This is a genomic window from Pseudomonas sp. 3A(2025), assembly GCF_054589175.1.
In genome coordinates, this window is record NZ_BAAILM010000088.1 from 44,679 (window position 1) to 95,676 (window position 50,998).

Annotated in this window: 45 protein-coding genes; 29 read left to right on the top strand and 16 right to left on the bottom strand. The window is 60.2% G+C overall.

The features are described from left to right. Nucleotides 1-5 precede the first annotated feature (5 nt). Genes ACYP2A_RS23050 through ACYP2A_RS23060 form a run of 3 tightly spaced genes read left to right on the top strand, consistent with a single transcriptional unit; the run spans nucleotide 6 to nucleotide 3,277 of the window. Entirely contained in the window at nucleotides 6-494 is a 489-nt protein-coding gene (locus ACYP2A_RS23050; RefSeq protein WP_459748299.1) for a MarR family winged helix-turn-helix transcriptional regulator, read from the top strand. Nucleotides 495-533: 39 nt separating this feature from the next. Further along, complete coding sequence (locus tag ACYP2A_RS23055) at nucleotides 534-1,739, top strand: HlyD family secretion protein (protein WP_459748254.1); 1,206 nt, start codon at nucleotides 534-536, stop codon at nucleotides 1,737-1,739. Then, complete coding sequence (locus ACYP2A_RS23060) at nucleotides 1,739-3,277, top strand: DHA2 family efflux MFS transporter permease subunit (protein WP_459748255.1); 1,539 nt, start codon at nucleotides 1,739-1,741, stop codon at nucleotides 3,275-3,277. The genes ACYP2A_RS23055 and ACYP2A_RS23060 overlap by 1 nt, the downstream gene beginning before the upstream one ends. A 4-nt stretch (nucleotides 3,278-3,281) precedes the next feature. Here the strand turns inward: ACYP2A_RS23060 and hpaI are convergent, their stop codons facing one another. The 8 genes from hpaI to ACYP2A_RS23100 all read right to left on the bottom strand — a co-directional run bounded on the left by hpaI (nucleotide 3,282) and on the right by ACYP2A_RS23100 (nucleotide 10,791). Next, nucleotides 3,282-4,082, bottom strand: coding sequence for a 4-hydroxy-2-oxoheptanedioate aldolase (gene hpaI / locus ACYP2A_RS23065; protein ID WP_459748256.1), 801 nt, complete (start codon nucleotides 4,080-4,082; stop codon nucleotides 3,282-3,284). Between the two features lie 110 nt (nucleotides 4,083-4,192). Continuing rightward, a complete protein-coding gene (gene hpaH / locus ACYP2A_RS23070) occupies nucleotides 4,193-4,996 on the bottom strand; it encodes a 2-oxo-hept-4-ene-1,7-dioate hydratase (RefSeq protein WP_459748257.1) in 804 nt (267 codons plus the stop codon). 12 nt (nucleotides 4,997-5,008) lie between these two features. Continuing rightward, nucleotides 5,009-6,319 carry an MFS transporter gene (locus ACYP2A_RS23075; protein ID WP_459748258.1) on the bottom strand — a complete coding sequence of 437 codons (1,311 nt, stop codon included), beginning with the start codon at nucleotides 6,317-6,319 and terminating at the stop codon, nucleotides 5,009-5,011. Between the two features lie 46 nt (nucleotides 6,320-6,365). After that, nucleotides 6,366-6,776 (bottom strand): 5-carboxymethyl-2-hydroxymuconate isomerase, encoded by a 411-nt coding sequence (locus tag ACYP2A_RS23080; protein WP_459748259.1) that lies wholly within the window; start codon nucleotides 6,774-6,776, stop codon nucleotides 6,366-6,368. A 40-nt stretch (nucleotides 6,777-6,816) separates the two neighbouring features. Next, a complete protein-coding gene (gene hpaD / locus ACYP2A_RS23085) occupies nucleotides 6,817-7,740 on the bottom strand; it encodes a 3,4-dihydroxyphenylacetate 2,3-dioxygenase (RefSeq protein ID WP_459748260.1) in 924 nt (307 codons plus the stop codon). 125 nt (nucleotides 7,741-7,865) lie between these two features. Next, entirely contained in the window at nucleotides 7,866-9,326 is a 1,461-nt protein-coding gene (hpaE, locus tag ACYP2A_RS23090; protein WP_459748261.1) for a 5-carboxymethyl-2-hydroxymuconate semialdehyde dehydrogenase, read from the bottom strand. Between the two features lie 5 nt (nucleotides 9,327-9,331). Then, entirely contained in the window at nucleotides 9,332-10,123 is a 792-nt protein-coding gene (locus ACYP2A_RS23095; protein ID WP_459748262.1) for a fumarylacetoacetate hydrolase family protein, read from the bottom strand. Further along, the gene (locus tag ACYP2A_RS23100) at nucleotides 10,120-10,791 is read right to left on the bottom strand and encodes a fumarylacetoacetate hydrolase family protein (RefSeq protein WP_459748263.1); all 672 of its coding nucleotides are present in this window, start codon (nucleotides 10,789-10,791) and stop codon (nucleotides 10,120-10,122) included. Before ACYP2A_RS23100 ends, ACYP2A_RS23095 begins: the two co-directional genes overlap by 4 nt. A 185-nt stretch (nucleotides 10,792-10,976) precedes the next feature. Between ACYP2A_RS23100 and hpaA the strand changes: the two genes are divergently transcribed. The 3 genes from hpaA to ACYP2A_RS23115 all read left to right on the top strand — a co-directional run bounded on the left by hpaA (nucleotide 10,977) and on the right by ACYP2A_RS23115 (nucleotide 13,882). After that, on the top strand, nucleotides 10,977-11,873 hold the full coding sequence (hpaA, locus tag ACYP2A_RS23105; protein WP_459748264.1) for a 4-hydroxyphenylacetate catabolism regulatory protein HpaA: 897 nt from the start codon (nucleotides 10,977-10,979) through the stop codon (nucleotides 11,871-11,873). An 85-nt stretch (nucleotides 11,874-11,958) separates the two neighbouring features. Next, the gene (gene hpaR / locus ACYP2A_RS23110) at nucleotides 11,959-12,381 is read left to right on the top strand and encodes a homoprotocatechuate degradation operon regulator HpaR (protein WP_056838613.1); all 423 of its coding nucleotides are present in this window, start codon (nucleotides 11,959-11,961) and stop codon (nucleotides 12,379-12,381) included. Between the two features lie 175 nt (nucleotides 12,382-12,556). After that, on the top strand, nucleotides 12,557-13,882 hold the full coding sequence (locus ACYP2A_RS23115; protein WP_459748265.1) for an MFS transporter: 1,326 nt from the start codon (nucleotides 12,557-12,559) through the stop codon (nucleotides 13,880-13,882). Nucleotides 13,883-14,006: 124 nt separating this feature from the next. Here the strand turns inward: ACYP2A_RS23115 and pobA are convergent, their stop codons facing one another. Further along, on the bottom strand, nucleotides 14,007-15,191 hold the full coding sequence (gene pobA, locus ACYP2A_RS23120) for a 4-hydroxybenzoate 3-monooxygenase (RefSeq protein WP_459748266.1): 1,185 nt from the start codon (nucleotides 15,189-15,191) through the stop codon (nucleotides 14,007-14,009). A 103-nt stretch (nucleotides 15,192-15,294) separates the two neighbouring features. Between pobA and ACYP2A_RS23125 the strand changes: the two genes are divergently transcribed. Then, nucleotides 15,295-16,167, top strand: coding sequence for a helix-turn-helix domain-containing protein (locus ACYP2A_RS23125; RefSeq protein WP_459748267.1), 873 nt, complete (start codon nucleotides 15,295-15,297; stop codon nucleotides 16,165-16,167). Here the strand turns inward: ACYP2A_RS23125 and ppnN are convergent, their stop codons facing one another. After that, the gene (gene ppnN, locus ACYP2A_RS23130; RefSeq protein ID WP_459748268.1) at nucleotides 16,168-17,541 is read right to left on the bottom strand and encodes a nucleotide 5'-monophosphate nucleosidase PpnN; all 1,374 of its coding nucleotides are present in this window, start codon (nucleotides 17,539-17,541) and stop codon (nucleotides 16,168-16,170) included. It abuts the gene before it with no gap. Between the two features lie 345 nt (nucleotides 17,542-17,886). Here ppnN and ACYP2A_RS23135 point away from each other — a divergent pair, with 345 nt between their 5' ends. The 5 genes from ACYP2A_RS23135 to ACYP2A_RS23155 all read left to right on the top strand — a co-directional run bounded on the left by ACYP2A_RS23135 (nucleotide 17,887) and on the right by ACYP2A_RS23155 (nucleotide 24,074). Beyond that, nucleotides 17,887-18,567 (top strand): TIGR04211 family SH3 domain-containing protein, encoded by a 681-nt coding sequence (locus ACYP2A_RS23135; RefSeq protein ID WP_459748269.1) that lies wholly within the window; start codon nucleotides 17,887-17,889, stop codon nucleotides 18,565-18,567. A gap of 275 nt (nucleotides 18,568-18,842) precedes the next feature. Beyond that, a complete protein-coding gene (locus tag ACYP2A_RS23140; protein WP_459748270.1) occupies nucleotides 18,843-20,450 on the top strand; it encodes a response regulator in 1,608 nt (535 codons plus the stop codon). Continuing rightward, complete coding sequence (locus tag ACYP2A_RS23145; RefSeq protein ID WP_459748271.1) at nucleotides 20,440-21,132, top strand: sensor histidine kinase; 693 nt, start codon at nucleotides 20,440-20,442, stop codon at nucleotides 21,130-21,132. Before ACYP2A_RS23140 ends, ACYP2A_RS23145 begins: the two co-directional genes overlap by 11 nt. Before the next feature lie 252 nt (nucleotides 21,133-21,384). Next, complete coding sequence (locus tag ACYP2A_RS23150) at nucleotides 21,385-22,626, top strand: glutamine synthetase family protein (RefSeq protein ID WP_459748300.1); 1,242 nt, start codon at nucleotides 21,385-21,387, stop codon at nucleotides 22,624-22,626. Between the two features lie 83 nt (nucleotides 22,627-22,709). Further along, complete coding sequence (locus ACYP2A_RS23155; protein ID WP_459748272.1) at nucleotides 22,710-24,074, top strand: MFS transporter; 1,365 nt, start codon at nucleotides 22,710-22,712, stop codon at nucleotides 24,072-24,074. A 40-nt stretch (nucleotides 24,075-24,114) separates the two neighbouring features. On the opposite strand, the gene ACYP2A_RS23160 is transcribed toward ACYP2A_RS23155, so the two are convergent. From ACYP2A_RS23160 to flgA, 4 genes are all read right to left on the bottom strand, one after another. Next, nucleotides 24,115-24,861 (bottom strand): flagellar brake protein, encoded by a 747-nt coding sequence (locus ACYP2A_RS23160; protein ID WP_459748273.1) that lies wholly within the window; start codon nucleotides 24,859-24,861, stop codon nucleotides 24,115-24,117. Between the two features lie 82 nt (nucleotides 24,862-24,943). Next, on the bottom strand, nucleotides 24,944-25,411 hold the full coding sequence (locus ACYP2A_RS23165; RefSeq protein WP_459748274.1) for a flagella synthesis protein FlgN: 468 nt from the start codon (nucleotides 25,409-25,411) through the stop codon (nucleotides 24,944-24,946). A gap of 45 nt (nucleotides 25,412-25,456) precedes the next feature. Continuing rightward, on the bottom strand, nucleotides 25,457-25,765 hold the full coding sequence (gene flgM, locus ACYP2A_RS23170; protein WP_459748275.1) for a flagellar biosynthesis anti-sigma factor FlgM: 309 nt from the start codon (nucleotides 25,763-25,765) through the stop codon (nucleotides 25,457-25,459). A gap of 171 nt (nucleotides 25,766-25,936) precedes the next feature. Further along, entirely contained in the window at nucleotides 25,937-26,695 is a 759-nt protein-coding gene (flgA, locus tag ACYP2A_RS23175) for a flagellar basal body P-ring formation chaperone FlgA (protein ID WP_459748276.1), read from the bottom strand. 79 nt (nucleotides 26,696-26,774) lie between these two features. On the opposite strand from flgA, the gene ACYP2A_RS23180 reads away from it, so the two are divergent. The 7 genes from ACYP2A_RS23180 (at nucleotide 26,775) to ACYP2A_RS23210 (ending at nucleotide 33,654) form a co-directional block, all read left to right on the top strand. Then, the gene (locus tag ACYP2A_RS23180) at nucleotides 26,775-27,707 is read left to right on the top strand and encodes a chemotaxis protein CheV (RefSeq protein WP_459748277.1); all 933 of its coding nucleotides are present in this window, start codon (nucleotides 26,775-26,777) and stop codon (nucleotides 27,705-27,707) included. A gap of 44 nt (nucleotides 27,708-27,751) precedes the next feature. Beyond that, nucleotides 27,752-28,579 (top strand): protein-glutamate O-methyltransferase CheR, encoded by an 828-nt coding sequence (cheR, locus tag ACYP2A_RS23185; protein ID WP_459748278.1) that lies wholly within the window; start codon nucleotides 27,752-27,754, stop codon nucleotides 28,577-28,579. Between the two features lie 225 nt (nucleotides 28,580-28,804). Continuing rightward, nucleotides 28,805-29,218 (top strand): flagellar basal body rod protein FlgB, encoded by a 414-nt coding sequence (flgB, locus tag ACYP2A_RS23190; protein WP_459748279.1) that lies wholly within the window; start codon nucleotides 28,805-28,807, stop codon nucleotides 29,216-29,218. 3 nt (nucleotides 29,219-29,221) lie between these two features. Continuing rightward, a complete protein-coding gene (gene flgC, locus ACYP2A_RS23195; protein WP_056838647.1) occupies nucleotides 29,222-29,665 on the top strand; it encodes a flagellar basal body rod protein FlgC in 444 nt (147 codons plus the stop codon). A gap of 14 nt (nucleotides 29,666-29,679) precedes the next feature. Next, a complete protein-coding gene (locus tag ACYP2A_RS23200) occupies nucleotides 29,680-30,363 on the top strand; it encodes a flagellar hook assembly protein FlgD (protein WP_459748280.1) in 684 nt (227 codons plus the stop codon). 28 nt (nucleotides 30,364-30,391) lie between these two features. Beyond that, nucleotides 30,392-31,717, top strand: a complete 1,326-nt coding sequence (gene flgE, locus ACYP2A_RS23205; RefSeq protein WP_459748281.1) for a flagellar hook protein FlgE — start codon at nucleotides 30,392-30,394, stop codon at nucleotides 31,715-31,717. Between the two features lie 197 nt (nucleotides 31,718-31,914). Continuing rightward, on the top strand, nucleotides 31,915-33,654 hold the full coding sequence (locus ACYP2A_RS23210; protein ID WP_459748282.1) for a flagellar hook-basal body complex protein: 1,740 nt from the start codon (nucleotides 31,915-31,917) through the stop codon (nucleotides 33,652-33,654). Between the two features lie 11 nt (nucleotides 33,655-33,665). Here ACYP2A_RS23210 and ACYP2A_RS23215 read toward each other — a convergent pair whose 3' ends face one another. After that, complete coding sequence (locus ACYP2A_RS23215; RefSeq protein WP_459748283.1) at nucleotides 33,666-33,869, bottom strand: hypothetical protein; 204 nt, start codon at nucleotides 33,867-33,869, stop codon at nucleotides 33,666-33,668. Between ACYP2A_RS23215 and ACYP2A_RS23220 the strand changes: the two genes are divergently transcribed. The 10 genes from ACYP2A_RS23220 (at nucleotide 33,868) to ACYP2A_RS23265 (ending at nucleotide 49,149) form a co-directional block, all read left to right on the top strand. After that, nucleotides 33,868-34,158 carry a hypothetical protein gene (locus ACYP2A_RS23220; RefSeq protein WP_459748284.1) on the top strand — a complete coding sequence of 97 codons (291 nt, stop codon included), beginning with the start codon at nucleotides 33,868-33,870 and terminating at the stop codon, nucleotides 34,156-34,158. The genes ACYP2A_RS23215 and ACYP2A_RS23220 overlap by 2 nt on opposite strands. Beyond that, on the top strand, nucleotides 34,131-34,868 hold the full coding sequence (locus ACYP2A_RS23225; RefSeq protein WP_459748285.1) for a flagellar basal body rod protein FlgF: 738 nt from the start codon (nucleotides 34,131-34,133) through the stop codon (nucleotides 34,866-34,868). The genes ACYP2A_RS23220 and ACYP2A_RS23225 overlap by 28 nt, the downstream gene beginning before the upstream one ends. A gap of 49 nt (nucleotides 34,869-34,917) precedes the next feature. Continuing rightward, nucleotides 34,918-35,706 (top strand): flagellar basal-body rod protein FlgG, encoded by a 789-nt coding sequence (gene flgG / locus ACYP2A_RS23230; protein ID WP_056838660.1) that lies wholly within the window; start codon nucleotides 34,918-34,920, stop codon nucleotides 35,704-35,706. A 71-nt stretch (nucleotides 35,707-35,777) separates the two neighbouring features. After that, complete coding sequence (gene flgH, locus ACYP2A_RS23235) at nucleotides 35,778-36,491, top strand: flagellar basal body L-ring protein FlgH (RefSeq protein WP_459748286.1); 714 nt, start codon at nucleotides 35,778-35,780, stop codon at nucleotides 36,489-36,491. 13 nt (nucleotides 36,492-36,504) lie between these two features. Continuing rightward, entirely contained in the window at nucleotides 36,505-37,614 is a 1,110-nt protein-coding gene (locus tag ACYP2A_RS23240) for a flagellar basal body P-ring protein FlgI (RefSeq protein ID WP_459748287.1), read from the top strand. Nucleotides 37,615-37,624: 10 nt separating this feature from the next. Continuing rightward, nucleotides 37,625-38,905 (top strand): flagellar assembly peptidoglycan hydrolase FlgJ, encoded by a 1,281-nt coding sequence (flgJ, locus tag ACYP2A_RS23245; RefSeq protein WP_459748288.1) that lies wholly within the window; start codon nucleotides 37,625-37,627, stop codon nucleotides 38,903-38,905. Between the two features lie 11 nt (nucleotides 38,906-38,916). Beyond that, nucleotides 38,917-40,950, top strand: coding sequence for a flagellar hook-associated protein FlgK (gene flgK, locus ACYP2A_RS23250; protein WP_459748289.1), 2,034 nt, complete (start codon nucleotides 38,917-38,919; stop codon nucleotides 40,948-40,950). A 13-nt stretch (nucleotides 40,951-40,963) separates the two neighbouring features. Beyond that, nucleotides 40,964-42,553, top strand: coding sequence for a flagellar hook-associated protein 3 (locus ACYP2A_RS23255; RefSeq protein WP_459748290.1), 1,590 nt, complete (start codon nucleotides 40,964-40,966; stop codon nucleotides 42,551-42,553). 81 nt (nucleotides 42,554-42,634) lie between these two features. Then, nucleotides 42,635-46,213: a glycosyltransferase gene (locus ACYP2A_RS23260; RefSeq protein WP_459748291.1), complete on the top strand. Its 3,579-nt coding sequence runs from the start codon at nucleotides 42,635-42,637 to the stop codon at nucleotides 46,211-46,213. Between the two features lie 20 nt (nucleotides 46,214-46,233). Then, nucleotides 46,234-49,149, top strand: a complete 2,916-nt coding sequence (locus ACYP2A_RS23265) for a glycosyltransferase family 2 protein (RefSeq protein WP_459748292.1) — start codon at nucleotides 46,234-46,236, stop codon at nucleotides 49,147-49,149. Nucleotides 49,150-49,247: 98 nt separating this feature from the next. On the opposite strand, the gene ACYP2A_RS23270 is transcribed toward ACYP2A_RS23265, so the two are convergent. Then, on the bottom strand, nucleotides 49,248-50,998 hold a 1,751-nt coding region (locus ACYP2A_RS23270; RefSeq protein WP_459748293.1), incomplete at its 5' end, for a calcium-binding protein.

Below are 50,998 nucleotides of genomic sequence, written 5' to 3' on the forward strand. Positions count from 1 at the left end.
ATCAAGTGAAACATTTCTCGGCAGACAACTTCGATTCCAGCCTGATCGGCCTGCTGGTCGGGCGCACCAATGCCCTCAAGGACCGCATGCTGGACAAGTACCTGGTGCCTTATGACCTGACCTTTGCCCAGTTCAAGGTGCTGATCATCATTGCCCAGTTCTCCAGCGACACCCCGGTCGAGCTTTGTCGGCACCTGTCGCTGGACAGCGGTTCGATGACCCGCATGCTCGACCGCCTGGAGCTCAAGGGCCTGATCACCCGTAGCCGCTCGGCGGCCGACCGCCGGCAGGTCAATCTGGCCCTGACCGAAAAGGGCCAGACCATTGCCGACCTGCTGCCGAGCATCGGCGCCGATGCCATGAACGACACCTTTGCCGCGCTGGACGCCGAAGAGGTCGAAACCCTGCAACGCATTCTCACCAAGGTGCTGGTGGCCGCCGACGACCACATCACCCTGACGCGCCTGAGCTTCAAATCGACAGGCAGCAAATGAACCGTCACCTGCGGCTTCGCAGACTATAAGGTAACCACCATGGCCACTGACGCGCCCGAATCTTCATCCGCCACCACCGCCAGGGATCAAGGCACCGGCAAGCGTAAATTCCTGTTGTTGGGCCTGGCTGCGCTGGTGATTGCCGGCGGCCTGGGTGCCTGGGCCTGGCACGAGCTGTATGGCCGTTGGGGCGAAAGCACCGACGATGCCTACGTGAACGGCAACGTGGTGGAAATCACTCCGCTGACCACCGGCACGGTGATCAGCATCGCCGCCGATGACGGCGATCTGGTCCGTGAAGGCCAGGTGCTGCTCAAGTTCGACCCTAGCGACGCGCAAGTCGGCCTGCAAAGTGCCGAGGCCAATCTGGGCAAGGTGGTGCGCCAGGTGCGCGGCCTGTACAGCAATGTCGACGGTATGAAAGCGCAACTGGCGGCCCAGCGTGCAGCCGTGCAAAAGGCGCAGGACAACTACACCCGGCGGCGCAACCTGGCCGCCAGCGGGGCGATCTCGCAAGAGGAGCTGTCGCACGCCAAGGACGATCTGGTCAGCGCGCAAAGTGCCCTGAACAACGTCCAGCAACAACTGGCCAGCAGCGTGGCACTGGTCGACGACACCGTGGTGTCCTCGCACCCGGACGTCAAGGCCGCGGCTGCGCAACTGCGTCAGGCCTGGCTGGCCAACGCGCGCACCACGCTGGTGGCACCGGTGAGCGGTTACGTGGCCAAGCGCAATGTGCAGCTCGGCCAGCGGGTGCAGCCGGGCATCGCGACCATGGCGGTGATCCCGCTGGACCACCTGTGGATCGATGCCAACTTCAAGGAAACCCAACTGGGCAAGATGCGCATCGGCCAGCCGGTGGAAATCCGCGCCGACCTGTACGGCAGCGATGTGACCTACAACGGCACCATCGACAGCCTGGGCGCCGGCACCGGCAGCGCGTTTGCCCTGTTGCCGGCGCAGAACGCTACTGGCAACTGGATCAAGATCGTCCAGCGCGTGCCGGTGCGCATTCATATCAACCGCGACGAATTGCTCGCACACCCGCTGCGCATCGGCCTGTCGACCACGGTGGATGTCGACCTGCATGACCAGAGCGGCCCGGTACTGGCCCAGCAGCCGCCCAAACAACCGAGCTTCAGCACCTCGGTGTATGACGAGCAACTGGCCGAGGCCGATGCTGCGATCGCCCGGCTGATTCACGAAAACAGCGCCGCTGGCGATAAAGCGACGGCGCTGCGCTGATGAGCCAGAACGCACCGGCTTCATTCACGCCGCCCAGCCTGCTGATGTGCACCATCGGCCTGTCGCTGGCGACCTTCATGCAGGTGCTCGACACCACCATCGCCAACGTGGCCCTGCCGACCATTTCCGGCAACCTGGGGGTGAGTTCGGAGCAGGGCACCTGGGTCATCACCTCGTTCGCGGTGAGTAACGCCATTGCCTTGCCGCTGACCGGCTGGCTGAGCCGGCGCTTCGGTGAGGTCAAGCTGTTCCTCTGGGCCACGCTGCTGTTCGTGCTGGCCTCGTTCCTGTGCGGCATCTCGCAGTCGATGCCGGAACTGGTCGGCTTCAGGGTGCTGCAAGGCGTGGTCGCCGGGCCCTTGTACCCGATGAGCCAGACCCTGTTGATCGCGATTTATCCACCGGCCAAGCGCGGCATGGCGCTGGCGCTACTGGCCATGGTCACGGTGGTGGCGCCGATTGCCGGGCCCATTCTCGGCGGCTGGATCACCGACAGTTACAGCTGGCCGTGGATCTTCTTCATCAATATTCCGATTGGCCTGTTTGCCGCCTTTGTGGTCAAGACGCAGATGGCCAAACGGCCGGTCAACACCAGCCGCCAGCCGATGGACTACATCGGCCTGTTGACCCTGATCATCGGCGTCGGTGCCTTGCAGGTGGTGCTCGACAAGGGCAACGACATGGACTGGTTCGAGTCCGGCTTCATCGTCATCGGCACGCTGATCTCGGTGGTGGCGCTGGCGGTGTTCGTGATCTGGGAAATGACGGATCGCCACCCGATCGTCAACCTGCGGCTGTTCGCCTACCGCAACTTCCGTATCGGCACCATCGTGCTGGTGTGTGGTTATTCCGGGTTCTTCGGCATCAACCTGATCCTGCCGCAATGGTTGCAGACGCAGATGGGCTATACCGCGACCTGGGCGGGCCTGGCCGTGGCGCCTATTGGCATCTTGCCGGTGTTGATGTCGCCGTTCGTGGGTAAATACGCGCACCGCTTCGACCTGCGGCTGCTGGCGGGGCTGGCGTTTCTGGCGATGGGCCTGTCGTGCTTCATGCGTTCAGGCTTCACCAGCGAGGTGGACTTTACCCATGTCGCACTGGTGCAGATGTTCATGGGCATTGGCGTGGCGCTGTTCTTCATGCCGACCCTGACCATTCTGCTGTCGGACCTGCCGCCACAGCAGATCGCCGACGGCTCGGGCCTGGCCACGTTCTTGCGTACGCTGGGCGGCAGCTTTGCCGCCTCCTTGACCACCTGGATCTGGATTCGCCGCGCCGATCAGCATCATGCGTACCTGAGCGAGCACATCAGCACCTACGATCCGGTCACCCGCCAGACGCTGGATACCCTTGGCGGCGCTGGGCCGCAGGCGTATGCGCGGCTTGAGCAGACGCTCAATAGCCAGGCCTACATGATGTCGACGGTGGATTATTTCTACATGCTGGCCTGGTTGTTCATGGGCCTGATCCTGCTGGTCTGGCTGGCCAAACCGCCGTTTACCGCCAAGGCGGGCCCGGCGGCGCAGGGCGGGCATTGATTGATCAATACACCCCGCCACCACTGGTGGGTGCCGGGGCGTCCTTGAAGGTCGCGGCCAGGGTTTGCAGGCCGCGCATCAGCACGGTGGTGTCGACGCCGACGGCGACGAACTTTGCCCCCAGCTCGATATAGCGCCGCGCCAGGTTCTGGTCGGCGCTCAAGATCCCCGCCGCCTTGCCGGCCTTGCCGATACGCACGATCGCGTCTTCGATCGCGGCCTGCACGTCGGGGTGACCGGGGTTGCCGCGATGACCCATGGCGGCGCTGAGGTCGGCCGGGCCGATGAACACGCCATCCACACCGTCTACCGCCACGATGGCGTCCAGATTGGCCAGGCCTTCGAGGTTTTCGATCTGTACCAGCAGGCACATTTGCTCGTCGGCTTTATCGAGATAACCGGGAATGGTGTTCCAGCGCGAAGCCCGCGCCAGCGCGCTGCCAACCCCGCGTACGCCGCTGGGCGGATAGTGGATGGCGCGCACCAGCTCGCGGGCCTGCGCTGCGCTTTCGACCATTGGCACCAGCAGCGTCTGGGTGCCGATGTCGAGAATCTGCTTGATCAGCGCGGTATCACCGATCACCGGACGAATCACCGCCTGGCTGGCATACGGCGCTACCGCTTGCAACTGCCCCAACAGGCCACGCAAGTCGTTGGGCGCATGCTCGCCGTCGATCAATAGCCAGTCGAAACCGGCATTGGCGGCAAGCTCTGCGCAATACGGATTGGCCAGACCCAGCCACAGCCCGATTTGTGCCGGGCCTGATTGCAGGCGCTGTTTGAAGGTGTTGATGGGCATATCCATTTTCAGCTCCTGCGATTTCACTCGTAGGAGCTGCTTTAGCTGCGAATGGAACGACGCTAAATGATGTCGTCTGCTTCGCGGCTGAAGCCGCTCCTACGGGTTGAGGTGATTCAGATAAACCGGCACGCGATGCTGCCGAGCTGGTCGTAGTCGACGTGGAAGGTGTCGCCGGGGTTGGCTGCCACCGGGCGGGTGAACGAGCCGCCGAGGATGATCTGCCCGGCCTCAAGGGTGACGTCGTACGGCGCCAGTTTGTTCGCCAGCCAGGCCACGCCCTTGGCCGGGTGGTTGAGCACTGCTGCCGACACGCCGGATTCCTCTATCACACCGTTGCGGTACAGCACTGCAGGCACGCGGCGCAGGTCGATGTCGTTGGGGCGTACCGGGCGGCCGCCCATGACCACGCCGGCGTTGGCGGCGTTGTCGGAAATGGTGTCGAACACCTTGCGGGTGACCTGGGTCTGCGGGTCGATTTGCTGGATGCGCGCATCGATGATTTCCAGCGCCGGTACGACCCATTCGGTGGCGTCCAGCACGTCGAAGATCGTCACGTTCGGGCCTTTGAGCGGCTTACCGAGAATGAACGCCAGCTCCACTTCAACGCGCGGCACGATGAAGCGGTTGAACGGGATATCGGTGCCTTCGTCGAAGAACATGTCGTCGAGCAGGGCGCCGTAATCGGGTTCGGTGATGTTGGACGAAACCTGCATGGCCCGCGAGGTCAGGCCTATCTTGTGACCGACCAGCTTGCGCCCGTCACGGATCTTGCGCTCGACCCAGGCGCGCTGGATGGCGTAGGCATCATCAATGGTGATGCCGGGGTATTGCAGCGAGAACTGGCCAACCTGCTCGCGGGAGCGTTCGGCCTGGTCGAGCCGCTCGGCGGCTTGCTGGATGAGATGTTTATCGAGCATCGGAGACGTTCCTTATTGCGGATTGACGATAGCGGCGGGGGTGCGCATGACCAGCAGGCCGCCCAGGGCGATCAGTAGCGCCAGCACATAAAGAGCCAGGCTGGCGCTGTGGGTGGTGTCGCGCATCCAGCCGATCAGGTAGGGCGCGAGAAACGAAGCGATGCTGCCGAACGAGCTGATCAGGCCGATGCCGGCTGCCTGGGTGCGGCTCGACAGAAACGCCGGCGGCAGTTGCCAGAACATCGGCAGGGCGGCGCTGGCGCCCATGCCGGCGATGATCAGCCCGGCCAGCACGGCAAGGCTGTTACCCGGCGCGATGCCGGCGGCGGCAATGCCGAGGGCGCACATCAACAGCGGCACGCACAGGTGCCAACGGCGCTCGCGATGGCGGTCTGATGAGCGGCCGCAGGCCAGCATGAAAAACACCCCGGCCAGGTACGGAATGGCACTGAGCAGGCCGACCGTGCTGTCGCGGGCGATGCCGGCGCCGTGGATCAGGGTCGGCATCCAGAACGCCAGCGTGTTGACCGCCAGCATCACCGCAAAGTAGACCGCCACCAGCAGCCAGACATGGCCGTCGCGCAGAATGCCGGCGAACGAGGTGATGGTCTTGCGCTGCTCTTCGGCGTTCAGTTCTTCGCCCAGGCGTTGTTTCTGTTCGTCGCTCAGCCAGTTCACGCTTTCGAAGCGTTCCGGCAACACGCGCCAGACCAGCAGGCCGAGCAGCACCACCGGCGAGCCTTCCAGCAGAAACATCCACTGCCAGCCGCGCAGGCTGCCGGCATTGTTGAGGTTCTCCAGAATCATCCCCGACAACGGCCCGCCAATGACGCCGGCCATCGGCACGGCAATGGCGAACAGCGCGGTGATTTGCGCCCGGCGGCCGGCCGGGTACCAGCGGTTCAGGTACACCAGAATGCCGGGGAAGAAACCGGCCTCGGCGACCCCCAGCAGAAAGCGCAGGGTGTAGAAACCGCTGGCGGTTTCGACCAGCAGCATGCCGGTGGACATTACGCCCCAGACCACCATCAGCGTGGCAATCCAGCGCCGTGGCCCGATGCGATCCAGGGCCAGGTTGCTAGGTACGCCGAACAGCGCATAAGCGACGAAAAACAGCCCGGCACCCAGGCCATAGACCGTGTCGCTGAAGTGCAGGTCGGTGCTCATCTGCATCTTGGCAAAGCCGATGTTGATGCGGTCCAGATGGGCGAACAGGTAACACACCAGCAGCAACGGCATCAGCCGCCAGGTCACGGTGCGGTGGGTCGAATCGCTGACGGCACGGGGCGTGTCGAGTGTCGAGACAGGGAGAACAGTGCGCATGATCTTGTACTTTTTATGGGTGAAACTGCACAGGGAAAAGCCGGGTTCAGACCGTCTTGTTGAACAGCGGATGCAAGCTGCTGTGCTTACCGTCGTAGACCTGGCCGCCGCTTTCGTCGATTTGCAAGGTGATGCCCAGCGGGCGTTGCTGCACGATCGGGTCAAGATGCGTTTTCAGTACCGCCAGCAGGCTGTCGCCCACCGTCTTGTGCACCGCCGCACTGCGGCCTGCGGCCATGCGCAGGTTGGCGTAGATGAATCCATAATCGCCTTTGCCGTCGGCCACCGCGCTGTGCGCAGCGGGGTAGGCCAGCACGCGGGTGCCGCCGGTGGGAAACACGGCCTTGCCGCTGTCGTCACGCTGTTCCAGCATGGTGTCGGCCAGCGCACGGCACAGGCCGCTGATGTCGGCGTCGCGTTCAAGGTCCTGGGTGTAGAGCAGTACCAGATGAGGCATGGTGGTGGTCTCCGTAAGGTGGTTTTACAACCGGCTGCCATTACAACCGACTGGTCGAAACCACGGCTGCCGGATTGGCGGCCTGTGCGGCCGGAATGGCTGAGCCGTCTTGCGGTGTCACCGGAAACAGGGCATTGATCTGCCCGGTGCCCGAGGAGCCGAAGTAGGGCGTCAGCACCTCGACATTGCCGTCGTAGTTTGACCAGCCCAGCGCACCGAGTAGCATCGCGGTGTCGTGCATGAAGCCTTCACCGTGACCCTTGGCGGCGTACTCGGGCAGCATGCCGCAGAACTCCGGCCACTCGGCGTTCTCCCACATCTTCACCACGCGGTGGTCGAGGGTTTCCAGAAACGGGCTCCAGACCCTGGTCGAGAAGTCCGGCGCCTGGCCGTTCTGGGCAAAACGGTGGGTCAGCGAGCCGCTGGCCAGAAATGCCACGGTGCCGTCGTAGTGATCCTCGACCGCCTTGCGCATCGCCCAGCCCAGGCGCGCGCTGTCGTTGAGGTAGTGCGAGGTACACAGCGCCGAGACCGAAATCACCTTGAAGTGCTGGTCCTGGTTCATGTAGCGCATCGGCACCAGCGTGCCGTATTCAGGACCCAGGGTGGTGGCGTGGTGGGCCATGGTCTCGACGTTGAAACGGTTGCATTCCTCGGCCAGCAACAGGCCCAGCTCCTTGTTGCCCGGAAACTCGTATTCCATGTTGCTGATGAAATGCGGCAGCTCGTTGCTGGTGTACACGCCCTTGTAATGCGGGCCGCACAACACGTGGTAATTGGCATTGACCAGCCAGTGGGTGTCGAACACCACAATGGTGTCCACGCCCAGCTCGCGGCAACGCCGACTGATCTCGTAATGGCCGTCGATGGCCGCCTGGCGAAAACCCTGGCGCGGGCCGGGCAATTCAGACAGGTACATCGACGGAACGTGAGTGATCTTGGCAGCTAAGGCGAGTTTGCCCATGGTGATCTCCAGAATTTTTTGAGCTTCAAGTTGCAAGCTGTAAGCCTCAAGCTAAAGCGGTATGCCACAAGTCTTGAGCCCGCGCATAACCTCTTGCAGCTTGTAGCTAACAGCTTGCCGCTGCTTTAGATCCCCCAACGCGGGATGTGGTGGCTGCCCATGGATATACACACGTTCTTGATTTCGGCAAACACTTCGAAGCTGTACTGGCCACCTTCGCGGCCGGTGCCCGAGCCTTTGACGCCGCCGAACGGCTGGCGCAGGTCGCGGACGTTCTGACTGTTGATGAACACCATGCCCGCTTCGATGCCGTAGGCCAGGCGGTGGGCCTTGCCGATGTCCTGGGTCCAGATGTAGGAGGCCAAGCCGTATTCGGTGTCGTTGGCCAGTTGCAGCGCTTCGGCTTCGTCTTTGAACGGGATCAGGCAGACCACCGGGCCAAAGATTTCTTCCTGGGCAATGCGCATCTTGTTGTTCACGTCGGCGAACACGGTGGGCTGGATGAACTGCCCGCGAGCCAGGTGCGCCGGCAAATTGGCCGGGCGTTCCAGGCCGCCCGCCAGCAGGGTCGCGCCTTCTTCCAGGCCGATCTTGATGTAGCCGGTGACCTTGTCGTAGTGGGCCTGGGTGATCATCGAGCCGACTTGAGTTTTCGGGTCCTGCGGGTCACCGACAATCAGGCGTTTGGCGCGGGCGGCGAATTCGGCGACGAATTGCGGGTACACGCTTTCCTGAATGAAGATCCGGCTGCCGGCGGTGCAGCGTTCGCCGTTCAGCGAGAAGATGGTGAACAAGGCCGCGTCCAGTGCGCGTTCCAGGTCGGCGTCTTCGAAAATCAGCACCGGCGACTTGCCGCCCAGCTCCATCGAATACTTTTTCAAACCTGCGGTTTGCATGATCTTCTTGCCGGTGGCGGTGCCGCCGGTGAACGAAATCGCACGTACATCGGGGTGGCGCACCAGCGCATCGCCGGCGGTGGCGCCGTAGCCCTGAATCACGTTGAGCACGCCGGCCGGAATGCCAGCCTCGACTGCCAGGCGGCCCAGCTCGTTGGCGGTCAGCGGCGACAGCTCGGACATTTTCAGCACCGCCGTGTTGCCCAGCGCCAGGCACGGCGCGGTCTTCCAGGTGGCGGTCATGAACGGCACGTTCCACGGCGACACCAGGCCACACACACCCACCGGCTGGTACAGGGTGTAGTTGAGCATCTGGTCGTCGACCGGGTAGCTGTGGCCGTCCATGCGTGTGCAGACTTCGGCGAAGAAATCGAAGTTGTGCGAGGCGCGCGGGATCAACACGTTCTTGGTCTGGTGAATCGGCAGGCCGGTGTCCAGCGTCTCCAGTTCGGCCAGGTGCGGCACGTTCTGGTCGATCAACTCACCGAGCTTTCGCATCAGGCGCGCACGCTCCTTGGCCGGGGTGTTGGCCCATTTCGGGAACGCCTCTTTGGCTGCTGCAACCGCCTGGGCCACTTCTTCGGCGCCGCCGCTGGCGACTTCGCCGATGGCTTCACCGGTGGCCGGGTTGTAGTTGACGAACACGTCTTTGCTTTCGACCTCGCGGCCATTGATCCAGTGCTTGATCATGCGATTCACGCCTCTTGTTGTTGGGTTTGCAGGGCGAAGAACTCGGCTTCGCTGACAATGCGGTTGACCAGACGGCCCACGCCTTCGACTTCCACCACCACTTCATCGCCCGGCACCACGTCGGCCAGGCCTTCGGGCGTGCCGGTGGCGATCATGTCGTCCGGTTGCAGGGTCATGAAGCTGGACAGGTATTCGATCAGGAAGGGGATGTCGAAAATCATGTCGCGGGTAGAGCCTTCCTGTTTCAACTCACCGTTGATCCAGGTGCGCAGCTTCAGGTCCGAGGTGTTCGGCACATCGCTGACATCGACGATGAACGGGCCGACCGGCGTGGTGGCGTCGCGGTTTTTAACTCGCAGGTTCGGGCGGTAGTAGTTCTCGAGGTAGTCACGAATCGCGTAGTCGTTGCACACCGTGTAGCCGGCCAGGTACTCCAGAGCGTCCTCGCGCTTGACGTTGCGCGCGACCTTGCCGATCACCGCTACCAGCTCGCACTCGTAGTGCATGTACTTGACGTTGTCCGGGCGCCAGGTGACCTGGTTATGGCCGGTGTAGGTGCCGGGCGATTTGACGAAGGCCAGTGGTTCGGTCGGCGGCGCGAAGGCCAGTTCTGCGGCGTGGTCGGCGTAGTTCAGGCCCAGCGCGAACATGTTGCCGGTGGCCGGTGGCAACCACTGCACCTGGTCCTCATTAATCAGACGACCATCGGCCAGGCGTACGGTCAAAGTTCCGGTATCGCCGGTCTCAACCTGTACGGCATGCACCTGGCCTTCAAAATGGATACGGGCGTGTTTCATGGGCGCAATTCCTCGGCGACGATGCGGTTGCTCAAGCGGCCAAGGCCTGTGATCTCGACCGTCACGCGGTCACCAGGGACTACATCTACGCGGCCTTCGGGGGTGCCGGTGATTAACACATCGCCTTCGTGCAGGGTCATGAACTCGCTGATTTCAGCGATCAGTTGCTGAACATTGCGCACCCAGTTGGCGGTGCTGTTTTCCTGGCGCAGTTCATCGTTGACGAACAGCTTGAGGGTCAACTGGCCGGGGTCTTGAACCTGATCGGCGGGCACCAGCTCAGGGCCCAGCGCGCAGAAACCGTCACGGCATTTGGCTTTGACGGCAGGGCGGTAATAGCTGTCTTCGGGCAGGCTGAATTCGTTGACGATCACATAGCCGGCTACATGCGCCAGGGCGTCGGCCTCGCTGACCCGGCTGGCGGATTTGCCGATCACCACGCCCAGCGCCGGGCCCGGTTGCAGGCGCTCGATCCCCGCCGGATAGACCACCGCGCCGTCATGGCTGTTGCGGGTGTTGGGGGTCTTGATGAACAGCACCGGTTTGACCGGCGGCTTCTGGTAGGGCGCTTGGGCAAATTCGGCGAGGCGTTGTTCCAGCAACCCTTGATAGTTCAGCGCTACGCCGAACAGGGTGCCGTTGGCAACGTCGTGCAGGGCACGGCTCATGCTTTTCTCCTGGCGGTGACCTGACAGCGGCTGCCTGGTCAATGATTTTGTTAATGTGTTAACTTTATAAGTTAAGATGTTAACGATCGTCAAGTGCCAAGCCCAGCAACCCTGTTCGAGTCCAGAAAAAAGGCGGAACATAGGTGCAGGCCTGAAGCCACAAGAACAAGAAAGAGAACCCGCAGATGAACGATCGACAGCCGATCCCTAACATCAACATTGGCCAGGTCTACGACCAGCGCTACAGCGATGCCGAGGTGCATTACGACAAGCTCGGCAACCTGGCCGGCTTTTTCGGCCGCAACATGCCGGTACATCGTCACGACCGTTTTTTTCAGGTGCATTACGTCAACAGCGGCACCGTGCGGGTGTATCTGGACGACCAGCAGTACCTTGAATCCGGGCCGATGTTTTTTTTGACGCCGCCGACCATTCCGCACTCGTTCGTCACCGAACCGGACAGCGACGGCCATGTGCTGACCGTGCGTCAGCAGCTTGTCTGGGCGCTGATCGAAGCCGACCCGACGCTGGCGCCTGGCGCGCAATTGCCAGCAGCTTGTGTAGCGTTGTCGCAACTAGGGCCGGAATTTGCTGGCGAGATTCGCCGCCTGGGATTCTTGTTCGAAGAGCTGCGCGAAGAGATCAACGGCCAGCGCGCCGGGCGCGGTTCGGCGCTGGACAGCCTGACCCAGTTGATCATGACCAGCCTGCTCAGGCTCTGCGCGCGATCGTTGCAGGCGCGGCCTGCACGGCACGAAGACCTGCAGATTTTTCACCGTTTCAATGAACTGATCGAAGCCCATTACCAGCAGCACTGGTCGCTGTCGCGCTACGCCAGCGGCATTGGCGTGACCGAGGCGCGGCTCAACGATGTCTGCCGGCGCATCGCCGACTTGCCGTCCAAGCGCCTGATTCTCGAACGCCTGATGCAGGAAGCGCGGCGTCTGTTGCTGTTCACCGGGCTGTCGGCCAACGAGATCTGCTACCGCCTGGGTTTCAAGGACCCGGCCTATTTCAGCCGCTTCTTTCACCGTTACGCGGGCGTGACGCCGGGCGAGTACCGGCAGCGGCAACCGGCATAAACCCAGGGATCTGTTCGTTTACTTGTTAATTACGTGTCAGCTATAGTCCCGGCCCACAGCCTGATTACCCGAACCGCGAATTCCCATGCCGACCCCCAGACCGTCCCTGACCCTTACCCTGCTACAGGCCCGCGAAGCCGCGATGGCCTTTTTTCGTCCGTCGCTCAACGAACATGGCTTGACCGAGCAACAATGGCGCGTCATTCGTATCCTGCGCCAGCAAGGCGAAATGGAAAGCCATCAACTGGCCGACCAGGCCTGCATCCTCAAGCCGAGCATGACCGGCGTGCTGGCGCGCCTGGAGCGCGATGGCATCGTGCGGCGCTGGAAGCCGGCCCACGACCAGCGGCGCATGCTGGTCGGCCTGACCGAGCAGGGCCAGCAATGCTTCGTCTCGATGAGTGAAGACATGGAGCGCAATTACCAGCGCATCCAGGCGCAGTTCGGCGAAGAAAAAATGCAGCAATTGCTTGAATTGCTGCGTGATCTCAAGCGCATCGAGCCCTGATCCACACGTAAACCTGGCCAACGCAACGTCGGCCAGGTGATTGCCATTGTGCGTATGCCTGACAAAACCCCATTCCCGCTGTGCAAACCGCCAAAGCGTTTTGGTTGACGCGCTCTTATGATCGGCTAGCTGCCCCGCAAGCTACATAAAAACAACAAGCTCTGAGGAATACACCATGCCCAACTCGCCGACTCGCGAGGCTGATGACGTGCAAGGCAATCAGGTCTATCGCTTGATCACGCTGCGTCTGATCCCCTTCATCTTCATTTGCTACCTGTTCAACTACCTGGACCGCGTCAACGTCGGCTTTGCCAAGTTGCAGATGCTCGATGCCCTGAATTTCAGTGAAACGGTGTACGGCCTGGGTGCCGGGATCTTTTTCATAGGCTATGTGTTGTGTGGTCTGCCGAGCAATCTGGCGCTCAACCGTTTTGGTCCACGGCGCTGGATCGGCCTGATGATGATCACCTGGGGCACGTTTTCGACCTGCCTGCTGTTCGTCACCACCCCCGTCGAATTCTATGTGCTGCGCTTTCTGACCGGCATGGCCGAGGCCGGCTTCTTTCCCGGCATCGTGCTGTACCTGTCGCGCTGGTACCCCAACCAGCGTCGCGGCCGGATCATGGCGTTATTCATGTGTGCCATTCCGGTGTCGGGCCTGCTCGGCGGACCGTTCTCCGGCTGGATTCTCAACCACTTCGCACTCGGCCAGGGCGGCATGCAGGGCTGGCAGTGGATGTTCCTGATTCAAGGCCTGCCGACCGTCGCGCTGGGCGTGATGGCCTTCAAACTGCTGTGCGACAAGGTCGAAGATGCCGCCTGGCTGACCCCCGAGCAACGCCAGCGGGTCAAGACCGATGTCGCCAACGATGAGCTGAATCGCCCGAAACAAACCAACACTTCGGTGGCCAGCGTGCTGACTATGCCGGTTATCTGGATTCTGGGCTTTATCTACTTCTGCATTCAGAGCGGCGTGTATGCGATCAACTTCTGGCTGCCGTCGATCATCAAGAACCTGGGCTTCAACGACGCCTTGGTGATTGGCTGGATCAGCGCGATTCCGTACCTGCTGGCAGGCGTGTTCATGCTGTTGGTGGGGCGTTCGGCCGACCTGCGCAACGAACGCCGCTGGCATCTGGTCGTACCGATGCTGATGGGCGCAGCCGGGCTGATCATCGCCGCCAACTTCGCCACTGTGCCGGTGATTGCCATCGTCGGCTTGTGCATCGCGACCATGGGGGCACTGACCAGCCTGCCGATGTTCTGGCCACTGCCCACCGCGCTGTTGAGCGCCAGTGTGGCGGCAGGCGGCCTGGCGCTGATCAACTCGATCGGCCAGATGGCCGGCTTTCTCAGCCCGTACCTGGTGGGCTGGATCAAGGACCAGACCGGCTCGACGACCATGGCCCTGTATTCGCTGGCCGCGCTGACCATCGTCGGCAGCCTGATTGCCCTGCGCCTGAGCCGGCAATCGGCCGCCCGCACAGCGGCGACGGCCTGAGGTCTTTTAGTACTCTGCGCAACAAACCCGTAGGAGCGGCTTCAGCCGCGAATGGCGCCGATATCGAAAATGGTGGCGCCTGTTTCCCGACTAAAGTCGGTCCTACGCGGTTCGCCAAATTGGGTTATTCAATGGGCTCGTAGGGTAGCCCCACGTAGTTTTCGGCGATGGTCTGGCGGCCGGCGGCAGAGCCTATGTAGTAGTCCAGTTCGGTCTGCTGGATACGCTGGCTGAAGGCGTCGGTGTCGGGAAACTTGTGCAGCAGCGAGGTCATCCACCACGAGAAGCGTTCGGCTTTCCAGACCCGGCGCAGGCAGATCGCCGAGTAACGTTCCAGCAGGTCGGTGCGGCCTTCGCGGTAGACCTTGAGCAGGATGTGATACAGGGTGCTGACGTCGCTGGCGGCCAGGTTCAGGCCTTTGGCGCCGGTCGGCGGCACGATGTGCGCAGCGTCACCCAGCAGGAACAAGTGGCCGTACTGCATTGGTTCGACGACAAAGCTGCGCAGCGGGGCGATGCTTTTTTCGATCGACGGCCCGGTGATCAGGCGCTCGGCCAGGTGCTCTGGCAGGCGGGTCTTCAGTTCGGTCCAGAAGCGTTCGTCGGACCAGTTCTCGACCTGCTCCTCGGCGCCCACCTGCACGTAATAGCGGGTGCGTGTCGGCGAGCGCATGCTGCACAGGGCAAAGCCACGCGGGTGGTTGGCGTAGACCAGTTCTTCGTTGACCGGCGGGGTGTCGGCCAGCACGCCCAGCCAGCCGAACGGGTAGACACGCTCGAAGGTCTTGAGGCTGTCGGCAGGGATCGACTGGCGCGACACGCCATGAAAGCCGTCGCAGCCGGCAATGTAGTCGCAGTCGATGCGCATGCTTTCGCCGTTCTGCGTGAAGGTCACGTACGGACGTTCACCCTTGAGTTCGTGCAGTTGCACGTCGTCTGCGTTGTACAGGGTCACGGCGCCGGCCGTCTGGCGAGCTTCCATCAGGTCGCGGGTGACTTCGGTCTGGCCGTAGACCATCACGGTCTTGCCATCGGTCAGGCCCTTGAGGTCGATACGTTCGCAGCGTCCGTCGAAGGCCAGTTCGAAACCGTCGTGGACCAGGCCTTGCTCGTCCATGCGTGCACTGACGCCGGCTTCACGCAGCAGGTCGACCATGCCTTGTTCCAGCACGCCTGCGCGGATACGCGAGAGGATGTAATCGGGGTCTTTGCGTTCGATGATGATGTTATCGATGCCGGCACGTTGCAGCAGTTGGCCGAGCAGCAGCCCGGACGGGCCGGAGCCGATGATTGCGACTTGGGTTTTCATTGTTTTTATCCTGTTGTTGTCTCCTGCATTTTTAATGGATCAGCGGTGCATAAGAAGGCACTATCGAGCGCATTATCTGGACTTTTCGAGGATCTAGCTGCCCATGTCCAAGCGCGCTGTCAGTCCTGTTCCGGTGTTCAAGCTGTATGGCGAAACCGCCGCCTGGCCGACGCCGGATTTGATTCACTGTGAGTCGATTCCGGAGCGCAGCAGCCTGCACGACTGGGAAATCAAGCCGCACCGGCACAGTGATCTGGTGCAGTTGCTGTATGTGCAATCGGGGCAGGCGTTGCTCAAGGTCGAGGACGAAGTGCGTGAGGTGCAAGGTCCGGCATTGCAGGTGGTGCCGGCGCTTAGCGTGCACACTTTTCGTTTTGCCGAGACCATTCAGGGCCATATCCTCAGCCTGGCCAGCCCGCTGGTCGAACAGATGGAAGCGGTGCTCGACGGTCTGCAGTTGAGCGTGGCGCAGTGTCATTTACCGGGCGACGACAGCGCGCAGCTCGACAGCCTGTTCAATGCCATTGCCGACGAATACCGCCAGCCGCGCAGCGGTCGCGACCTGATGTTGCAGTCGTTGATCAATATGCTGATGGTCTGGTTGAGCCGGCGCGGCGACCAGCAGGTTGCAGGCCACGAGGTAGGCGCCCCGGACCGTGGGCGCGAGCATGTGCAGGCGTTCATGCACCAGCTGGAATCGAGCTTTCGCCTGCACTGGCCCATCGACGAACACGCCCGCCGTCTGGGCCTCAGCGCCGCGCACCTGAACGCCTTGTGCCGCCGTTTGAGCGATCAGTCAGCGTTGCAGGTCATCAACCAGCGCCTGCTGCTGGAGGCCAAGCGTAATCTTGTGTACACCACCATGACCATCCAGCAGGTCTCCGACAGCCTGGGCTTCTCGGAGCCGGCGTATTTCACGCGCTTTTTCAAGCGCGCCACCGGCGTGTCGCCCAGGCAGTTTCGAAGTCAGCGTTGATCAGCTCACCACCTGATAGCACGGCACATACGCTGCGCCACCGGGCAGCTTCATGCGGTGCTGCTCGACAAACGCCTGCAGCAGTTTGTCCAGCGGCTGCATGATCGCAGGGTCACCGTGGATCTGGTACGGGCCGTGTTCTTCGATCAGGCGGATGCCCTTGTCCTTGACGTTGCCGGCGACGATGCCGGAGAACGCGCGGCGCAGGTTGGCAGCCAGTTCGTGGGGCGGCAGTTCATGGCTGAGCTTGAGCTGGGCCATGTTCTCGTGGGTCGGGTCGAACGGGTGCTGGAAGCTTTCGTCGATCTTCAGCAGCCAGTTGAAGTGGAACGCGTCGTTGCGCTCGCGGCGGAACTGCTTGACCGTCTTCAGTGCCTTGGCCATCTCGCGCGCCACCTCCGACGGGTTGTCGATGATGATCTGGTAATGGCGCTGCGCCGCTTCGCCCAGGGTTGCCTGCACGAATGCATCGAGCTGGCGCAGGTAAGGCTCGGTGCTTTTCGGGCCGGTGAGAATGACCGGGAAGGGCAGGTCGTGGTTGGCCGGGTGCATGAGGATGCCCAGCAGGTACAGGAACTCTTCGGCAGTGCCTGCGCCACCCGGAAAGATGATGATGCCGTGGCCGACGCGCACGAAGGCTTCGAGGCGTTTCTCGATGTCTGGCAGGATCACCAGCTCGTTGACGATTGGATTCGGCGCCTCGGCGGCAATGATGCCCGGCTCGGTCAGGCCCAGGTAACGGCCGCCGTGAATGCGCTGCTTGGCGTGGGCAATGGTCGCACCCTTCATCGGGCCTTTCATTACGCCGGGACCGCAGCCGGTGCAGATGTCCAGGCTGCGCAGGCCCAGTTCGTGGCCGACCTTCTTGGTGTATTTGTATTCTTCGGTGTTGATCGAGTGGCCGCCCCAGCACACCACCAGTTTCGGCTCGACGCCCGGACGCAAGGTGCGGGCGTTGCGCAGCAGGTGAAACACGTAGTCGGTGATGCCCTGCGAGGTGCTCAGGTCGATGCGCTGGCTGTCCAGCTCGCTTTCGGTGTAGACGATGTCGCGCAGGGCGCTGAACAGCATTTCCCGGGTGCTGGCGATCATTTCGCCATCGACGAAGGCATCGGCCGGGGCATTCAGCAGCTCAAGGCGCACGCCACGGTCTTGTTGGTGAATACGGACCTCGAAGCTCTCGTAGGCTTCCAGAATGGTCTTGGCGTTGTCGACATGGGCGCCGGTATTGAGAATGGCCAGGGCGCACTGGCGAAACAGGGTGTAGACGCTGCCGGAACCGGCGGCGCTCAGTTGTTGCACTTCACGCTGAGACAGGGTTTCAAGGCTGCCTTTTGGGCTCACCGAGGCGTTAATCACATTTCTTGGGATCATTCTATTTTCCATTAGATCGATGCCATGCGGCCAAGGCTGAACACCTGTGGGGCAAGCATCAGGATGGTGAGCATCGGGGATGTTCACGCCTGAGCGGTATTCTTGCTGGCAGCCGGACAGGAAAGCAAACCAAACCATGCGTCTGGTCGATCATCGGCCCTTGCGATGCCCCAGAAATGAACCTGAGCCATTTTTTCGGGTCTTTAGGCTGATGGATTGGCGTGTGTTCTGTCGCGTGTTCTAGCCAATAGTTCAGTTGCAGGGCGCTGTCCGCCACCTGATGCCCATCGTGCGCCGGCCCGTTCATCGCGGCCTTTGTTTTATCCAGCGAAGATAGTCATTGCCATGCCTCGTCATTTTTCCGCACTGCGGGCTCCCGTTTCCGGCCTGTTTTCTTTTGCCACCTCGCGCCGCGCGCTCAAGCGCGGGCTGCTGATCGGTGTGCTCGGCCTGCTGGCCCCTCAACTGGTGCAGGCCGCCGGTAACGATCGCTGGATCAGCGACAGTCTCAATACCTATGTACGCAGCGGCCCGACCGACGGGCACCGCATCGTCGGCACTCTCAAGTCCGGCCAGAAAGTCGAACTGCTCTCTACTCAGGGCGCCTACAGCCAGATTCGCGGCGAGGGCGGCAGCACCGTCTGGATTTTGACCAGTGACCTGCAAGAAGAGCCCGGCCAGTCCGAACGCTTGCCGCAGCTGACCGCGCAGGTCGCGCAGTTGACCGGTCAACTGAGCAAGATCGACGACACCTGGAAGGTTCGTGTGCAGGGCATGCAGGAAACCCTGGACTCGCGCAAATCACTGGTCGACGAACTCGAAGCGCGCAACAAGGGCCTCAACGAGCAACTGAGCCAGGCGCAATCGGAACTTCGCGACACCCAGGCGCGGCTGGGCAACGAAAACCAGCAGGCGCTGATGGGCTACATGGTCTATGGCGGCAGCATTGCCGGCGCAGGATTGCTGGTCGGCCTGATCCTGCCGTCGCTGACCCGTCGACGTAAACGCAACGACGGCTGGTCCTGATACGCGCTTTTTCCCTCTTCGGATTCAGTGAGCCAGGTCTCGTTTCAACCGGCTGCGCGGACGCAATGTCCCGCGCCGTGAGATCTGCTTCTATAGTTTCCGGGCCTTTGGTCGAAAACCTTCAGGAAGGTGCAAGCCTGTCGGTTTGCGACAGTCTGTGGAAATCTGTTTGATGGCACGTTGCTGTTAGATATCATCTGCGCCCTTGCAACCGGTAAAACACCTGAGCCCAGGCAGTCGAACCGGTCTTGCACTCTATGAAAACAGGATTCTGGATGCTGGCGTACAACCAAAAAAGCTTTCTGATCGTTGACGACTTCTCCGATTTTCGCAGCTCGGTCAGGTCCATGCTGCGTGAATTGGGCGTCAAGGATGTGGATACCGCCGACACCGGCGAGCAGGCCCTGCGCCAGTGCTCGCAAAAGCGTTACGACTTTGTTTTGCACGATTTCAACCTGGGCGACGGCCGCAAGAACGGCCAGCAGGTGCTTGAAGACCTGATGACCGAGCGGCTGCTCAGTCACGAAAGCGTGTTCATCATGGTGACCGCCGAAAACAGCCAGGCCATGGTCATGAGTGCGCTGGAATGGGAGCCAGATGGTTACCTGACCAAGCCATTCAACCGCGCAGGCCTGTCGCAGCGCCTGGAAAAGCTGGTGCAGCGCAAGAACCTGCTCAAGCCCATCATGCAGGCTCTGGACCGCAACAAACCCATCGAGGTCCTGACCGCCTGCACTCAGCTGACGCAGAAAGACCCACGGCTGGCGCCTTTGTGCCTGCGCTACAAGGCTACCGCCCTGCGTGATCTGAATCAGTTCGAGCCCTTGCACAAGCTGCTGACCTCGATCATTGCCGACCGGCCTACGCCATGGGCGTTCGGCATGCTCGGCAGCCTGCTGCTCAAGCGCGGCAAGACCAGCGAGGCGCTGGCGGTCTATGAGCAGGCCACCAAGGCGTTTTCGATGTTTCCGGCGTTGTTCGATGGCCTGGCCGATGTGCTGGTCGCACGTGGCGAGGTCAAGCGCGCCCAGAACGTGCTCGAAGCGGCCGTGCGCCTGTCGCCGCTGGCGGTACGCCGGCAGACGATGCTGGGCAAGCTGGCCCTGGACAACCAGGATTTCGACAGCGCCTCGAAGGCCTATCGTCAGGCGGTCAGCCAGGGACGTCACTCACGCTTCAAAGACCCGGAAACCAACCTGGGCCTGGCCCAGGCGCTGATCAGTCGCAGCGGCGACGCGGGCCTCGATGCGCGCACCCGGGTGGAAATCAACCAGGCGCTGGGTGACGTCGCCAAAGAACACACCAGTGATGAGGGTTTGCAGATCCGTGCCCGCTTGATGAAGGCTACCAGCCTGCAACAGTCGGACCCGGAAACCGCTGGCAAGCTCACTGAGCAGGCCGTGGGCCGGCTGGACAAGATGAGCCAGTTCCTCAGTGCCAACGCGGCCTTGACGGTGGCGACCCAGCTCAATCAGTTGGGGCAACCGGCAGCCAGCGCGGGTGTGCTCAAGAGCACCGCCGAAATCTACGGCGACGATCCTCTGGTGATGAAGAATCTGGCGCGCCTGACCGACGATCCTGAAATCCTGGGCGCCAACAAGACGGCCATTGACATGAACGTGCAAGGCGTGCGCTGTTACAAAGGCGGCCAGTTGCGCGAAGCCCAGGACTTCTTTCGCCAGGCACTGGCCCTGCAACCGAAAAACATCAGTATTGCCTTGAATCTGGCACAGTCGCTGTTGCACCCAGGACAAAACCTGGGGCCGGAAGCGGCTCAAGAGTGTCGGGCCTGTCTGACCATGGTCGGCAAGATGCCCGACAGCGATCCGCGTTTCGATCGGTATCAGAAACTCAAAGAGAGGGCATTCGGCGATGAGCGATAAAGAGCAAGGCCTGGACTTTTCCATGGTGATTGCCTCCACCGTGCACGACATGAAGAACTCTCTGGCAACCCTGACCCGGGCCCACAGCGAGTGGCAGGCGCAACTGCCGGCTGAACTGCAGGACACGCCGGGGCACGGGGTGATCGAGTATGAATTTGCCAACCTCAACGGCATGCTCGTGCAGTTGCTGGGCTTGTACAAACTGGGCGTCAACCAGTTGCCGTTGCGCCCCGATTACCATGAACTCGATGACTTTATCGAAGCGCAACTGGCCCATCATCAGGAAGTGCTCGACAGTCGTGGCATCAGCGCAGGCTTTGAAGTCGATCCGTTGATCCCGCTGGGCTTTTTCGACCGTGAGCTGATCGGCTCGGTGGTCAGCAATATCCTGGTCAATGCCATCCGCTTTGCCCGGCAAGCCATTGCCGTCGAGGTCGGCGAGCAAGAGGGTCAGCTGTGCATCAGCATCAACGACGACGGGCCGGGTTACCCGGTGCACATGATCGAGATGCAGACCGATTACGTGCTGGGCATCAACGCCCAGAGCGGCAGCACCGGCCTGGGTCTGTACTTTGCCTCGCACATCGCCCGCCTGCACCAGCGCAATGGCGTGCAAGGGCGCATCGAGATCGCCAACGGCGGTCCGTTGGGGGGTGGTCGGTTCAGTATTTATCTGCCCTGAGACGGTCGGCGCTGACAAGGGGGCGTCGCTCCTGGACAGCTATAGCGTTTAACCCCGCGCAATTGCATGGCAGTGCTTGAAATCCTCACGGCCCGCTGTCTATGGTGTACGCCTTGCCGCCGGGCGGACTGAATAGCGAAGGATCGAAGGATGGCCTGCAATGAGCGCCCTGTCATGACACATGTGCTGGATGGGGTGGAGGAGGTTGAGTGCGTCACGCCGGATCTCAATGGCGTGCCGCGAGGCAAGGTGATGACCGCCGAAGGCTTCCTGGCCGGGCGGCGTCTGCAAATGGCCCGTGGCGTGCTGTTGCAGTGCGTGATGGGCGGTTACCCGGCGGCGCGCTTTTACGGCAGCGACGACGGCGATCTGGCACTGGTGGCTGACCCCCGGCAGGTTTACCGGCTGCCCTGGAGCGACACGCCACGGGCCCTGGCCATTTGTGCTGCCGACGAACTCGACGGCCAGCCTTGTGGCCTGTCGACCCGGGCGCTGCTCAGGTCGGTGCTGGCGCGTTATGCCGAGCGCGGTCTGGCGCCGGTGGTGGCCACCGAACTCGAATTCTATGTGTTTGCCCACAACCCCGATCCACAGCAGCCGTTCATGCCGCCCGTGGGGCTGGATGGGCGCCGCGAGCAGGGCTTTTCGGCGTTCAGTGTCAGCTCCAGTAACGGTTTGCGGTCGTTCTTTGCCGAAGTGCGGACGTGCATGGCGGCCTTGGGGTTGCCCATTGACACGGTGATGCACGAGATGGGCGTCAGCCAGTTCGAGATCAACCTGCTGCACGGCGATGCGCTGCTGCTGGCCGACCAGACGTTTCTGTTCAAGCATCTGCTCAAGGAAGTGGGGCTCAAGCACGGGTTGACAGTGGTGTGCATGGCCAAGCCGTTGGCGCAGGCAGCGGGCAGTTCGATGCACATTCATCAGAGCGTGGTGGATTCGGTGTCGGGGCGCAATGTGTTCAACGATGCCGATGGTCAGCCAACGGCGGCGTTCCGGCATTTTATCGGCGGTCAGCAGGCGTGCCTGGCGGAGTTCACCGCCTTGTTTGCGCCGAACGTGAACGCCTACCAGCGGCTGTTTCATCCTTATGCCTCGCCCAACAATGCCTGCTGGTCGCATGACAATCGTGCCGCCGGCCTGCGCATTCCGGCCAGTGTGCCCGAAGCGCGGCGGGTCGAAAATCGCCTGCCGGGCGCCGATGCCAATCCCTATCTTGCGATTGCCGCCAGCCTGGCGGCCGGCCTGTATGGCATCGAGCAGGCGCTTGAGCCGACAGCCGCCGTACAAGGCGAAATAGAGGTGCCCGAACACCTGACGTTGCCCGACACCCTGCAGTCGGCCTTGCGCCGCCTTGCGCGCAGTACACGGGCGCGGGAACTGTTCGGCCAGACCTTCATCGAAGGCTTCATCGCCAGCAAGACTCTGGAACTGACCAGTTTTCTGGATGAAATAACGCCCTGGGAGCGACGGGTGCTGGGTAGCCAGATCTGATTGTGAATCCTGCCATTGCCGGCAGGACCCTGATGTTCGACCACGCCCGTGCGGGCGACTCTTTATAGACAGTCGGGAATACCATGCGCCAAATCTGGAAGTCTTTTCGAGCGCTTTACTTCGCCTCATTGATGATGCTGATCGGCTCCGGTCTGCTGAGCACTTATCTGGCCTTGCGCCTGGCTGCCGATCAGGTCGACAGCCTGTGGGTCGGTTCGTTGATGGCCGCCAACTACTTTGGTCTGGTGCTGGGTGGCAAGATCGGCCACCGCCTGATTGGTCGCGTGGGGCATATCCGTGCCTACGCCACCTGCGCCGGTATCGTCGGCGCGGCGGTGCTGGGCCATGGCATGACCGACTGGCTGCCGGCCTGGCTGGGCCTGCGGATGATCGTGGGCCTGGGCATGATGTGTCAGTACATGGTCATCGAAAGCTGGCTCAACGAGCAGGCCAGTGCCAAGCAGCGCGGCATGGTCTTCAGCGGCTACATGATTGCCTCGTACCTGGGGCTGGTGCTTGGCCAGTTGATTCTGGTCGTGCATCCGCAGTTGGGGCCAGAGCTGTTGATGCTGGTCGCCATGTGCTTTGCGCTGTGTCTGGTGCCGGTGGCCATGACCCGCAGCATTCACCCGGCGCCGATGCGTCCGGCGCCGCTGGAACCGCTGTTTTTCATGAAGAGGGTGCCGCAGTCGTTGACCACGGTACTGGGCGCCGGTTTAAGCCTGGGCGCTTTCTACGGCCTGGCGCCGGTGTATGCGGCCAGTCACGGGTTGTCTACCGAGCAGGTCGGCCTGTTCATGGGCTGCTGCATCATGGCCGGTTTTGTTGTGCAGTGGCCGTTGGGCCTGCTGTCGGACCGTTACGACCGTTCGCAATTGATCCGCGTATTTGCAGGTTTGCTGGCGCTGGCCAGCTTGCCGCTGGTGGTGCTGAACGGGGTGCCGGTAGAGGTGTTGTTTGTCATCGGCTTTATTGCCGCCCTGATGCAGTTCAGCCTTTATCCGCTGGCAGTGGCCTTTGCCAACGACCATGTCGAGGCCGATCATCGGGTATCACTGACGGCCATGTTGCTGATGACCTATGGCATTGGCGCCAGTATCGGGCCATTGCTGGCCGGGGTATTCATGCAGGCGTTTGGCGGCAACATGCTGTACGCCTTCATCTGCGTCACGGCAGGAGTACTGGTGTTGCTGATCCGTCCTAAGGCGGTCACGCGGCTGCACGAGGTCGAGAACGCACCGCTGCAACACGTTGCCATGCCCGACAGTATGGCCAGCTCACCGCTGGTAGTGGCGCTCGATCCGCGGGTCGACGAGCAGATGGTTCAGGATCAGATGCAGACCACGGTTGAGCCGGCGCCAGAAGCTGCGCCGGTGACCGAGCCTGAAAAGGCTGAAGACAAGGACAAGGATGAAATGCTGGATAAACCGTATGGCGGGTGCCCGTAGGGCGGGCAGGGCGCGCCGTGTCATGCACGGCGCGTTTCGATCAGAAGTCGTCGTCTTTGTCGAAGCGACGGGCTTCGCGCTGCAACTGGTAGACGAAGCGTTCGACCTGGCGCTGTACCAGGCCGCTGACGTTATGGAAGCGTACGCCAGCAAAGGTAGTGTTGAAGCGCTCTTCGAAATGCAGGTAGCGCAACTCGACCGCTGATGTCAGGGCGCCGAACGGCAGTCTGGCGACGAAGCGGTCATAGACCTGGCCCAGTTGCACGCGCTCGGAAATATCGCCGTCGAAGCGCAGTTTGCAACCGGTGGCCGAGATGTCCAGCAGTTTGCCGGTGATCGGGAACTTGAGCTTGTCGCCGTCCAGATCGACATCGACCAGTTGCGACAGCTTGAGGGCGGCGCGGAAGGCATTGCGACGCTGGTGATAGACCACCTCGGTGGGCATCGGGCCGCGATAGAGGCGCTGGCCAGGGTTGTCGATGATGTTCATGGCTGCGTTGGATTCCCAGGCGATACGCACGCCATCGTGGAACCCTTCGACGCGGAACGCCTCGCCGCTGCTCAGGAAGCGTTCGCCATCGCGCGGGATCATTTCGTCCAGTTCGATAAGGTTGCTTTCGCGGTCGACTTTAACCAGATAGCTTTGAAAGCGCTGGGAACGCTCATGGAAAGTGATGATCAGGGGATCGTGGTTTTCCATGAGTAACCGCAGGTTGGCGGCAATTTCCAAAGGCGTATCGAGAACCTTCGGGGGTTGCGGAGCATCATCCGCGGCTAAGCCATTCACTTTTAAGTCTCTCCAGGCAAAATGCTACGGCAACGCAGTGATAGACATTCTGCCATCATGTGAAGCGGCTTGAAACAGCAAGTTAAGCCTGGCTGAGAGGGCGCGGCTTGGCTCTGCCTGCCGTCGAGCCTCGGCTGTCGTAGAGCGAGGGTGTCTCGCCGCCGTTCAGAATGCGCAATTGATGAGCGGTTGTCATCTGCTGCAATTGAATCAGTTTGCCGTTTTGCTCGTTGAGCGCCTGGCATTCGGCAATGAGGGTCGCCAGTTCGTCGCCGGCTTCAAGCAGCTGTGGACCTACCGATGACTGCTCGGCCAGCGTTGCCAGACCCTGGCGATTGGTCGGCAGTCCGAGACTGGCAAGCACCTGGCTACGTCTGCGGCCATGTTGCTCAAGCTGAATCACCAGCGCTTGTTTCTGCGCCAGAATCCGCTCCATCTCGCTCATGTCCCTGCCGTGCAGCACAACCGACTCGTTATGCAGCAACTCGAGCAGTTGGCGGGTCGGGGTCATGTCGTCGGTGATCATCTGCAGCAAAGTAGTGTCTTGCATCGCATGCTCTGGTTTTTCAAGCGTCCAGAAAATCCCGCGCGATACTTAGCGCGCGGCTTCGAAGCCGAGCAGCTTACTGGCTACACGGTTGCTGTCGACCACATAACTGCCGTCTGCGATCGCCTGCTTGAGCTCGGCAACCCGCGCGCTGTTGACGGTCGGCAGATCAGCCAGCTTGTCGGTGATCTTCTGCAACTGTTGAGCCTCACTGCTCAGGTGTACGGATTCACCGGCATTCTTGATGTCGGCGGTAGCAGGCAAGCTGTCGGTCTTGCTGGCTTCCTTGGCGCCGCCGGTGCGCGAAGTGCTACCAACGGACTGTGAGTTACTAAGTCGACTGAAATCGATGGGCATGATTGAAAAACCTCTGGGTGTTTTGGACGCTTGCCTTGTTTTCGGCCACCCAATGAAAAACTTTAGGCGCAATGTGTCAAAGCCTGGGCGACAGGCATTGCGCGCCCGGATATGCGCTGCAGTCTAGGAAAAACCAGCGGCGCGCACCAGCTTCAATCGATGAAAATGCCGTTACATGGCGACTTCCACTTGCCCCGGGCCTGTCACGTTGGCCTTGATCACCCGCTTGGAGTTGAGATTTCGTACACGTATCTGTTCGTTGAGACCGCCGTCGGACAGTGCCTCGCCCGGCATCCGCACCGCAAGGCTGGGGCTGCGTGCGACGATCACCACGTGATCGCCTTTACGGACCATCGCCGGTTGTTCCATGAAGGTTGGCGACAGTACCTGATCGACGACCGCTGGTCGGACAAGTTTCTGCCCGATAGCCAGGTCCGTTGATGGCAAAAAGCCCATGCCCAGGGTGCCGATATCCCGCTCGCGCACGGCAATATCGTCTTCGGTGATGACGGTGTCGCGCTTGAGCGGCCGTGTGGCAATCACCACGTTGCGAAACAGTTGTACCTGCGCCGGCACATAGACGGTCCAGGGGTTTGAGCCTTCGCAGCGCACCTTTACCGTGACCCTGCCCACCGGGCGCGGGCTTTCCAGCGTGGCTGTCAAATCCTTGTCGCAAAATGCCATGCGCATCCGTGGGTCAAGTTGCCGGACCTGGATCTGGTGACGACCTTCGATCTGGCTGCTCGCCAAATACTCTTGTACGGTGTACTCAAGAAACCCCTCGGTGACGCCGATAAGCTGTTCAGGCAGTGTGAAATTCTCGGCGCGACCGGGAGTTGCAGTGCAAAAAAGGCACAGCATGACGATTGCGCCCAGCCAGTGGCGGGTTTCTAATGCGGCGTGTCGAAAAATTGTCGTCTTGTCATTCATGACGTATAAAAAGCAAGGCTCGTGCCGCTTGCCGTATCCGGTATGTGGCGGTCGATGGTTGAGGTAAGGGGGGCAGGGCATGGCAGGTGTAATGGATTCGGTGAACCAGCGCACGCAGCTGGTTGGTCAGAATCGCCTGGAGCTGTTGCTGTTTCGCCTGCAAGGCAAGCAGCTCTACGGGATTAACGTATTCAAGGTCAAAGAAGTACTGCAATGCCCGAAACTCACCATCATGCCCAAATCGAGCAGGATCGTGCGTGGTGTGGCCAATATTCGTGGTGGCACCATTCCGATTCTGGATCTGGCGATGGCCACCGGTTCTACCGGGATGATTGCGCTGGAAAACACCTTCGTCATCATCACTGAGTACAACACCAAGGTTCAGGGTTTTCTGGTGCATTCGGTCGAACGCATCGTCAACATGAACTGGGAGGAGATCCATCCACCACCCAAGGGTACCGGTCGCGATCACTACCTGACGGCAGTGACGCGGGTCGACAACCAGTTGGTGGAAATTATCGACGTCGAGAAGATTCTGGCGGAGGTGGCGCCGATTGCCGAAGCGGTGTCGGTCGGTGTGGTCGATGAAGAAACGCATCACAAGGCCGTTTCGCTGCGGGTATTGACCGTTGATGACTCTTCGGTGGCGCGCAAGCAGGTCAGTCGTTGCCTGGAAACGGTCGGTGTCGAAGTGGTCGCTCTGAATGATGGTCGTCAGGCGCTGGATTACCTGCTGGCGATGATCGCCGAAGGCAAAAAGCCCGAGGAAGAATTCCTCATGATGATCTCCGACATTGAAATGCCGGAGATGGATGGCTATACCTTGACAGCAGCCATACGCAATGACCCGCGGATGAACAAGCTGCACATTACCTTGCACACCTCGTTGTCGGGGGTGTTCAACCAGGCGATGGTCAAGAAGGTCGGTGCCGATGATTTTCTCGCAAAATTCCGGCCTGACGATCTGGCGGCGCGCGTCGTTGCCCGGATCAAGGCAGCAGACCATACCTAGGGTGGTAAGCCCTGGTCGTTCACATGATTTGAGAGGCGGTACCTTTGTCTACGGGTAATTTGGATTTTGAACAGTTCCGGGTCTTTCTGGAAAAAGCCTGTGGCATCCTGCTGGGTGAAAACAAGCAGTATCTGGTGTCCAGCCGCCTCAACAAGCTGATGGAACAGCAGGGCATCAAGAGCCTGGGCGAGTTGGTGTCGCGTATTCAATCCCAGCCGCGCAGTGGTTTGCGCGAGCAGGTGGTCGATGCGATGACGACCAACGAAACCTTGTGGTTTCGCGATACCTACCCCTTTGAGGTGCTGAAAAACAAGGTGCTGCCCGAGCAGATCAAGGCCAGCCCAGGACAGCGTCTGCGCATCTGGTCGGCGGCCTGTTCGTCCGGCCAGGAGCCGTATTCGCTGTCGATGTCGATCGATGAGTTCGAGCGCAGCAATCCGGGGCAGCTCAAGACCGGCGTGCAAATCGTTGCGACCGACCTGTCGAGCCTGATGCTCAATAATTGCAAGACCGGCGAGTACGACAGCCTGGCCATCGGTCGCGGCTTGTCGCCGGAACGCTTGCAGCGCTATTTCGACACCAAGGCGCCCGGTCGCTGGGCGGTCAAGGCGCCGATCAAGAGCCGTGTCGAGTTCCGCTCGTTCAATCTGCTCGACAGCTATGCCAGCCTTGGCAAGTTCGACATCGTGTTTTGTCGCAACGTGCTGATCTACTTCTCCGCCGAGGTGAAGAAAGACATCCTGCTGCGCATTCACAGCGTGCTCAAGCCGGGCGGCTACCTGTTTCTGGGAGCCTCCGAAGCGCTCAACGGTTTGCCGGACCATTACCAGATGGTCCAGTGCAGCCCGGGCATCATCTACAAGGCCAAGTAAGCCTTCGAGCCGTTGCGTGACCTTCACGCAGCGGCCGCCTCTGGCAAAAAAACGACACTCCTCTTGCCGCCCCTGATCCTTCAGCGGAAATCCCTTGCCGCTTTTCTGGCATCCCTGCCGCACTCATTCGGCAAACCCCCTGCAAACACTGGCTTCACAAACATGGCATGCCGATTGCTTTGTCTGTGATACGTACATCAGGTCAACCGGTAAAGGTTTCCCGACATGAGCATCAACTTCGATAAAGCACTGGGTATCCATGAAAAAGCCCTGAACTTCCGGGCCCAGCGGGCTGAGGTGTTGGCCAATAACATCTCCAACGCCGACACCCCGGGCTACAAGGCGCGCGACCTGGATTTCTCTGCGGTGCTGGCCGCCGAGACCGAAAAGGTCAACAGCAAGGGCCAGTTCGCCATGAACACCACCAATGGTCGTCATATCGAAGCTCAGGCTGCCGGCAGCGACACCGAAGGTGTGTTGCTGTACCGCACCCCGTCGGCCCCTTCGCTGGACCAGAACACCGTCGATTCGCAAGTGGAGCAGGCCAGCTACGCCCAGAACTCCATGTCGTTCCAGGCCAGCTTCACGCTGCTCAATAGCAAGTTCAAAGGGCTGGTATCGGCCCTGCGCGGAGAGTGATTCATGTCGCTATCGAATGTCTTCAACATTGCCGGCAGCGCCATGAGTGCCCAGACCACGCGTCTGAACACCACTGCCAGTAACATTGCCAACGCTGAAACCGTGTCGTCGAGCATGGACCAGACCTACCGCGCCCGTCACCCGGTGTTCGCCACCGTGCTTGAAGGCCAGCAGTCGATCGGTGGTGGTTCGTTGTTTCAGGACCAGGGCCAGGCCGGGCAGGGCGTACAGGTCTCGGGCATCATCGAGGACACCTCCAACCTCGAAGCCCGTTATGAGCCCAATCATCCTTCTGCCGATGGCAACGGGTACGTCTACTACCCCAACGTCAATGTTGTGGAAGAAATGGCTGACATGATTTCTGCCAGTCGGTCGTTCCAGACCAACGTCGAAATCATGAACACCGCCAAAACCATGATGCAGAAGGTGCTGACCCTGGGTCAGTAATGAGGGCGTGAACCATGGCTGTTGAGAACGATGTATCGGCGAGTTTTATCAACTCGCTGCAAAACCCGACCAAAACCAAGACCGACGACGGTACCAGTGCGCTGGGCAAGGACGCGTTCCTGCAACTGCTCGTAACCCAGATGAAGAACCAGAACCCTCTGGACCCGCAGGACAACACCCAGTTCGTTGCCCAGCTGGCGCAGTTCAGTAGCCTGGAAAGCATGCAGAACCTGACCAGTACGGTCGACTCGATCGCCACCATCTACAAGTCGTCGCAGGCCTTGCAGGCCTCTTCGCTGGTCGGGCGTTCAGTGATCGTCGATGCCAGCAGCGTGTATGTCGAAGCCGGCAAGGGTCTGACCGGTTCGGTCGTGGTTCCGGCCACCACCACCAGCACCACCCTCAGCGTCTACGATGCCAACGGCACCCTGGCCGACACCGTCGATCTGGGCGGCTTGAACGCCGGCACCCAAAGCTTCACCTGGGACGGCCTCAAGGATGACGGTACGACGGCAGCGGCGGGCAACTACACCTTCAAGGTCAATGGTTCGATCAGCGGCACCAATACGGCGCTCAGCACTTACTTGCCAGCCACAGTCAACAGCGTGACCACCGCCACCACCGGCGGCGACATGACCCTTAATCTGGCAGGTGGCAGCAGCATCGCCCTGTCCAAAGTACAGACCATCGGATTGTAAGAGCCGGGCAGACGGCGAGGAGTTGTAAATGTCTTTCAATATCGGCCTTAGTGGTCTCTTTGCAGCCAACAAGCATCTCGACGTTACCGGCAACAACATTGCCAACGTCGCCACCAACGGCTTCAAGTCGTCGCGTGTCGAGTTCCGCGACCAGTATGCCCAGTCGATCCGTGCCACCTCCGGCGGCGTCAGCACCGGCAGCGGCGTGGCCATCGGTGCCGTTTCGCAAGAGTTCACCCAGGGCAACCTGTCGACCGGTACCGGCAACAGCCTGGACATGGCCATCAACGGCAGCGGCTTCTTCATGCTGACCAACAACGGTGAGAAGGTGTACACCCGCGCCGGCGCTTTCCATACCGATCGCGAAGGCTACATCGTCAACAGCGAAGGCATGAACCTGCAAGGTTACAACGTCGACGCCAACGGCAACCTCGCCGTCGGCACGCTGGGCGACATGCGCATCGACACCTCGAACCTGATACCTCAGACCACCTCGCAGATCACCAACACGGCGAACCTGAATTCCGCGACGACGCAGCCTTCGCTGTCGACATTCGATGCCACCGACACCAAGTCGTACAACTTCAAGTACGACACCCCGATCTACGACAGCCAGGGTAACGAGCACAAGCTGGAAAACTATTTCGCCAAGACGGGCGTCAATACCTGGTCGATGTACACCCTGATCGATGGCCGCAACGTCAATGATCCGACGACCGCCACGCCGACCCAGACCCAGCTGACCTTTGACTCGAGCGGCAATCTGATCACCTCGGGTACCGGTGCGCCGGTAACCACAGGGGCGGTGACCCTCAATGCCGACGGCACCTTCCAGGTCAATAACTGGGTGCCCGGTGTACAAACCGGCACCGGTACCACTGCCACCTGGGCGGCCAACGGTGCTGCAAGCTCCACCACCGGCATCAAGCTGGACATGATGGGTGTGAAGCAGACCGCAGCGGCTTCCGGCCTGATCAGCCAGACCCAGAACGGTTACGCCACAGGGCAAGTCAGCTCGATGAGCGTCGACCCGAGCGGCAGCCTGTTCGCCACCTACACCAACGGCCAGTCGAAAGTCATTGGTCAACTGTCGCTGACCACCTTTGCCAACGTGCAGGGCCTGGAAGCGGCTGGCGGAACCAACTGGCGCGAAACCTACTCGTCGGGTGTGCCGGTCACTGGCGCACCGCAAACCGGTACCCTGGGGTATGTCACAGGGCAAGCGCTGGAAGAGTCCAACGTCGACCTGACCTCCGAGCTGGTTGAGCTGATCAAGGCGCAAAGCAACTACCAGGCGAACGCCAAGACTATTTCGACCCAGAGCACCATTCTGCAGACCACCATCCAGATGTAATGTCTGGTTGATGAGTGCCAAAAAAGCCCCTGTTTACAGGGGTTTTTTTGTGGGCCTCGATAACGGTTTGTGACGTGGCTCGTGTATTGAAATACACCGGATCATTCCTACTTTGAACTGTGGAAATTCCCACTTTCGTTGCTGCGAGACTTCAAGTCTCTCAATGAATGGCCGCGCCAAGCGGCTCAGGAGTTTCCATGACCTTCAATGTTGCCATGAGTGGTCTGCGCGCGGCCCACAAGCGTCTCGAAGTGGCCGGTAACAACATTGCCAACGTCGGCACGGTTGGCTTCAAGTCTTCGCGGGCAGAGTTCTCGGCCTTGTATTCGTCGGCGCAATTGGGTGGTGGCTCCAATGCGGTGGGTGATGGCGTGCGATTGGCCAATATCTCGCAGAACTTCAATTCCGGTGTAGCCATGAGCAGTGCCGGTGCACCACTGGACATGCGCATTCAGGGCAATGGTTTTTTTGTGGTCAGTGAGCGCGGTTCGCTGGCGTACACCCGCGCCGGCGCTTTTCACAAGGATGCCGAGGACTTTGTCGTCGACAGCGACGGTAATCGCTTGCAGGGCTATGGTGCGGACGCTCAGGGCGCCCTCATCAATGGCGTGCGCAGCGATCTGAAGATCGACACCTCGATCATGCAGCCCACGCCCAGCAGTGAGCTCAAGCAAACCGTGAATCTGGGCGCGGGCATGCCTTCGCTGGCGGCGTTGCGGGCGTTCGATGCCAATGACCCGAGTACCTACACCCGCGTCGTGACCCGTACGATTCAGGATCAGGGGGCTGCTGGGCAGGCGCCGGCCGATCATGAACTCAAACAGTATTTCGTCAAGACCGATGCTGACCGCTGGGATGTGTATGTCACCGTCGACGGACGCAACCCGCTGGATCCGACCGCCAGTGCGCCGTTGCAATGGGCAGTGCGTCGGCACAGTGACGGCAGTGCGGTATTGGCCGGCGGCAGTCAGCAGGTCAGCAAGGTGTCCGACACGGAGTTTGCACTCGGTCAGTGGAAGCCAGGCGTGCAGGTCAATGGGCAATGGGTTGCCAGCCCGGCCGGCAATGGCGGCAAGGTGTCTTTGCCGCTGCTCGACGGTACGCAGAGCCTGATCGATGAGGCCGACCTGCTGATGGAGCGCCCGCTGCCAGAGTTTCGGCCCACCGACGTCGGGGCCTACAGCAAGATGTTCTCCAGTGCGGTGCATGACTCGCTGGGCAATGTCCATGACCTGCGCCAGTACTTCGTCAAGGACGGCACCAACAGCTGGAAAATGCATGTACTGGTCAATGACCGTAACCCGATCGATCCGCAAAGCACCGAGCCGTTGACCGCCAGCCTGTTGTTCGATGGCAACGGCGCGTTGAGCAGTGTGGTCGGCAGTCCGGGGCTTGAGCTGGATGGCGATGCGCTGGTGGTGCACGGCTGGCTGCCGGCCTGGCAGCCGCGTCGCAACGATACGCTGTGGGCACCCAATGGCGCGACCGCGCACCCCGGTGGCCTGTGTATCCAGATTGATCGCCTTAGCCAGCACAACGCCGACACCGCGCGCAGCTCGGTGCATGTCGACGGGCATGCGCCGGGCAGCCTGACCGGGATCGGTGTCGGGCGCGATGGCGTGTTGCAGGCTTCATTCAGCAATGGCCTGTACCGCTCGATCGGGCAGGTGATGCTGGCGCGTTTCAGTAATGAACAAGGGCTGACACCGCAAAGCGAAACCCGCTGGCGCCAGACCCATGCCTCCGGTATCGCCGATTACCAGGCGCCGGGGCAGGGCGGAGTGGGCAGTCTTGTCGCGCAATCGCTGGAAGCGTCGAACGTCGACCTGACCTCGGAATTGGTGGAGCTGGTCCAGGCGCAGTCGGCGTTTCAGGGTAATTCCAAAGTCATTGCGACCGAGGCAACGCTGTTGCAAACGCTGATTCAGTCGACGTAAGGCGCAGGCGGTCAAATCGAGCAGTCGGCCTTGACGTAAAAGCCGTTCAGGCGTGTCCAGCCGTGCCCCGGGCTGGTCTGGGCGCAGACCACGCGGTCGTTACCTTGCCATTTGTAATAGCGTGCCGGTGCCGCCTGGGTGAGCAGGGCGCAACTGATCAGGCTGGTGGCCAGCAGGCCGGTAACGACGTGGCGCCAGCGGATGGGTGTTTGCATGCTGGCCTCCGGTGGTCAGGCAAGTGCCATCACGATAAACGCCTGCATGGCATTCTCCAAGCACCGCTGGGTAAGTTTTTTGGCGCAGGGCGGCAGTTCGTCGCCGCTTTGCCGCACACATGGCAATGGCTTTGAGCGGCAGGTGCCTGTCATTGCTGGCGAATGGCTGCTTTGTATCGGTTTTGAAAAACTGGTCCGAAAATTGCTCAGGGATTGGCAGAACAGCTACAGGCGGCAAACGTCTGTCAGAGGAGGAAGACTGTGGACAAGTTGCTTTACGTGGCGATGACCGGTGCTTCGGAAAACGCCGTTGCGCAAAAGGCGCGTGCCAACAACCTGGCAAACGTATCGACCAATGGTTTCTTGCGCGATTTCGAGCAGGCCCGTTCGATGCCGGTGTTTGGTGAGGCGCTGCCTTCGCGGGCGTATGCCTTGACCGAGCGTCCCGGCACCGACTTTTCCAGCGGCACCCTGATCGAGACCGGGCGCGACCTGGATATCTCGGTCAATGGCGATGGCTTTATTGCCGTGCAAACCCCTGACGGCGGTGAAGCCTATACCCGCACTTCCGGTATGAACATCGACGCGCTGGGCATTCTGCGCGACGCCAGCGGTTTGCCGGTCATGGGCAACGGTGGTCCGATTGCCGTGCCGCCCCAGCAGCAGATCGAAATCGGCTCTGACGGCACCATCAGTGTCCGTGCGCTGGGTGAAAGCCCGCAGGTGATGGCGCAGATCGACCGCATCAAGCTGGTCAACCCGGATCTGAAAACCATGGAAAAAGGCCCTGATGGCCTGATCCACACCAAGAGCGGGCAGCCGGCTGCCGTGGACGCCAACGTGCGGGTCGAGTCAGGCTTTTTGCAGGCCAGCAACGTCAATGCGGTCGAGGAAATGACCTCGATTCTGGCCTTGTCCCGGCAATTCGAGCTGCACGTGAAAATGATGAAGACCGCCGAAGAAGGCGATGAAGCAATGGCTCGCGTCTTGCAGATCTGATCCCTATTGACAGCCTGCGCCGACAAACCGGCGCTTGAGGAGAAACCCTATGCTTCCTGCTCTCTACGTCGCCAAGACTGGTCTGGCCGCTCAGGACACCAACCTGACGACCATCTCCAACAACCTGGCCAACGTTTCGACCACCGGCTTCAAGCGCGACCGTGCCGAGTTCCAGGACTTGCTCTATCAGATCAAGCGTCAGCCAGGCGCCCAGTCGACCCAGGACAGCGAGTTGCCTTCGGGCCTGCAACTGGGTACCGGTGTGCGCATCGTCGGCACCCAGAAAAGCTTCGTGGCCGGCAGCCTGCAGACCACCGAAAACCCGCTGGACCTGGCGGTCAACGGTCGTGGCTTCTTTCAGGTCATGCAGCCTGACGGCACCATCGCCTACACCCGCGACGGTACTTTTCACCTCGACAGCACCGGCCAGATCGTGACCTCCAACGGTTTCGCCCTGGAGCCTGCGGTGGTCGTGCCGCAAAACGCCCAGACCTTCACGGTCGGTCAGGACGGTACGGTTACCGTAACCCTGGCAGGCGCTACCGCCACGCCGCAGGTGATCGGCAACATTCAGACCACTGACTTCATCAACCCGGCCGGCCTGCAAGCCATGGGCGGCAACCTGTTCCTGGAAACCGCCTCCAGCGGCGCGCCGCAAGTCGGCCAGCCAGGCCTTAACGGTCTGGGCCCGGTGTTGCAGAACACCCTGGAAAACTCCAACGTCAGCACCGTTGAAGAACTGGTCAACATGATCACCACTCAACGTGCCTACGAAATGAACTCCAAGGTGATTTCTTCTGCCGACCAGATGATGCAGAACCTGGTGCAAACCCTTTAAGCCCTGATGGATCAGCTCAATCCGACATGGCGTCTGTCCGGCGCCAGCTACACCGCGAGGTTTCAAGAGTCATGAAGCGCTTCTCCGCTTTGCGTTTTCCCGTGCTGATCGCTCCGTTGTGCGCCGCTGCCCTGTTGACAGGTTGCGTGGCCCCCGCAGCCAAGCCCGATGACCCTTATTACGCTCCGGTGTTGCCACGCACGCCGATGTCGGCGGCGGCCAACAATGGCGCCATCTACCAGGCCGGCTTCGAGCAAAACCTGTATGGCGACCGCAAGGCATTCCGGGTCGGTGACATCATCACCATCACCCTGTCCGAGCGCATGGCGGCCAGCAAGGCGGCCAGCTCCGACATGACCAAGAAAAGCAACACCAGTGTCGGCCTGACCTCGTTGTTCGGTTCCAGCCTGACCACCAATAACCCGATCGGCAGCAATGACCTGAGCCTGAGTGCCGGCTACAACGGCTCTCGCGCCAACGAAGGCGACAGCAAGGCAGCGCAGAGCAACAGCCTGACCGGTTCGGTGACCGTGACCGTCGCCGATGTGCTACCCAACGGCATTCTGTCGGTGCGTGGCGAGAAATGGATGACGCTCAACACCGGCAATGAGCTGGTGCGTATTGCCGGGCTGATTCGCGCCGATGACATTGCTACCGACAACACCGTGTCGTCGACTCGCGTAGCGGATGCGCGTATCACCTATTCAGGTACTGGGGCATTTGCCGATACCAGCCAGCCAGGCTGGTTCGATCGGTTCTTCCTCAGCCCGTTGTTCCCTTTCTGATCGCGGGATAGCCATGCGCACGCTCAATAAACTGATTACCGCCGTTCTGCTGGTTTGCGCACCGTTGGCTGCCCATGCCGAGCGCCTGAAAGACATCGCCAGTATTTCCGGCGTGCGGACCAACCAGTTGATCGGCTACGGCCTGGTCGTGGGCCTTAACGGCACCGGTGACCAGACCACCCAGACACCGTTCACCCTGCAGACCTTCAACAACATGCTGGCGCAGTTCGGCATCAAGGTGCCGGCAGGTTCCGGCACCGTGCAGCTGAAAAACGTTGCGGCGGTGGCGATCTATGCCGACCTGCCACCGTTCGCCAAGCCTGGCCAGCAAGTGGATATCACCGTTTCGTCGATCGGTAACTCCAAGAGCCTGCGCGGTGGCAGCCTGCTGATGACCCCGCTCAAGGGTATCGACGGCAACGTCTATGCCGTGGCGCAAGGCAACCTGGTAGTGGGCGGCTTCGATGCCGAAGGCCGCGATGGCTCGAAAATCACCGTCAACGTTCCGTCGTCCGGTCGCATTCCTGGTGGCGCCACCGTAGAACGTTCGGTGCCGAGCGGTTTCAACCAGGGCAACTCGCTGACCCTGAACCTCAACCGTTCCGACTTCACCACCGCCAAGCGCGTGGTCGACAAGATCAACGACCTGCTCGGCCCTGGCGTAGCCCAGGCGCTGGACGGCGGCTCGGTGCGCGTGACTGCGCCACTCGATCCGGGTCAGCGTGTCGACTACCTGTCGATTCTGGAAAACCTGGAAATCGATCCGGGTCAGACCGCCGCCAAGGTGATCATTAATTCGCGTACCGGCACCATCGTGATTGGCCAGAACGTCAAGGTTTCGCCAGCAGCGGTGACCCATGGCAGCCTGACCGTGACCATTACCGAAGACCCGATCGTCAGCCAGCCAGGTCCTCTGTCCAACGGCCAGACCGCCGTTGTGCCGCGCTCCAGGCTCAATGCGCAGCAAGAACTGAAGCCGATGTTCAAATTCGGCCCCGGCACCACGCTGGACGAGATCGTGCGCGCAGTGAACCAGGTGGGCGCTGCCCCCGGCGACCTGATGGCCATTCTTGAAGCCCTGAAACAGGCCGGCGCCCTGCAGGCCGACCTGATCGTGATTTAAGGAGGCGTTCATGGATATGCCCAAGAGCACGTCTGGCACGGTTGATTCGGGTGCTTACACCGACGTCAATCGTCTGGCTTCTTTGAAGGGTGGCGACAAGGACAGCCCGGAAAACCTCAAGAAGGTTGCCCGCGAGTTCGAGTCGCTGTTCGTCAGCCAGATGCTCAAGGCCATGCGTTCGGCCAACGAAGTGTTGGCCAAGGACAATCCGTTGAACTCGTCCGAGACCCGTCAGTTTCAGGAAATGTACGACCAGCAGCTGGCCGTGACCCTGTCGACACGCGGTAACGGTATCGGCCTGCAAGACGTGCTGATGCGCCAGTTGTCCAAGGACAAGGGCATCAATCATGCGCCGGCTGCCCAAACGGCGGCGACCGATCCTGCGGCTAAAGAGGCTGGCGCCGACAAGGCTGCCACGCGTCCTGGGCTGGCCACTGGCATCTATCAGCAGCCATTGTGGGCCAGCCGTTCGACGTCGGCGCAGGCAGCAGCGGCTACCAGCGCCGCAGGCCAGGCCCGCAACGACATGTCCATGCTCAACACGCGCCGCCTGTCGCTGCCTGGCAAGCTCACTGACCGGCTGTTGGCCGGTATCGTGCCGTCGGCCGCCACTGCTCAGGATCAGGCTAACCACCGTATCAATGTGCCGGGTGCCACGGCGTCCGGCAGCAATAAAGAGTTGATCGCACGCGGTAATGGTGACTGGACGCTGGACCCGAGTCTGGCAACACCGACGGTCGAGTACACCCGCACCGTGGCCCAGCCACCGCTGGCCCCGGCCAAGCGCGCGTTCAGCAATGCCGACCAGTTCGTCGAAACCATGCTGCCGCTGGCCAAAGAGGCCGCCGCGCGCATCGGTGTCGACCCGGTCATGCTGGTCGCCCAGGCGGCGCTGGAAACTGGTTGGGGCAAGTCGATCATGCGCCAGGGCGATGGCAGCAGCAGCCACAACCTGTTCGGCATCAAGGCCATGGGTAGCTGGAAGGGCGCCGAGGCACGCGCGATCACCAGCGAGTTCCGCGAAGGCAAGATGGTCAAGGAAACGGCGGACTTCCGTGCCTACGAATCCTACGCCGACAGCTTCCACGATCTGGTCAGCCTGTTGCAGAACAACAGTCGCTATAAAGAAGTGATCAACTCGGCCGATAAACCGGAACAGTTTGTAAAAGAGCTGCAAAAGGCCGGGTATGCCACGGACCCGGACTACGCCAGCAAGATTACCCAGATTGCTAAGCAGATGAAGAGTTACCAGAACTACGCCGCCGTGACGGGCTCTTCCACGACTTTATAAAGGCTTGAACCATGTCGCTGATTAATATTGGGCTCTCAGGGCTGAATGCCAGCACCGCCGCGATCAACACCATTGGCAACAACACCGCCAACATCGATACCGACGGCTACTCGCGCCAACAGGTACGAACGACAGCGGCGGTGCAGATCAGCGCCGGTAACGGGATCGGTTACATCGGTACCGGCACCACGTTGCAGGATGTTCGTCGCATCTACAACAGCTACCTGGAAACCCAATTGCACACCAGCACGGCGTTGTCGGCCGATGCCGCCGCTTATTCGAACCAGGCCAGTCGCACCGACACCCTGCTGTCCGACAGCAGCACCGGTGTGACCGCGCAGTTGTCTTCGTTTTTCACCAAGTTGCAGACCATGTCGGGTAATGCGACCCAGTCGGCCGAGCGTACCGCGTTCCTGACCCAGGCCTCCTCGCTGGCTGCGCGGATGAACTCCATCGCCGGTCAGTTGAGCACCCAGAACGACAACCTGAATATTCAGCTGAGCAGTTACACCGACGGCGTCAACGAGTTGACGACCACGATTGCCAGCCTCAACAAGCAGATCGCCCAGGCCTCCGGTGCCAATACCTCGCCCAACAGCTTGCTCGACTCGCGCAACGAAGCGGTGCGCAAGCTCAATGAGCTGGTCGGCGTCAAAGTGGTCGAGAACAACGGCGGCTACGACGTGTACACCGGCAGCGGCCAGTCGCTGGTAGTCGGTGGCTCATCGTTCAAGATGAGCGCAGTACCGGGCGCCAACGATCCGTCGCAGTACACCTTGCAAGTCACCTATGGCAACAGCTCGACCGATGTGTCGAATGTGGTCACCGGCGGCGCCATCGGCGGCTTGCTGCGTTATCGCTCCGACGTCTTGCAGCCAGCAGGCAATGAACTGGGCCGCATCGGCCTGGTGCTGGCCGATCAGGTCAACACCCAACTGGCTCAGGGTATCGACCTGAAGGGCAACTTCGGCAGCGCGCTGTTCAGCGACATCAACTCGACCGCTGCCATCGGCCAGCGCAGCCTCGGCCAGACCGGCAACAGCGCAGGCTCCGGCAACCTGAATGTCACCATCACCGACACCAGCGTGCTGTCGACCAGCGATTACGAAGTCACCTTCACCAGCGACAGCGCCTACACCGTGCGCCGCCTGCCCAATGGCGAAAGCGTGGGCACCGGCAACCTGACCGACAACCCGGCCCCCAGCTTCGAAGGTTTCTCTTTGTCGCGTCTGGGTGGTGCGATGTCGGCCGGCGATACCTTCAAGGTCACGCCGACGCGCAACGGCGCCTCGGGCATCTCGGTGGTCATGACCGACCCGCAAGACATTGCGGCTGCCGCTCCCCTGACCGCCGCGGCCGGTGTCAGTAACAGCGGCACCGGTGGCTTTACCCAGCCGGTGTTGACCACCACGCCTGATATTTATGACGCCACTGCACTGAGCAACCTGCAGAACGGCATCAAGGATGCCACGCCGATGCGCCTGGTCATGGGCACGGTCAGCGGCGGCGTGCAGAGCTACAGACTGGTGAACGCGCAGGGTACAGCGGTCAACGACCCCAACGGCAACGCCATCACCGGCACGGTTGTTCAGGGCCAGACCAACACGCTGAAATTTAACGTGGGCACAGGGTCCAGCTCGTTCCAGTTCGAAATGAGCCTGTCCGGCACCTCGAACGCCAACGACACTTTCAGCATCAGCCTGACCGGCGCCGGGTCTTCGGACAACCGCAACGCGGCTGCCGTGATGGAGCTGCAGACCGAGCGCACCGTGGGTGTCAGCAACGGCAGCGTCGGCGTCAGCATGACCCAGTCCTACGCCAGCATCGTGTCCAGTGTCGGCACCTATGCCAGCCAGGGCAAAAGCGATGTCACCGCCACCGAGGCCGTACTGGCCCAGTCCAAATCGGCACGCGATTCGGTGTCTGGCGTATCGCTCGATGAAGAAGCCGCCAACCTGATCAAGTACCAGCAGTACTACACGGCCTCGTCACAAATCATCAAGGCGGCGCAGACCATGTTCAGCACGCTGATCAACAGTCTTTAAGGAGTCGTAAACCATGCGCATTTCCACCGGCCAGATTTACGAAACCTCAGCAGCCAACTACCAGCGTAACTACGCCAAGTACGTCAAGACCGGCGAAGAGGTCAGCAGCGAAACCAAGCTCAATACCGCGAGTGATGATCCGGTGGGCGCAGCGCGTGTGCTGCAATTGGCCCAGCAGAACGCGATGCTTGAGCAGTACGCGAATAACATCACGATTGTTAATAACAACACCGCCAACACCGAAACGGCGATGGAAAGCATCATTACGGCGCTGACCCGAGCCAATGAGCTGGTGATCAGTTCCGGCAACGGCGGTCAGACCGACTCCGACCGGCTGGCCAACTCTCAGGAACTGAAGCAGCTGCAAAGCCAGATCATGGGCCTGATGAACAGTCAGGACGCCAACGGCCGCTACTTGTTCTCCGGTTCCGACTCGGCGCAGCCGCCGTATATTCGCAACTCCGATGGCACCTACAGCTATCAGGGCGACCAGAACGGTGTGGCACTGGCAGTGGGCGACGGCTTGGTGCTCAACAGTATCACCACCGGTTGGGAAGCCTTTGAGCAAGCAGTCAACACCACGCGTACTTCAGTAACGCAGACCCAGCCGGCTGTGGATGACAACAAGGTCAACCTGTCCAGCGGCAAAGTGTCGTCTACAAGTACCTACAATGCCAGTTACGTTGCCGGCCAGCCGTATACCCTGTCGTTTGTCGACGGCCCGCAGATTCTGATCAGGGATCGCAGCGGTAACGATGTGACGGCCGATGCTTCCACCGCTGGCAAGTTCGATTACGCCAGCTCGGCCAGTCAGACCTTTACCTTTCGCGGTGTGGATCTGACCATGAACGTCAACCTGTCGGCGACCGAGAAAGCCAGCGCCGATGCGGCTGAAACTGCCCTGGCCAATCGTACTTATCAACTGGCGTCCACGCCCAGCAGCATCAGCGCCACCCGCAGTCCTGGCAACACCTCCTCGGCGACTATCACCCAGGCGGCAGTGGGGACTACGGCCGCTGCTCAGACCCTGTACAACAACGCTTTCCCTACGGGGGGGGCGATCCTCAAGTTCACCGATAGCGGTTATGAGTTGTATGCGTCGCCGGTGAGCAATGGCAATCCACCGGTCGCCACCGGCAGTGGTTTTGGCCCGACGATCAGTGCCGCGGGTGCCAACTTCACCATCAGCGGTACGCCGGTGGAGGGTGATCAGTTCATCATCGAGTCCAGCACCCATCAGACCAAGAACATTCTCAATACCCTGACGGACATCATCACGGCACTGGATACCAAGGTCGATGGTGATGCGGTAGGCCTGCAAAAGCTTCAGGCTTCGCTCAATTCGGCACTGGGCAACCTCAACAGCGGCACAGAGCAATTGTCTACTGCCATCTCGGCCGGCGGTGCGCGGCAGAAGGCTGCCATCGAGCAAGGCGTGACCAACGACATGATCAAGGGCAATAACGTCACTGAGTCGGAAACGTTTACCAAGTCCGATGGTGTTGAAGCGGCTACCCGTTTGACCTTGCAACAGAACATGCTGCAAGCTTCTCAGCAGGTGTTTATCCAGGCCTCCAAGCTGAATCTGTTCAGCCAGATTTAACGCCCGATCTTTAGATGTTCCAGCCGTTTTTTGGTAGCAAGGGAGTCGCTTGCTGACTCCCGTAGCCCATGAGTCCGCACTGTGAAATCAGCTCCTCTCGTTAGTCTTGTTATTCCCGCTCTCAATCCCCGGTTCTTTCGGGCCGCCTTGCAAAGTGCTCTTGATCAATCTTATGCGCCGCTGGAAATCATCGTTTGCGACGATTGCCAGACCGGCGAGATCAAGACCATTTTTGACGAGCTTGTCCCGGAGGGCAATGCGCGTGCGCGTTATGTTGCCAACGCCCAGCGCCTGGGGTTTCAGGGCAACGTACTTAAATGTCTTGAAGAGGCGGGCGGGGAATACATCAAGTTTCTCTGCGACGACGATCAGCTCTACCCCTTCTGCGTAGCCCAGCAGGCTCAGGCGCTGCTTGAGAACGCGGATGTCGGGCTGGTCGTGTCGCGTCGTGACTTTGTTGACGCCAATGACTATGTCTTGCCTGGGCGGATGGAGAATGCAGGGCTGGTGCCTTACGACGCACTGTTCAATGGCGTCGATCTGCTGGCTGAGTTCGATAAGCTTTTGTCCAATGACCTGGGCGGGTTCAGTGCAGCCTTGATGCGCAGGGACGATGTTCTGGAATATCTCCCGCAGCTTGTTCAGGACGGCCAAGGGTTTATGGCACTCCTGGATTTTTCCCTGTTCATCTGCTTGCTGAGGCGTACCCACCTTGTTGCGCTGCACTCAATAGCGTTGAGAGAGCGGTTGCACCCGGATCGTTTGAGCCGCAGCGCCAAGGCAACCAATGCCGCTCAGGTTGAAAATGGCTGGCTGCGGCAGATGCTGGAAATGCGCGAGGAAAAAACCGAGTCGTTGCTTGGCTGGACACGGTTTGTACCTTTGCACAGCGCCCATGTTGAACCACGTGAATGGGATGATGTAGGCCTTTATGCGCTGGCGGCCACGCGCCAGGGCATTATGCGTAACAGGGTAGGCGCTTATGCTCAAAGTTATGCCGAACTGTATGCGCAATGGCTGGCTTGCCGAACCTATACGCCCGCTCAGAAAAAACTCTTGCCGCAACGTATTGCTTCGTGGCGCACCCGTCCCAGAATCGTTCCGGTCATCGTGGACTTTGCAGGCGATCCGGGCCTTCTGGACATCACCCTCACCAGTCTCGACAAACAGGACTATGCGCCTGAGTCTATCGTCGTACTGAGCGGTGAGTCTGTTCCGATGCAGGCTCAGGTTCTGCATATTCCCTTGCAGCAAAACCTGGCTCAACAACTCAATGACGTGCTGCTTCTGCTTGAACACGCTGACTGGATCTATCTGCTACGTGCCGGTGACCGGCTGACCGAGCCTGCGCTGTTGATCCTGGCTGAGCGAGTGGCTCAAATGCAGGGACTCAAGTGCGTATACAGTGACGAAGGGGGCTTGCACGAAGACGTCTCTCAAGATCCGGTCTTCAAGCCAGACTTTAACCTGGACCTGATGCGCAGCTACCCTTATGTCGGGCGTGCTCTGGCCTTTGAGCGTCACGGGGTTCTGGAAATCGGTGGTTTCGATCCGGCGTACGGCGAATTGGCACCCCAGGATGTGATCTGGCGGATTGTCGAAAGTGCAGGCCTGCAGGCTGTCGAGCATATTCCCGAAGTTTTGGTCGAATCCAGTCTGGCATTCGCTGACTGGCTGGCATTGCCTGCCGTCACGGATTCAAGCGAGGCCCTGACGACCGGGCATTTACAGCGTATGGGTGTGCGCCACGTCATTCATCATGATGATGGGCGGTTGCTCAACCGGATCGAGTACCAGCACGGCACCCAGCCGCTGGTCACGATTGTGATCATCGTGCGCGATCATCTCGATGCCTTGGAACGCTGCCTCGATAGCCTGCTCAGCACGACGACTTATCCCTATTACGAAGTGTTGATCGTCAACCATGGCAGCCAGGGTCAGCAGACGCTTGCCTGGCTCGCCGCGATGGGCTCGATGAACTCTGACAAGCTGCGGATCGTCAGCACGGTTGATGCAGATAACGAGGCCGGGGCCTGGAATCTGGCCACGCAAGAAGCGCGAGGCGACTACTTGCTGTTTCTGGGCGTGCATACGCGCGTTCGCAACGGCAACTGGATTGAAGGCTTGCTCAATCATGCGCAACGCCCTGAAGTCGGTGTTGTGGGGCCGATGATTCTCGATTCACAAGACAGAATCGAGTATGCCGGCAGGGTATTCGGGATGGAGGGGTTTGCTGGCAGGCCTTCGCTGCATGCTTCACCGTCCTCAAGCGGTTACATGCAGCGTCTCAAGACCGTCCAAAACTGGACGGTTTTAAGCGGTCATTGCCTGATGGTGCGCAAGGACGTGTTGAATGAGCTTGGGCCGCAAGATGAAACGACGTTTGTCCAGGGGCTCAACGATCTTGATGTGTGCTTGCGTGCAGGCCGGCAAGGCTACCTGGTGGTCTGGGATCCGGTCACCCGGATTGTACTGGACGAGGCCAGCCCCGATACGCGATCGCCTGAGCGCCAAAGGCAGTTGCTCAATGCGCAGACGGCTCTGTGCCTGAAGTGGCTACCTGAATTTGCGCGCGATCCGGCTTACAACCAGAACCTTATGCAGACCGAAGCCCAGTCCTGGCAGCTCAAGCCGGGCCTGCGCAGCGGCTGGAATCCTTTTTGTACTCAGCATCTGCCTTCTATCCTGGGCATGGCGGTGAACTCCGGTGCCGTCGGACATTACCGGCTCAGCCAGCCAATGGCTGAGCTTGAGGCGGCCGGGCGCATTGTGGGGAGGGTGAACTATGAAATGCCCTCAATCGCCGAAGTTGAATTGCAGAAACCTGATGTCATTGTGATTCAAGGGCGTTACAGCGAAATCAGGCTGCTTGAGATTGAACAGGTCAAAGTGTGCTCCAATGCCATGCGCATCTTTGAACTGGATGATTACATCGTCAATGTGCCGGAAAAGAACGAGCACCGACGCAGCATGCCGGAAAACATGGAAAGCGTGCTGCGCAGAGGCATTGGCATGTGCGACCGGCTGGTGGTGTCGACCCAGCCCCTGGCCGATGCGTTATCGAGCATGCACCACGATATTCGGGTAGTACCCAATATGCTGGCCCCGCACCTCTGGAATAACCTCAAGAGTGTGCGCCGCTCTTCGACCAAACCAAGAATTGGCTGGGGCGGTGGCACCAGCCATCGCGGTGATCTGGAACTGATTGTCGATGTCGTTCGCGAACTGGCCGATGAGGTCGAGTGGGTATTCTTTGGCATGTGCCCGGAACTGCTGCGACCCTATATTCACGAGTTTCATAAAGCAGTCAGTCTTGATAGCTATCCCGCCAAGCTGGCCAGCTTGAATCTGGATCTGGCGTTGGCACCCCTGGAACTTCACATCTTCAATGATTGTAAAAGCAACCTGCGATTACTGGAGTATGGGGCGTGTGGTTATCCGGTCATCTGTTCCGATACAAAGGCGTATCAGGGGCACCTGCCGGCAACGCGTGTCGTGAGTAACAGCTCACGCGAGTGGCTTGACGCAATCCGCATGCACTTGTCCGATCCTGCAGCCAGTTACCGGATGGGCAATGAATTGCGTGATACCGTGCTACGAGACTTCATGCTGCGCGGCGAAAACTTGCAGTATTGGGCCAGCGGTTGGTTGCCCGATTGAATTAGGCGATAGGAAAATTTATGTTTAGCGATAATGGCAATGCAGTTGCATCTCTGGACCCGCGCCTGACCCTGGTATTGACTACCAAAGAGCAACCGGATTTTCTGCGCCGCGCATTGGCCTGGTATTGCGATCTGGGTGTAGCAATCAAGGTGTGCGATGCCTCGGCGCACGCTGATACTGAAATAGCAGCGCTGGGTAATATCGAGTACCTGCATCACCCGACACTGGGCGAGGCCAGCCTTGCTGCACGTATCGGCGCTGGGGTGCATGCGGTGGTAACGCCTTACGTGGTATGGGTTGATGTAGAAAGTTTGTTGCTGCCTGAAGCACTGAACGAAGCCGTGCAGTTTCTCGACAGCCATCCCGATTACAGTGCTGCCCAGGGTTACAGCCTGACCTATGAAGCCCATCTTGATCGGGTTGAGTATTACCTGCGTGACCGCAAGGTGCTCGACGATCACGACGCCGAAAATCGGGTTGCGCGGGTCGAACGTTTCATGGAGCAAAGCGTACCGTTGCTCAATGCAGTGACCCGTACGCCAGTCCTGCAAAACTGGTTCAATGCCCTACCGGCCGATTGCAGCGATCAGATGCTGGACATCGCCCACATTCTGTATTTGATCAGTGCTGCCCGAGTGCGCGTTCTGGCCGTTCCTTATGCCTTGCACTTGACGCCCCCTGAAGCGCTGGCCCGGGACACAGCAGCTTTGCAGGACGTTTTGCTGCATAACGATCCGGTAGCGCGGGCGAAACGTGATGCCTGGGTCGCCTGCGTGGCGGCAGCGCTGGTCGACAAGGCTGACATTGATGAAGCCTCGCTTCACGAAGGGCTGCGCGTGCTGGCAGAGAGTCTCAGAGCGAGCCCAAGGCAAAGCAGAGAAAAAATCGTCAGTTCAATCTGGAATCTGGCACTGGAACTGGGAGAGCCGAACTTCGAGCCCCGGCAGTTCCTGGAGATGCCATTTTATACGCAGGGTTTCTTTGAGGAGCTGGCGTGTGTCGAGTTTCTGATTCATGCCCTGCCGGCGGGCGATGTGCAAATAAGAGAGCTGGAAGCCGCGCTGCTTCGACAGGTCGAATTGTCAGGCCCGCAGAATAATCCGGATGCCGAGCCTTTGCTGGACAGGCTGTGGCAAGCCTATGCCACCTATCCTTTCAATACGGAGATTGTGGGCACGCTGGTGCAGGAGTTGAATACACAGCCGCGCGACGCATTGACGTCTGAAGAGGACCGTCAGGAGCAGATCGAGCAGCTGTCAGCCTGGAACGAGCGGTTGCAATCGGTCAGTTTCCACGATAATGGTTCCTTGCTCGATAAGTTGCCGTCCGGGCGTGTACTTCAATGGCTGGCTTCACGCACTCCTGAACCGGCCACGCTGCAACAGTTGGTGGCGCGACAGGCCTCTCGACCGGATGGCTCGCAAATCGGTGTTTTGCTGCTGGATCTGGATGGCGATATCTTCAAGCTACAGGCCACCTTCGACAGTCTGATCAATGGGCATTACCGTAATTTCAAGGTGATTGTATTCACCACGGCTGAATTGCCGGCTGCCACGACCTTGCAGCACACCTTGCATTTTGTGAAGGTGACCAGCGGCAACTACATTGATCGTATCAACCAGACAATCAAGCAAGCGACCAGTGACTGGTTGATGCTGGCCATGGCCGGGGAGCAATTCACGGCATCTGGCTTGTTACTGGCTGCTGACGAATTGGCGGGCGCCGATCACTGCCGTGCGGTCGCCGTTGATGCCATTCACCGTCAGGCCGATGGCACACTCAAGCCTGCATTGTTCCCGGACTTCAATCTCGACTTGCTGGTGGGGTTGCCAGGACTTGTTGCGCGCCACTGGTTGGTAAGGCGTACCGCGCTGGTCAAGGCCGGTGGGTATTCACGTGATTACCCGCGAGCACTTGAGTTCGACGTGCTGCTGCGTTTGATCGAGCAGGGCGGTATGGAAGGGCTGGCTCATTTGAGCGAGCCCGTGGTGATTTGTCAGGCGCCAGAGTTGGCCGACAACGATGACGAGCGTCAAACCCTGACCCGTCACCTCAGGGCTCGTGGTTATCAGGCCGAGGTCGAAGCGTTGCAGTCCGGAGGCTGGAAAATTGACTACCGTCATGCCCACCGTCCTGTCGTTTCGATTCTTGTCCATAGCCAGGATAATCTGGCTGACCTGCAGTTCTGCCTTCATAACCTTCTGCAGCGTACTCGATACCCTCGTTATGAGGTGTTGATCGGCGATAACAACAGCAGCTCTGCAGAGCTCCTGGCCTGGCTGGACGAGCAAGAGCAACTCTCCAGCCGGATTCGCGTGTTTCGTGCCGATCAGCGCATGAGCGCTGTGGCCATGTACAACCAGCTCAGCCAGCAAGCACAGGGCGAATACCTGATACTGCTGGATGCTCAAAGCGGGATCGTCAACGTCGGCTGGATCGAGTCCATGCTCAACCAGGCTCAACGCCCTGAAGTCGGGGTAGTGGGCGCCAAGCTGGTGGATCGCGAAGGCAGCGTGACGCAGGCGGGTCTGATTCTTGGTTTCAATGGCAGCATTGGCTCAGCGTTTGTGGGGGAGCCCAAGCAGTCTGAAGGTTATATGCAGCGCCTGACGGTCGAGCAGAATTACTCGGCCGTATCCATGAACTGCTTAATGATCGAAAAAGCGCTGTTCGACGGCTTGGGTGGATTGGATGAGGTCGATTTTGCTGAGGCTTTTGCCGATGTAGACCTGTGTCTGAAGGCAGCTCAAGCGGGCTACCTGACTGTGTGGACGCCTCAGGTTCAGGTGGTGCATCCGGGAACGGTGGTGCAGTCGCCGGGTGCGTTTGAGGCGCTGCGCGGCAAGTGGCCGGCGGCTTTTGAGCATGACACGGCTTATAACCGCCATCTGTCCCTGGAAGGGGCGGGTTTCACGCTCCGTGATATTTCGTAAAGCTATTGCTGGCTGAAGCCAATGGCTACAAAAAGGGGATGTGTCCGTTAACGGGCACATCCCCTTGTCTTGCGTACTCAACGGTCTAAAACAGTCAATCAACCGAACATCAAAGACGCTTCACTGTTAGTGCCCGTCAATGTGATGAGCAGTGCATCCGCTGTCTGAATCTGTTCGATGGTGTTGTAACCGGCATACCAATCCTTCAGACGCACACCTTCTTGCGGCGTTTCTCCCGCCGCGAAGTCTGAGCGATGCAGATAGAGGTCATCACCCGCTTGGGTGAATCGCAGCTCACTGCCGCTGATGTACGACAGAATCAGCTTGTCACCATTACTGGTGCCGTCATCCTGAATAGTCACCAGCTTCGCAGTATCCACGGTGTAGGTATCATCGCCTTGACCGCCATAGGCTGAGCCGCTGGACTTCAATACCAGCCTGTCATCCCCCACACCGCCAAACAGTGAAAAGTTCAGGCCCGTACCGGTCAGCAGATCATTGCCTTCGCCGCCATCGGCCATGCCGTTCGCCACGGTGATGACGTCACCACCGGCTTCACCGTACGCCCGGCTTCCCTGGTCGCTGGCAGCGGTGACGATGGTGTCGTTGCCGTTGCCACCGTACAACGCATCTGCCTGCGGTCCATTGGTCTGGCCCGCCAGCGTGAAGGGACCAATCTGCGAAGTCAGCCCGCCATAAAGATAGTCATTGCCGTCGCCCCCACTGATAACGTCGTTGCCCAGCCCGCCTTCGAGATAGTTGGTACCAGCGTCTCCAGTCAATGTGTCGTTGAAGTGACTGCCGACCACGCGCTCAATGTTGGTCAGGACATCGCCTTCGGCATCGCCCCCTTTATTGACTTGGGTCTGCAAGTTGATGGTGACTCCGGCAGCACTGGTGATGTACCAGGCGCTGTCCTGACCTTCGCGGCCATCGATGACATCTGCACCAGTACCACCGATGAAGATGTCGACCAGGCGCGAACCCGACAGCGTGTCGTTGAAGTTGCTGCCCTGGAAGATTTCGATGGCGGTATATGTGTCGCCCGCTGCATCACCCGCGTTAACGCCTGTGGTCAGGTCGATGGTCACAGCGCTGGTTGATTGCTTGTAAGTGACCAGGTCCTGGCCGTTCAAGCCATTCAGGCCCATGGGCGAGCTACCGGCATGGAAAGTATCGTTGAAATTCGATCCGCTGACCGCTTCGATACTTGTATAGGTGTCACCGGCTGCAATACCGGAATGTACGCCGGTCTTGAGGTTGATGGTCATGGCCACTGCGCTGTCGAGATAGCCGACAGTATCGTAGCCGTCCCCGCCGATGAACTGATCGGCACCCGCACCACCGTACAGGGTGTCATTGCCTGAGCCGCCGGTGATGATGTTGTCGCTGTCGTTGCCATAGCCCCTGAAGGCTTTATCGCCGATGTAAGTCAGGCGCTCGACGTTTGCCGCCAGGATGGTGCCGCTGGGGTTGATCACCGAGACACGGACTTCATCGTTGCCGCCATTGGCCTGCTCGATGATGGTCGGTGTGGCACCATTGTTGATGTAATAAATATCGTTACCAGCGCCACCTTCAAAGCGGATCGGCGTTGCTCGGGAATCCGGGCCAGAAGTGAAAGTGTCATTGAACGCCGAGCCGATGACGCTCTCGATATTGGTCAATGTGGTGCCTTCGGCATCCCCGCCCGTACCCACGGCGCCAGTCCCGAGGCGGACTTCAACGTTGACTCCGGCCTTTGAGGCTGAGTAGTCGACCGTATCCACGCCGACGCCGCCATCGAAATCAATGCCGCTGCCATTGCCGATGAAGGTGTCGGCAAAGTTCGATCCACTGATCGCTTCAA

Excerpts from the sequence above, each read along its gene's own strand:
- ACYP2A_RS23055 (WP_459748254.1), top strand. The coding sequence starts at position 534 with ATGGCCACTGACGCGCCCGAATCTTCATCCGCCACCACCGCCAGGGAT.
- ACYP2A_RS23060 (WP_459748255.1), top strand. The coding sequence starts at position 1,739 with ATGAGCCAGAACGCACCGGCTTCATTCACGCCGCCCAGCCTGCTGATG.
- hpaI (WP_459748256.1), bottom strand. The coding sequence starts at position 4,082 with ATGGATATGCCCATCAACACCTTCAAACAGCGCCTGCAATCAGGCCCG.
- hpaH (WP_459748257.1), bottom strand. The coding sequence starts at position 4,996 with ATGCTCGATAAACATCTCATCCAGCAAGCCGCCGAGCGGCTCGACCAG.
- ACYP2A_RS23075 (WP_459748258.1), bottom strand. The coding sequence starts at position 6,319 with ATGCGCACTGTTCTCCCTGTCTCGACACTCGACACGCCCCGTGCCGTC.
- ACYP2A_RS23080 (WP_459748259.1), bottom strand. The coding sequence starts at position 6,776 with ATGCCTCATCTGGTACTGCTCTACACCCAGGACCTTGAACGCGACGCC.
- hpaD (WP_459748260.1), bottom strand. The coding sequence starts at position 7,740 with ATGGGCAAACTCGCCTTAGCTGCCAAGATCACTCACGTTCCGTCGATG.
- hpaE (WP_459748261.1), bottom strand. The coding sequence starts at position 9,326 with ATGATCAAGCACTGGATCAATGGCCGCGAGGTCGAAAGCAAAGACGTG.
- ACYP2A_RS23095 (WP_459748262.1), bottom strand. The coding sequence starts at position 10,123 with ATGAAACACGCCCGTATCCATTTTGAAGGCCAGGTGCATGCCGTACAG.
- ACYP2A_RS23100 (WP_459748263.1), bottom strand. The coding sequence starts at position 10,791 with ATGAGCCGTGCCCTGCACGACGTTGCCAACGGCACCCTGTTCGGCGTA.
- hpaA (WP_459748264.1), top strand. The coding sequence starts at position 10,977 with ATGAACGATCGACAGCCGATCCCTAACATCAACATTGGCCAGGTCTAC.
- hpaR (WP_056838613.1), top strand. The coding sequence starts at position 11,959 with ATGCCGACCCCCAGACCGTCCCTGACCCTTACCCTGCTACAGGCCCGC.
- ACYP2A_RS23115 (WP_459748265.1), top strand. The coding sequence starts at position 12,557 with ATGCCCAACTCGCCGACTCGCGAGGCTGATGACGTGCAAGGCAATCAG.
- pobA (WP_459748266.1), bottom strand. The coding sequence starts at position 15,191 with ATGAAAACCCAAGTCGCAATCATCGGCTCCGGCCCGTCCGGGCTGCTG.
- ACYP2A_RS23125 (WP_459748267.1), top strand. The coding sequence starts at position 15,295 with ATGTCCAAGCGCGCTGTCAGTCCTGTTCCGGTGTTCAAGCTGTATGGC.
- ppnN (WP_459748268.1), bottom strand. The coding sequence starts at position 17,541 with ATGATCCCAAGAAATGTGATTAACGCCTCGGTGAGCCCAAAAGGCAGC.
- ACYP2A_RS23135 (WP_459748269.1), top strand. The coding sequence starts at position 17,887 with ATGCCTCGTCATTTTTCCGCACTGCGGGCTCCCGTTTCCGGCCTGTTT.
- ACYP2A_RS23140 (WP_459748270.1), top strand. The coding sequence starts at position 18,843 with ATGCTGGCGTACAACCAAAAAAGCTTTCTGATCGTTGACGACTTCTCC.
- ACYP2A_RS23145 (WP_459748271.1), top strand. The coding sequence starts at position 20,440 with ATGAGCGATAAAGAGCAAGGCCTGGACTTTTCCATGGTGATTGCCTCC.
- ACYP2A_RS23150 (WP_459748300.1), top strand. The coding sequence starts at position 21,385 with ATGACCGCCGAAGGCTTCCTGGCCGGGCGGCGTCTGCAAATGGCCCGT.
- ACYP2A_RS23155 (WP_459748272.1), top strand. The coding sequence starts at position 22,710 with ATGCGCCAAATCTGGAAGTCTTTTCGAGCGCTTTACTTCGCCTCATTG.
- ACYP2A_RS23165 (WP_459748274.1), bottom strand. The coding sequence starts at position 25,411 with ATGCAAGACACTACTTTGCTGCAGATGATCACCGACGACATGACCCCG.
- flgM (WP_459748275.1), bottom strand. The coding sequence starts at position 25,765 with ATGCCCATCGATTTCAGTCGACTTAGTAACTCACAGTCCGTTGGTAGC.
- flgA (WP_459748276.1), bottom strand. The coding sequence starts at position 26,695 with ATGAATGACAAGACGACAATTTTTCGACACGCCGCATTAGAAACCCGC.
- ACYP2A_RS23180 (WP_459748277.1), top strand. The coding sequence starts at position 26,775 with ATGGCAGGTGTAATGGATTCGGTGAACCAGCGCACGCAGCTGGTTGGT.
- flgB (WP_459748279.1), top strand. The coding sequence starts at position 28,805 with ATGAGCATCAACTTCGATAAAGCACTGGGTATCCATGAAAAAGCCCTG.
- flgC (WP_056838647.1), top strand. The coding sequence starts at position 29,222 with ATGTCGCTATCGAATGTCTTCAACATTGCCGGCAGCGCCATGAGTGCC.
- ACYP2A_RS23200 (WP_459748280.1), top strand. The coding sequence starts at position 29,680 with ATGGCTGTTGAGAACGATGTATCGGCGAGTTTTATCAACTCGCTGCAA.
- flgE (WP_459748281.1), top strand. The coding sequence starts at position 30,392 with ATGTCTTTCAATATCGGCCTTAGTGGTCTCTTTGCAGCCAACAAGCAT.
- ACYP2A_RS23210 (WP_459748282.1), top strand. The coding sequence starts at position 31,915 with ATGACCTTCAATGTTGCCATGAGTGGTCTGCGCGCGGCCCACAAGCGT.
- ACYP2A_RS23220 (WP_459748284.1), top strand. The coding sequence starts at position 33,868 with ATGCTGGCCTCCGGTGGTCAGGCAAGTGCCATCACGATAAACGCCTGC.
- ACYP2A_RS23215 (WP_459748283.1), bottom strand. The coding sequence starts at position 33,869 with ATGCAAACACCCATCCGCTGGCGCCACGTCGTTACCGGCCTGCTGGCC.
- flgG (WP_056838660.1), top strand. The coding sequence starts at position 34,918 with ATGCTTCCTGCTCTCTACGTCGCCAAGACTGGTCTGGCCGCTCAGGAC.
- flgH (WP_459748286.1), top strand. The coding sequence starts at position 35,778 with ATGAAGCGCTTCTCCGCTTTGCGTTTTCCCGTGCTGATCGCTCCGTTG.
- ACYP2A_RS23240 (WP_459748287.1), top strand. The coding sequence starts at position 36,505 with ATGCGCACGCTCAATAAACTGATTACCGCCGTTCTGCTGGTTTGCGCA.
- flgJ (WP_459748288.1), top strand. The coding sequence starts at position 37,625 with ATGGATATGCCCAAGAGCACGTCTGGCACGGTTGATTCGGGTGCTTAC.
- flgK (WP_459748289.1), top strand. The coding sequence starts at position 38,917 with ATGTCGCTGATTAATATTGGGCTCTCAGGGCTGAATGCCAGCACCGCC.
- ACYP2A_RS23255 (WP_459748290.1), top strand. The coding sequence starts at position 40,964 with ATGCGCATTTCCACCGGCCAGATTTACGAAACCTCAGCAGCCAACTAC.
- ACYP2A_RS23265 (WP_459748292.1), top strand. The coding sequence starts at position 46,234 with ATGTTTAGCGATAATGGCAATGCAGTTGCATCTCTGGACCCGCGCCTG.